Raw genomic sequence first — 55925 nt, 5'->3', positions numbered from 1 at the left:
AGGATTATTTACATTACCCCAGCGTGGAGGTAAGAAGAAAAACAATAGCGAGAACGAAGAGGTAGAGGTAGAAAAATCTACAACTCATTGGAAAATTCTCGATACAAGTGTAATTATTGATGGACGTATTGCGGATATTTGCCAAACGAAGTTTTTAGAAGGAACAATTGTGATTCCACAATTCGTATTAGAAGAGCTTCAGCATATTGCCGATTCTTCTGATGCTTTAAAGCGTAATCGTGGTCGCAGAGGATTAGACATTTTAAATCGTATTCAAAAAGAGCTACCAATTCCGGTGGAAATTTATGAAGGCGATTTTGAGGATATCCAAGAGGTGGATAGCAAGCTTGTAAAGTTAGCTAAAATCACTGGTGGAACTGTTGTAACAAATGATTTCAACTTAAACAAAGTTTCTGAATTACAAGGAGTAACAGTATTAAACATTAACGATTTAGCGAATGCAATTAAACCAGTCGTACTCCCTGGCGAAGAATTAAGTGTTTATGTTGTGAAAGATGGTAAAGAACAAAATCAAGGTGTGGCATATTTAGATGATGGCACGATGATTGTAGTAGAAGACGGTAGAGAATATGTCGGTTCGCAACTTAATGTACTAGTTACAAGTGTGTTGCAAACATCGGCTGGTCGTATGATTTTCGCAAAACGTAAATTATTAGAAAAAGCATTATAAGTAGAGGATTATTAATATGTATACGTTAATTATTCCAGCAGCGGGTCAAGGGAAACGGATGGGTGCTGGCAAAAACAAGTTGTTCTTACTTATAAATGGAGTACCTATCATTGTGCATACATTACGTGCTTTTGAAAAAGATAAAGCATGTAAACGTATTATCATGGCAATTAACGAAGAGGAACGCCCTTATTTTGAGGAGTTAATGCAGAAGTACCCGGTTGAAAAGCAGGTACAATTTATTCAAGGTGGGGCTGAAAGACAAGATAGTGTGTATAATGCGCTTCAGTATGTGAGCGGAGTGGAGTATGTTCTCGTACACGATGGTGCGCGCCCGTTCGTAACGAATAAGATGATGCAAGATGTATTAACTGCAGCAGAGAAATATGGTGCTTCCATTTGTGCGGTGCCAGTGAAGGATACCATTAAGAAAGTAGAACAGGGTGTTGTTGTTGAAACGGTAGAACGTTCTCAGCTTAAAGCGGTTCAAACACCGCAAGGATTTTCTGTTCCTCTTTTATTAGAAGCTCATAGAAGTGCAAAGCAAAGTTGTTTTCTTGGTACAGATGATGCAAGTCTCGTAGAACGTGTAGGGAAGAAAGTAGGCGTAGTAGAGGGGAGTTACTATAATATTAAAGTGACGACTCCAGAGGATTTACTAATTGCTGAAAGTTTCCTTCATGTTCAGAAGAAATAGAAGTGATGGTATTATAGTAAAGAAAAGCTCGGCAGTTGCCGGGCTTTTCTTTATAGAGATAGCAATATAATATAGAATTCATAAAGTAGTTTAGATTGAGGAGGATGTAAAGAATGTTTCGAATTGGACAAGGTTTTGATGTACATGAATTTGCGGAAGGTAGACCGTTAATTATCGGTGGAATTACAATTCCTCATGAAAAAGGATTAATCGGTCACTCGGATGCAGATGTATTGTTACATACGATTGCTGACGCATGTCTAGGAGCAATTGCAGCAGGAGATATTGGAAAACATTTTCCTGATACAGATCCTGCCTTTAAAGATGCGGATTCAGCCGTATTGTTACAAAAGGTTTGGGAATTTGTGCGTGAACAAGGTTATGAGCTAGGGAACCTAGATTGTACAATTATTGCCCAAAAGCCAAAAATGGCACCGCATATTGAAAGCATGCGTAAACGCATTAGTGAACTATTAGAAACGTCTATTGATAATATTAATGTAAAGGCAACAACAACAGAAAAATTAGGATTTACAGGTAGAGAAGAAGGGATTGCTTCTCAAGCGGTTGTTTTATTACAGAAAAAATAGTGGTTTTTAATTCGTAAGATGGATAATCACGTTTTTTTGGTGTACAATTATAGAATGTGTTGACATTAAGATTGGAAGGTGTACCAACTATGGAAAAGCAAGTGAGAGTGCGCTATGCGCCAAGTCCAACAGGACACTTACATATCGGAAATGCGCGTACGGCATTATTTAATTATTTATTTGCTCGTCATCAAGATGGTAAGTTTATTATTCGTATTGAAGATACTGATGTGAAACGTAATGTTGCTGGTGGAGAAGAAAGCCAATTAAAATACTTGAAATGGCTCGGTATGGACTGGGATGAAGGTGTTGATGTTGGTGGTGAATTTGGACCATATCGTCAAACAGAGCGTTTAGATATTTATAAAAAATTATATAAAGATTTATTAGAGCGTGATTTAGCTTACAAATGTTATATGACAGAAGAAGAGCTAGAAGCAGAGCGTGAAGGTCAAATCGCTCGTGGTGAAACACCGCGTTATGCAGGAAACCACCGTGATTTAACTGAGGAGCAAATTAAAGGATTTGAGGCTGAAGGCCGTATTCCAAGTATTCGCTTCCGTGTGCCGGCTGATAGCGACTACACGTTTAAAGATCTCGTAAAAGATGAAGTTGCATTCCATTCAAATGATTTTGGTGATTTCGTTATCGTGAAAAAAGATGGAATTCCAACTTATAACTTTGCGGTAGCGGTAGATGATCACTTAATGGAGATTACACACGTGCTTCGTGGTGATGATCATATTTCAAACACGCCAAAACAAATGATGATTTATGAAGCTTTCGGTTGGGATATCCCGAAGTTCGGTCATATGACTTTAATTGTAAACGAAAGCCGTAAAAAGCTAAGTAAGCGTGACGAATCTATTATTCAATTTATTGAGCAATATAAAGAGCTTGGATATCTTCCAGAAGCAATCTTTAACTTTATTGCATTACTAGGTTGGTCACCAGTAGGTGAAGAAGAAGTCTTCTCTCAAAATGAGTTTATCAAAATGTTTGATGCAGCTCGTTTATCAAAATCACCTGCATTATTTGATTCCCAAAAACTAAAATGGATGAACAACCAATATATGAAAAAACAAGATTTAGATACGGTTGTTGAACTAAGCTTACCGCATTTAGTGAAAGCGGGTCGCGTAGGTGAAAACTTAAGCGAACAAGAACAAGCGTGGGTTCGTGATGTAATTGCTTTATATCATGACCAAATGAGCTTTGGAGCTGAAATTGTAGAGCTTTCTGAAATGTTCTTTAAAGATCATGTTGATCATGAAGAAGAGGGACAAGAAGTATTGAAAGGTGAACAAGTACCTGAAGTACTTCGTGCATTTGCCGATCAATTAGAAGCTTTAGAAGCAATGGAGCCAGCGGCAGTTAAGGCGGCTATTAAAGCAGTTCAAAAAGAAACAGGACATAAAGGTAAAAACCTATTTATGCCAATCCGTGTTGCTACTACTGGACAAACACATGGTCCAGAGCTTCCTAACGCTATTGCTCTTCTTGGAAAAGAAAAAGTTTTAAATCGTATTCAAAAAGTAATTGGTTAACATTTTCTAGGTTTAGCAATATAATAAGTATATCTAAAATCTAATAAGGAAAAGCGACGAGAAGGAGAAGTAGAAAATCAGGCTTTTTACAGAGAGAACCACCCTTAGGCTGGAAGTGGTTTATAAGCGGATTTTTGAAATGCCCCTTCGAGTCTTCTGTTGAACAGCGAAGTATTTCGCGGAACGTCTTAGGGCGCAAAGTAAACAGAAGCGGTGTAAACCGTTATCATGGATGAGTTTGAGGCTTCTTTAGCCTAAACAGAGTGGAACCGCGCTTAAAAGGCGTCTCTGTCTATATGACAGAGGCGTCTTTTTTTTATACCATGTAAATGGTGTGAGTATAAGTTTTATCCCCTTGTATAAAGATTTAAGGGGAAGTGGGGAGTTAGTTCACTCGAAAAAAGCAGCCCATAAAGGGGAGGGAACATCGATGTTTAAGAGGCTTCGGGAAGATATTGAAGTCGTTTTTGAACAGGATCCAGCGGCAAGAAGTTATTTCGAAGTCATTTTAACTTACTCTGGATTACATGCAGTTTGGGCCCATCGAATTGCACATGCTTTTTATAAAAGGAATTTTTTCTTTATGGCACGTTGGATTTCGCAAGTTAGTCGTTTTTTTACTGGCATTGAGATTCATCCAGGAGCAACTATTGGTCGTCGTTTTTTCATTGATCATGGAATGGGGGTTGTAATTGGAGAAACGTGTGAAATTGGCGAAAACGTAACAATTTATCAAGGTGTCACATTAGGTGGTACAGGTAAAGAAAAAGGAAAGAGGCACCCTACAATTCAGGATAATGTATTAATTGCAACAGGTGCTAAAGTACTAGGTTCTATTACTATTGGAGAGAATTCTAAAATTGGAGCAGGATCTGTCGTGTTAAAGGAAGTTCCTGCGCATTCTACAGTTGTAGGTATACCTGGCCGAGTCGTTATTCAAAATGGAGTAAAGATTGGTCAAGAATTAAATCATTCTGATCTTCCGGATCCGATTTTTGATAAATTAAAGGTTATGGAAGTAGAACTTGATAAATTGAGAAAGCAACTCGAAGTAAAGGTAGGAAGGAAGGATAAAAATGACTATTCACATTTATAATACGTTAACGCGTCAAAAAGAAGAGTTTATGCCATTAGAAGAAAATAAGGTAAAGATGTATGTGTGCGGACCTACAGTGTATAACTACATTCACATCGGGAATGCAAGACCACCTATGGTGTTTGATACAGTACGCCGTTACTTAGAATATAAAGGATATGATGTGCAGTATGTATCTAACTTTACTGACGTGGATGATAAATTAATTAAGGCGGCAAACGAATTAGGTGAAGATGTGCCAACAATTGCAGATCGTTTTGTTGAAGCTTACTTTGAAGATGTAACGGCACTAGGTTGCAAACATGCAACGGTTCATCCACGTGTAACGGAAAATATGGATATCATTATTGAATTTATTCAAGAACTTGTGAATAAAGGGTATGCATATGAATCAGAAGGTGATGTGTACTTTAAAACGAAAGAATTCGAAGGTTACGGTAAATTATCACATCAACCGATTGCAGACTTACGTCACGGTGCACGTATTGAAGTAGGAGAAAAGAAACAAGACCCTCTTGATTTTGCTTTATGGAAAGCTGCGAAAGAAGGAGAAATCTTCTGGGAAAGCCCTTGGGGGAAAGGACGCCCAGGGTGGCATATTGAATGCTCAGCAATGGCGCGTAAATATTTAGGGGATACAATTGATATTCATGCTGGTGGTCAAGATTTAGCATTTCCTCATCATGAAAATGAAATTGCGCAGTCTGAGGCGTTGACAGGAAAAACATTTGCACGTTATTGGATGCATAACGGATATATTAATATTAATAACGAGAAGATGTCTAAGTCGCTTGGAAACTTCATTTTAGTTCACGATATCATTAAACAATATGATCCACAGTTAATCAGGTTCTTTATGCTATCGGTACATTACCGTCACCCAATTAACTTTAGCGAGGATTTATTGCAAAGTACTAATAATGGACTAGAAAGAATTAAAACAGCTTACGGTAACTTAAAGCATCGTATGGAAAGTAGTACGGATTTAACGGACCATAATGAAAAATGGTTAGCTGAAATGGAAAAGTTCCAGGTTGCATTCGAAGAAGCGATGGATGATGATTTCAATACGGCTAATGCGATTACTGAATTATATAACGTAGCAAATCACGCAAATCAATATTTGTTAGAAGAACATACTTCTAAAGTTGTAATTGAAGCGTATGTAAAACAACTTGAAACATTATTTAGTATTTTAGGATTAGAATTAGCGCAAGAAGAGTTGCTTGATGAAGAAATTGAAGCACTAATCCAAAAGCGTATTGAAGCTCGTCAAAATCGTGACTTCGCACTATCTGATCAAATTCGCGATGATTTAAAAGGACGTAATATTATTTTAGAAGATACCGCTCAAGGTACAAGATGGAAAAGAGGATAAGAATGATTGATGCAAAGCAATTGAACAGCTTAGCTTTAGCATATATGGGTGATGCGGTATATGAGCAATATATCCGCTATCACCTCCTTCAAAAGGGGACAGTTCGCCCTAATCAATTACATCGCTTAGGGACGGGCTTTGTTTCGGCAAAAGCACAGGCGAAAGTTGTTTATCATTTATTAGAAACGGCATTTTTGACAGAAGAGGAAGAGGCGGTATTAAGAAGAGGGCGTAATGCGAATTCGGGTACTGTTCCAAAAAATACAGATGTACAAACATATCGACACAGTACAGCCTTTGAAGCGCTAATCGGTTATCATCACTTGTTGAATAATCGTGAAAGATTGGACGAGATTGTATATAAGGCGATTGACGTTTTGGAAGAAAAGGAAGGGAGCACATCATCATGAGTAGTGAATATATTATCGGACGTAACCCTGTAATTGAAGCTTTAAGAGCGGGGCGAGATATTAATAAAATTTTGGTAGCGGAAGGTGCTGCCAAAGGACAAGTGCAAATTGTACTAGCATTAGCAAAAGAGAATAAGGTTATCTTGCAACACGCACCAAAGAAGAAATTAGATCAATTGGTTGAGGGTAATCATCAAGGTGTAATTGCTCAAGTAGCTGCATATCAATATGCTGAGTTAGAGGATTTGTTTAAATTAGCAGAAAAACGCAATGAAGATCCGTTCTTCTTAATTTTAGATGAAATTGAAGACCCGCATAACTTAGGCTCTATTATGCGTACTGCGGATGCAACAGGGGCTCATGGGGTTATTATTCCAAAAAGAAGAGCGGTGGGACTTACAGCGTCAGTTGCGAAAGCGTCGACTGGGGCAATTGAATATATTCCTGTTGCACGTGTAACGAATTTATCGCGTACAATTGATGAATTAAAAGAACGTGGACTTTGGATTGCTGGTACAGATGCCAAAGGGAAAACAGATTACCGTAATTTAGATGGTAATATGCCAATCGGACTAGTAATTGGTAGTGAAGGAAAAGGTATGAGTCGTATTATTGGTGAAAAGTGTGATTTCCTAATTACTTTACCGATGGTCGGTAAAGTTACATCCTTAAATGCTTCAGTAGCCGCAAGTTTGTTAATGTATGAGGTATATCGTAAACGTCACGAAATTGGTAAATAAAAAATGAACGATATTTTAATCGTTGACGGTTACAACATTATCGGGGCTTGGGGAGACTTGAAGAAACTGCGGGATGTAGATTTACAGTCATCAAGAGACGCACTTATTGATAAGATGGCGGATTATCAAGGCTATACAGGCACAAAGGTAATGATTGTCTTTGATGCCTATACAGTCTATGGTATTGAAAAAAAGATGAAACAATCACGGGTGGAAGTAATATTCACGAGAAAAAATCAAACTGCAGATGAAAAGATAGAACAACTTGCGATTGAGCTTAGAAATATAAATACACAAATATACGTTGCAACTTCGGATTATACGGAGCAATGGATTATATTTGCGCAAGGTGCACTTCGAAAATCTGCGCGTGAATTAGAGTTAGAAGTGCAAGCGATGGAACAACAAGTAAGAAGGTGTACAAAAGACACGAAAGAAAAGCAACCCGCCATGCGAAAGATATTTAGTGAAGATATTACAGAAAAATTAGAAAAATTAAGAAGAGGAGAGCGTTGAAGCATTGACGCTCTTTATCTTTTTACTGTATAATATTGCTAAATATATAGCGGTCGGAGGGATCAGGGTGGAAGCAGGCTTCGTAAGTGTAGGCGACGTTACATTTCGTGATTTAGAGGATGAGGCAATCGTTGAGTTAGTTCGAAAAGGTAATACTGACGCTCTAGAATATTTAATTCACAAATATAAGAACTTTGTTCGCGCGAAATCAAGATCTTATTTCTTAGTGGGTGCCGATCGAGAAGATATTGTTCAAGAAGGCATGATTGGATTGTTTAAAGCTATTCGTGATTATAAAGGGGACAAGCTGTCTTCGTTCAAAGCATTTGCTGAACTGTGTATCACTCGACAAATTATTACCGCTATTAAAACAGCAACAAGGCAAAAACATATTCCGTTAAATTCGTATGTGTCTTTAGACAAGCCAATTTACGATGAGGAATCTGATCGAACATTATTAGATGTTATTTCGGAATCGAAAGTAACTGATCCAGAAGAGATGATTATAAGTCAGGAAGAATATACAGACATAGAATCTAAAATATCTGAATTATTAAGCGATTTAGAAAGAAAAGTTCTCTCTTTATACTTAGATGGTCGTTCTTATCAAGAAATTTCAGAACAGTTAAACAGGCACGTGAAATCTATTGATAACGCATTGCAGCGTGTAAAAAGGAAATTAGAAAGATATATGGAGATGAGAGAGAGCACAACTTTAAATTCATAGCAAGTGCCGCAGGTGTAAAATAATTCACCTGTTTTCTTTTTGTTAAGAGAGTGAAAGTCATGACATTGACATTGTCTTTTGTTGTATGATACATTTTTAGGGACAATGTTACAAGGTTGGTGTAACTAATGAGGAAAAAAGTTGTACTCTCATGTGAAGAGTGTAAAAATCGAAACTACTCTACGATGAAAGATACGAGCTCAGTAGAGCGACTTGAGATAAAGAAGTTTTGTAAAACATGCAATAAGCATACAGTTCACAAAGAAACAAAATAAATAATTGAAATAATAAACTGGAGGTCCCGTAGATGCGTTTAACGAACTTTTTCGGCGATGTAGGTCGCGAAATGAAAAAAGTAAGTTGGCCTAAAAAAGATGAATTACTCCGATCAACAACGACTGTTATCGCGACAGTTGTGTTCTTTGCGATTTTCTTCGCAGTGGTTGATATGGGCATTTCTTCTTTAATTCGGTTAATTCTTGGTTAATTCTTGAATAAGAAGCACTTATCCATGATATAATGTTATTTATAAGAACTGTGTAAAAGCCCGGTGAACGGGTTTTTTCATTTGCGCAAAAAAATGTACGTCAGGGAGGGAAGGACGCTCGTCCTAAATGAATGGAAAAAAGTTGGTATGTTGTCCATACTTATTCTGGATATGAAAATAAAGTAAAAGCAAACCTAGAGAAACGTGTAGAATCAATGGGTATGCAAGATAAAATTTTCCGTGTTGTTGTCCCGGAAGAAGTAGAAGTAGAAATGAAAAATGGTAAAGAAAAAATAACGAAAAGAAAAGTGTTCCCAGGTTACGTATTAGTAGAACTAATCATGACTGACGATTCTTGGTATGTTGTTCGTAATACGCCAGGTGTAACAGGTTTTGTCGGTTCTTCTGGTTCAGGATCTAAACCATCGCCTCTATTAGAAGAGGAAGTTGTTACCATCATGAAGCATATGGGAATGGACAATGAAGTGGTTGATTTCGAATTTGAACTTCATGAAACAGTGCGTGTAAATGAGGGACCATTCGCGGATTATACAGGTGCGATTGAAGAAATTGATGTGGAAAAGAAAAAAGTTAGCGTGCTTGTAGACATGTTCGGTCGCGAGACTCCGGTTGAACTTGATTTCCATCAAATCGAAAAATTATAAAATGAAACTTGAAATGAATTGTAAAAAGTGATAATATCTTTTAAGTCAGTACGTCTTCGGTAACGGAGACGTTTTTTGAAAAAGATTTTATCATTATGATAAAATATGAAGTGGGAGGGCAAATCACTGCCCAATTGACCACATCACGGACTTAAGGAGGTGTGTCTCGTGGCTAAAAAGGTAATTAAAATGGTAAAACTTCAGATTCCTGCAGGTAAAGCTAATCCAGCTCCGCCGGTTGGTCCAGCATTAGGACAAGCAGGTGTTAACATCATGGGCTTCTGTAAAGAGTTTAACGCTCGTACAGCTGATCAAGCTGGTCTTATCATCCCTGTTGAAATTACGGTATTTGAGGACCGTTCATTCACTTTCATTACTAAAACTCCTCCTGCTGCTGTTCTTCTTAAGAAAGTAGCTGGTATTGAGTCTGGTTCTGGTGAACCAAACCGTAATAAAGTGGCAACTGTTAAGCGTGATAAAGTACGCGAAATCGCTGAAACTAAAATGCCTGACCTAAACGCTGCTAGCGTAGAAGCTGCAATGCGTATGGTTGAAGGTACTGCGCGCAGTATGGGCATCGTTATCGAAGACTAATTCGATTTGTTTTTTGTAAAAAAGGTTGCGGGTCTGGAATTCCAATTCGCAACCTTTATTATCGTAAATGATCATCATTTTTAAATAAATGGATGGGCGCACATCCTCGGGGGTTCCCGGAATGAAGGCGTAAACGTGGGAGGTTATTCCGCTAAAACCACATTCAAGGAGGAAACAAACATGGCTAAAAGAGGTAAAAAGTACGTTGAAGCTGCGAAGCTTGTTGATCGTGCATCTGCTTACTCTGCAACAGAAGCAGTAGAATTAGTAAAGAAAACAAACACAGCTAAATTTGATGCAACTGTAGAAGCTGCATTCCGTTTAGGTGTTGACCCTAAGAAAGCTGACCAACAAATTCGTGGTGCAGTTGTTCTTCCACACGGTACTGGTAAAGTACAACGTGTATTAGTATTCGCTAAAGGCGAAAAAGCAAAAGAAGCTGAAGCTGCTGGCGCTGAATTCGTAGGCGATGCTGATTACATCGGTAAAATCCAAAAAGGTTGGTTCGATTTCGATGTAGTAGTAGCAACTCCTGACATGATGGGTGAAGTTGGTAAACTTGGTCGTGTATTAGGACCTAAAGGTTTAATGCCAAACCCTAAAACTGGAACAGTTACTTTCGATGTAACTAAAGCTGTTAACGAAATCAAAGCTGGTAAAGTTGAATACCGCGTTGATAAAGCTGGTAACATCCACGTTCCAATCGGTAAAGTATCTTTCGAAGATGCTAAATTAGTAGAAAACTTCAAAACAATTGCTGACACGCTACAAAAAGCTAAGCCAGCTGCTGCAAAAGGTACTTACATGAAGAACGCAACTGTTGCTTCTACAATGGGACCTGGCGTACGCGTAGATGTTTCTACACTTGCGTAAAAATTGGAAGTTGACTTCATAAAGAAGTTTTAATATAATCATTTATGTTGTGAATTTTAATAGTGTACCGTAGACAGTAGGAGTCGATTCGACTTAATTTCCTACCTAGGTGTTAATATACGAAGCGGAATCTTTTTTCTGTGACTATATGCCTCCATGTCTACAAGTTGGGCATGGAGGTTTTTAGTGCACTTTCGGTACATCTTCTATATAATCTACAGGAGGTGTAATAACATGAGCAAAGTAATCGAAACTAAACAACAAGTTGTAACTGAAATCGCTGAAAAACTTCGCGCGAGTAAATCTACAATTGTTGTTGACTACCGTGGTTTAACAGTTTCTGAAGCAACAGAATTACGTAAAAACTTACGTGAAGCTGGCGTTGAGTTCAAAGTTTACAAAAACTCTTTAACTCGTCGTGCTGCAGAGTCTGCTGAAATGGCTGAGTTAAACGAATTCTTAACAGGACCAAACGCAATCGCGTTCAGTAACGAGGATGTAGTTGCTCCTGCGAAAGTATTAAACGACTTCGCTAAAAATCATGAAGCTTTAGAAATTAAAGCGGGCGTAATCGAAGGTAAACTTGTAACACTTGATGAGGTTAAAGCTATCGCTACTCTTCCATCACGTGAAGGCTTACTTTCTATGCTTCTTAGCGTTCTTCAAGCTCCAATCCGTAACCTTGCACTTGCTACTAAAGCAGTTGCAGATCAAAAGGAAGAGCAAGGCGCTTAATTTTTTAAAAGATAATTACTTGTTATCTATAAAACAATACAAACCTATTTAAGGGAGGATATTTACAATGACTAAAGAACAAATCATTGAAGCAGTTAAATCTATGACTGTATTAGAACTTAACGACTTAGTAAAAGCTATCGAGGAAGAATTCGGCGTAACTGCTGCTGCTCCTGTAGCTGTAGCTGGTGGCGCTGGTGAAGCTGCTGCTGAGCAAACTGAATTTGACGTAGTACTTGCAAGTGCTGGCGCTCAAAAAATCAAAGTTATCAAAGCTGTACGTGAAATCACTGGTCTTGGCTTAAAAGAAGCTAAAGAATTAGTTGACAACACTCCAAAAGCAATCAAAGAAGGCGTTACTAAAGAGGAAGCTGAAGAAATGAAAGCTAAACTTGAAGAAGTTGGCGCTGCTGTAGAAGTTAAGTAATTAACTTTTGGTGCTTTAAAAAAAGCTCGCTCTCATGCGAGCTTTTTTTTTAACTGTAAAGAAAAGAGGTGGCCATATGGCAGACCATTATTTTTCTAACGACCCTTCTAGTAAAAGTGATCGTAAACGATGGGAAGTTACACTTCGTGAATCTCGATTTACTTTTTTATCTGACCATGGGGTGTTCTCGAAAAACGAAGTGGACTTTGGTTCTCGTCTTTTAATTGAAGCGTTTCAAATGCCAGATGTTAAAGGTAATGTGTTAGACGTAGGATGTGGGTACGGTCCAATCGGTTTGTCGTTAGCGAAAGAGTTTCAAAATCGTGAAATTCACATGGTGGATGTGAATGAAAGGGCCTTGGGACTTGCAAAAGAAAATGCCGCTAATAACAGAATTGAAAATATACGTATTTTGCAAAGTAGTGTCTATGAAAATGTAGATGGCAAGTATGCTGTTATTCTATCTAATCCTCCAATTCGTGCTGGTAAAGATATCGTGCATGAGATTTTAGAAAAGGCTGTGGAGTATTTAGTTTCAGGTGGAGAATTGTGGATTGTTATTCAAAAGAAACAAGGTGCGCCATCTGCGATGAAAAAACTAGAAGAAGTATTTTCTGAAGTTGAAGTTGTAGAAAAGAAAAAAGGATATTATATCATAAAATCAAAAAAGCGTTGACGGTTATTTTTGGCTATGTTAACATTATACAATGCCAATATATGATTTTCTGCGTTGAGAAAGATGTATATTTTTGCTTCTCTTGGAAAAGATAGTAAAATCAGCAGATTATGAAACAGAATGATGGTTTTCTTATAGAAGCCATTTTTCTTTTTTGAGCAGGTAGAAAGACTCAACGTATCTATCTTTAAGAGAAAAAAACTACGCTAATAGCAGTAGTTGTATTTATTTGTGATTTTGCACAAATTTTTTTGTGCATTTATAATACTCATGATTTGAGGGGTGAAGCAGTTGACAGGTCAACTAGTTCAATACGGACGCCACCGCCAACGAAGAAGTTATGCCCGTATTAGTGAAGTATTAGAGTTACCAAATCTTATCGAAATTCAAACCTCTTCTTATCAGTGGTTTCTTGATGAGGGTTTGCGAGAAATGTTCCAAGACATTTCTCCGATCGAAGACTTTACGGGAAATCTATCGCTTGAATTTATCGACTACAGCTTGGGTGAACCTAAATACTCTGTAGAAGAATGCAAAGAGCGTGATGTGACGTATGCAGCACCACTTCGTGTAAAAGTGCGTCTAATCAACAAGGAAACTGGTGAAGTAAAAGAACAAGATGTGTTCATGGGAGATTTCCCACTCATGACAGAGACTGGAACATTCGTAATTAACGGTGCAGAACGTGTTATCGTTTCCCAGTTAGTTCGCTCTCCAAGCGTATACTATAGTGGCAAAGTGGATAAAAACGGAAAACGTGGTTTTACTGCTACTGTAATTCCAAACCGCGGAGCTTGGTTAGAGTATGAAACAGATGCTAAGGATGTTGTATATGTGCGTATTGACCGTACGCGTAAACTTCCTGTAACTGTTTTGTTACGCGCATTAGGGTTTGGCTCTGATCAAGAAATCACCGAGCTTTTAGGTGATAACGAATACTTAAGCAATACGTTAGAAAAAGACAACACAGATAGCACAGAGAAAGCATTGCTTGAAATTTATGAGCGTCTACGCCCTGGTGAACCACCAACAGTAGAAAATGCAAAGAGCTTACTTGTGTCTCGTTTCTTTGATCCGAAGCGCTACGATTTAGCAAATGTAGGTCGCTATAAGATCAACAAAAAGCTACACATTAAAAACAGATTGTTTAACCAACGTTTAGCTGAAACACTGGTGGATCCAGAAACTGGTGAAATTTTAGCGGCAGAAGGAACAGTCTTAGATCGTCGTACACTGGATCGCATTCTACCTTACTTAGAGAAAAACATTGGATTCAAAACAGCGAAACCAATGGGTGGAGTGGTAGCAGGCGATGTTGAGCTGCAATCTATTAAGATTTATGCTCCAGAATCAGAAGGCGAACGATCTATAAACGTAATTGGGAATGCAAATATTACTCGTGATATAAAACACATCACACCAGGTGATATTCTTGCTTCTATTAGCTACTTCTTTAACTTGCTATATAAAGTAGGGGATACAGATGATATTGACCACTTAGGAAATCGTCGTCTGCGTTCTGTAGGAGAGTTACTACAAAACCAGTTCCGTATCGGTCTTTCTCGTATGGAACGTGTTGTTCGTGAGAGAATGTCGATTCAAGATACAAATGCAATTACACCACAAGCGTTAATTAACATTCGCCCGGTTATTGCATCTATTAAAGAGTTCTTCGGAAGTTCTCAGTTATCTCAGTTCATGGATCAAACAAACCCATTAGCAGAGTTAACTCACAAACGAAGACTATCTGCATTAGGACCCGGTGGTTTAACGCGTGAGCGCGCAGGCTTTGAAGTACGTGACGTTCACTACTCTCACTATGGTCGTATGTGTCCAATTGAAACGCCAGAGGGACCAAACATCGGTTTGATTAACTCATTATCTTCGTTTGCGAAAGTAAATGAGTTTGGTTTCATTGAAACGCCATACCGTCGTGTTGACCCAGAAACTGGTCTTGTAACAGGGCAGGTTGATTATTTAACAGCAGATGAAGAAGATAACTATGTTGTAGCCCAAGCGAATATGAAATTATCTGAAGTAGGGGAATTCCTTGATGAAGATATCGTAGCTCGTTTCCGTGGTGAAAACATTGTCACAAATAAAGAACGCATCGACTACATGGATGTATCTCCAAAACAAGTAGTGTCGGCAGCGACAGCTTGTATTCCGTTCTTAGAAAACGATGACTCTAACCGCGCACTTATGGGAGCGAACATGCAACGTCAGGCGGTTCCGTTAATAAATCCGGAATCTCCGATTGTAGGTACAGGTATGGAGTACGTATCAGCAAAAGACTCAGGTGCTGCAGTAATCTGTAAACAGCCTGGTGTTGTTGAGCGCGTAGAAGCACGTGAAGTTTGGGTACGTCGCTATATAGACGTTGACGGTCAAACAGTAAAAGGCGACTTAGATCGCTACAAAATGCAAAAATTCATTCGTTCTAACCAAGGAACTTGCTACAACCAACGTCCAATCGTAAGTGTTGGAGACCAAGTTGTAAAAGGTGAAATCCTTGCGGATGGTCCTTCTATGGAACTAGGTGAACTGGCGCTTGGACGTAACGTGCTTGTTGGCTTTATGACATGGGACGGTTATAACTATGAGGATGCGATCATCATGAGTGAGCGCCTTGTAAAAGATGATGTGTACACTTCTATCCATATTGAAGAATATGAATCAGAAGCTCGTGATACGAAGCTTGGACCAGAAGAAATTACACGTGATATCCCGAATGTTGGAGAAGATGCACTTCGTAATCTTGACGAGCGCGGTATTATTCGCGTCGGTGCTGAAGTAAAAGATGGAGATCTACTTGTTGGTAAAGTAACGCCAAAAGGTGTAACTGAATTAACGGCAGAAGAACGTCTATTACATGCAATCTTCGGTGAAAAAGCACGTGAAGTACGTGATACATCACTACGTGTACCACACGGTGGTGGCGGTATTATCTTAGACGTAAAAGTGTTTAACCGTGAAGATGGCGATGAATTGCCACCAGGCGTGAATCAACTTGTACGTGCATATATCGTTCAAAAGCGTAAAATTTCTGAAGGTGACAAAATGGCCGGTCGTCATGGTAACAAAGGTGTTATTTCTCGTATTTTACCGGAAGAAGATATGCCTTACTTACCAGATGGTACGCCAATCGATATCATGTTAAACCCATTAGGGGTACCATCTCGTATGAATATCGGTCAGGTATTAGAGCTTCATCTTGGTATGGCAGCAAGATACCTTGGTATTCACATTGCAACACCGGTATTCGATGGTGCTCGTGAGGAAGATGTATGGGGCACAATTGAAGAAGCTGGTATGGCAAATGACGCGAAAACAATCCTGTATGACGGACGTACTGGTGAGCCATTCGATAACCGTGTATCTGTTGGTGTCATGTATATGATCAAACTTGCGCACATGGTTGACGATAAACTTCATGCTCGTTCTACTGGACCATACTCACTTGTAACGCAGCAACCTCTTGGAGGTAAAGCTCAGTTCGGTGGACAGCGTTTCGGTGAGATGGAGGTTTGGGCACTTGAAGCTTATGGTGCTGCTTATACTCTTCAAGAAATCTTAACAGTGAAGTCTGATGATGTTATTGGACGTGTTAAGACGTATGAAGCAATTGTTAAAGGTGAAAATGTTCCAGAACCAGGCGTTCCTGAATCATTCAAAGTATTGATTAAAGAACTGCAAAGTTTAGGTATGGACGTTAAAATGATGTCTATCAACGATACAGAAATTGAAATGCGTGATACGGAAGATGACGATGATCATCAATCAGCAGATAAATTGAATGTTGAAGTTGAGACAACTAAGGAATAATTGGGATAACCTGTAGACTAAAAGGGAGGTAGGCCCCTTGATAGATGTAAATAACTTTGAATATATGAAGATTGGACTTGCTTCACCTGACAAGATTCGTTCTTGGTCATACGGTGAAGTTAAGAAACCAGAAACAATTAACTATCGTACGTTAAAGCCTGAAAAAGATGGCTTGTTCTGTGAGCGTATTTTCGGACCACAAAAGGACTGGGAATGTCATTGCGGAAAATATAAACGTGTACGTTATAAAGGTGTAGTTTGTGATCGATGTGGCGTTGAAGTAACGCGTGCAAAAGTTCGTCGTGAACGTATGGGTCATATCGAATTAGCTGCTCCTGTATCTCATATTTGGTATTTCAAAGGTATCCCGAGCCGCATGGGACTTGTCTTAGACATGTCCCCTCGCGCGCTTGAAGAAGTAATTTATTTCGCTTCTTATGTTGTAACAGAAAGTGGAGATACACCACTTGATAAGAAGCAATTACTTTCTGAAAAAGAATACCGTGCATATCGTGATCGATATGGCAGTACATTCCATGCTGCTATGGGTGCAGAAGCGATTAAAAAATTACTGCAAGACATCGATTTAGATAAAGAAGTAGACTTCTTAAAAGAAGAATTAAAAACAGCACAAGGACAACGCCGTACTCGTGCTATTAAACGTCTAGAAGTATTAGAAGCATTCCGTAACTCTGGAAATCACCCATCTTGGATGATCTTAGAGGTTCTTCCAGTTATCCCACCAGAACTACGCCCGATGGTACAGTTAGATGGTGGACGTTTTGCTACTTCTGACTTAAACGACTTATATCGTCGTGTAATTAACCGTAACAACCGTTTAAAACGTCTATTGGACTTAGGTGCACCAAGCATCATCGTTCAAAACGAAAAACGTATGTTACAAGAAGCTGTAGACGCATTAATCGATAATGGTCGCCGTGGCCGTCCAGTTACTGGACCAGGTAACCGTCCATTAAAATCACTATCTCACATGCTTAAAGGTAAACAAGGACGTTTCCGTCAAAACTTATTAGGTAAACGTGTTGACTACTCTGGCCGTTCTGTAATCGTTGTAGGACCGAACTTAAAGATGTACCAATGTGGATTACCGAAAGAAATGGCACTGGAATTGTTTAAACCTTTCGTTATGAAAGAGTTAGTTGGAAAAGGATTAGCACACAACATTAAGAGTGCTAAACGTAAAATCGAGCGTGTACACCCTGAAGTTTGGGACGTTTTAGAATCTGTGATCAAAGAGCATCCAGTACTTCTAAACCGCGCACCAACACTTCACCGTCTTGGTATCCAGGCGTTTGAACCTACACTAGTAGAAGGTCGTGCAATCCGTCTTCACCCACTTGTATGTACTGCATACAACGCGGACTTTGACGGTGACCAAATGGCGGTTCACGTTCCGTTATCATCAGAGGCACAAGCAGAAGCTCGTATTCTTATGTTAGCGGCACAAAACATCTTGAATCCAAAAGACGGAAAACCAGTTGTTACTCCATCTCAGGATATGGTATTAGGTAACTATTACTTAACACTTGAGCGCGAGGGTGCAATCGGTGAAGGTATGGTCTTCAAAGATGCAAACGAAGCAATACTTGCATACCAAAATGGATATGTACATCTGCACACACGTGTTGCAGTTGCTGCGAGTTCGGTAAATAATGTAACATTTACTGAAGAGCAAAAGAGTAAGCTTCTATTAACAACAGTTGGTAAATTAATATTTAACGAAATCTTACCAGAGTCGTTCCCTTATATTAATGAACCAACAAACTCAAACCTTGAAAAAGAAACACCAGCGGAATATTTCGTTGAAAAAGGTGCGAACATTAAAGAAATTATTGCTAGTCGCGAAGAAGTGGCGCCATTTAGCAAGAAAATCCTTGGTAACATTATTGCGGAAGTATTCAAGCGTTTCCAAATTACGGAAACATCTCGCATGCTTGACCGTATGAAAAACTTAGGATTTAAATACTCTACAAAAGCTGGTATTACAGTTGGGGTATCAGACATTCTTGTATTAGGCGAAAAAAATGAAATTCTCCATGAAGCACAAGCAAAAGTAGATAATGTAATTAAACAATTCCGTCGCGGTTTAATCACGGAAGAAGAACGTTACGATCGCGTTATCTCTATTTGGAGTAATGCAAAAGATGTTATCCAAGGAAAACTGATGAAATCCTTGAATAAACGCAACCCAATCTTCATGATGAGTGATTCCGGTGCCCGTGGTAACGCATCGAACTTTACTCAGCTTGCTGGTATGCGTGGTCTGATGGCCAATCCATCTGGTCGTATCATTGAGCTTCCGATCAAATCAAGTTTCCGTGAAGGTTTAACAGTACTTGAGTACTTCATCTCTACGCATGGTGCGCGTAAAGGTCTTGCCGATACAGCACTTAAAACTGCCGATTCTGGTTACTTAACACGTCGTCTTGTAGACGTTGCACAAGATGTAATTGTTCGTCAAGATGATTGTGGAACAGATCGTGGTTTACTAATTGGTGCGATTAAAGAGGGTAATGAAGTTATTGAGTCACTATATGATCGTCTTGTTGGACGTTTTGCGAGAAAAACTGTAAAACATCCTGAAACAGGTGAAGTATTAATTGCTGAAAATCAATTAATTACTGAAGACATTGCTCATATCGTTGAAAAGTCGGGTGTTGAAACTGTAAACATTCGTTCAGCGTTTACGTGTAATACTCGCCATGGTGTATGTAAGAAGTGTTACGGTCGTAACTTAGCAACTGGTACAGACGTAGAAGTAGGAGAAGCGGTAGGTATTATCGCAGCTCAATCTATCGGTGAGCCAGGTACACAGTTAACGATGCGTACGTTCCATACAGGTGGGGTTGCCGGAGATGATATCACACAAGGTTTACCTCGTATCCAAGAGATCTTCGAAGCTCGTAATCCGAAGGGTCAGGCAGTTATCAGTGAAATTGACGGTGTTATCGCAGCGATCAACGATGTTAAAGATCGCCAAGAAGTAGTTGTACAGGGTGAAGTTGAAGCTCGTACGTATGCTATTCCTTACGGTGCTCGTCTGAAAGTAACTCTAGGACAGCCAATTAGCCACGGTAAAGAGTTAACAGAAGGTTCTATTGATCCGAAGGAATTACTAAAAGTAACGGACATTACAGCAGTTCAAGAATACTTATTACGTGAAGTTCAAAAAGTATACCGTATGCAAGGGGTAGAAATTGGTGACAAACACGTAGAAGTAATGGTACGTCAAATGCTACGTAAAGTTCGTGTAAGTGATGCGGGTGAAACAGATGTATTGCCAGGAACGTTACTAGATATCCATCAGTTTACTGATGCGAATGCGAAGGTGTTACTGAAAGGTAAACAACCAGCAACGGCTAGACCGGTTCTACTTGGTATTACAAAAGCTTCACTTGAGACAGATTCGTTCTTATCTGCGGCGTCATTCCAAGAAACAACTCGTGTTCTAACAGATGCAGCAATTAAGGGTAAACGCGATGAACTTCTAGGATTGAAAGAGAATGTTATTATCGGTAAGCTTGTTCCTGCTGGAACAGGTATGAATCGTTATCGCAAAGTGGATCTTGTAAAAACAACACAAGATAACATGAATGTAGAAAACGATGAAGTTTATGTGGAACAGTAAAATTTTCCGTCGTAAATTTTGTATAAAAACAGCTAATCCTAGTTGACATTGTATGAGACAAAATGTTACTATAATCAAGGTTGCTCCTGAACGATGCTTTGGAGGATATTTATATGTCTTATCAAAAAGTGTCAAATGCTGAAAATGTAGTCGTTGGTCATAAACGAACATTGGAAGCAATCAAAAATGGTATAGTTAAAGAAGTTGTTATTGCGGAAGATGCTGATGTGCGGTTAACCCATGTGATCATTCGTACTGCCTTGCAACATAACATACCCATAACCAAAGTTGAATCAGTTCGTAAGCTTGGAAAAGTTTCGGGGATTCAAGTGGGAGCTTCAGCAATAGGAATAATAAGTTAAAACTGTTTTTGTGAGGAGAGAGCATTTGCTCTTCCTTGCAAAAACTTTGTTTTCAACTAATAATGAACCACCTGGATATGTGGTCATACAAACATGCGAAGGGAGGATAATCAAATGCCTACTATTAACCAATTAGTGAGAAATGGTCGTACTGATAAAGTATGGAAGTCTAAATCACCTGCGTTAAACAAAGGTTTTAATTCTTTAAAGAAAAAATCAACTGATATCTCTGCACCTCAAAAACGTGGTGTGTGTACTCGTGTTGGTACAATGACTCCGAAGAAACCGAACTCAGCGTTACGTAAATACGCTCGTGTACGTTTAACAAATGGTATTGAAGTTACAGCTTACATCCCAGGTATCGGTCATAACCTACAAGAGCATAGCGTAGTATTAATTCGCGGTGGTCGAGTAAAGGATTTACCAGGGGTACGTTACCACATCGTTCGTGGTGCGCTTGATACAGCTGGTGTTGACAAACGTATGCAAGGACGTTCTAAATATGGTACTAAGCGACCAAAACCTGCTAAAAAATAATAAATTTATAATGAAAGGAGGAACTCAATATGCCTCGTAAAGGACCTGTTGCGAAACGTGACGTGTTACCAGATCCAATGTACAATTCTAAGCTTGTAACACGCCTAATCAACAAAATGATGGTTGACGGTAAAAAAGGTAAATCTCAAACAATTCTTTATAACGCTTTCGAAATCGTTCGTGAACGTTCAGATAAAGAACCAATGGAAGTATTCGAGCAAGCTCTTAAGAACATCATGCCTGTTCTTGAAGTACGCGCTCGTCGTGTTGGTGGTGCTAACTACCAAGTTCCAGTTGAGGTTCGTCCAGAACGCCGTACAACTTTAGGTCTTCGCTGGTTAGTAAACTATGCTCGTCTTCGTGGTGAAAAAACTATGGAAGAGCGTCTAGCTTACGAAATCTTAGATGCATCTAACAACGCTGGTGCAGCTGTTAAGAAACGTGAAGATACTCATAAAATGGCAGAAGCTAACAAAGCATTTGCTCATTACCGTTGGTAGGATTCAACGTAAAATAAATGTAAGCATAAACCGCTTTATTTGTCGCTTATGGAAGTGTGGAGAGGGAGAATGCCTCTCCCTTTCGTTGGGCGCTCGTTTTACATAATGAGGGTACTGGACACTGGCATATGTAACAATATAAAGTGGCTTTTTTGCTACTTAAAATAAAATAATCCAATCCATATATGGAAGGAGCAAGACACCAAATGACTAGAGAGTTCTCTTTAGAAAACACTCGTAATATTGGTATCATGGCTCACATCGATGCTGGTAAAACAACAGCAACTGAGCGTATTCTGTATTACACAGGACGTATTCATAAAATCGGTGAAACTCATGAAGGTGCATCTCAGATGGACTGGATGGAGCAAGAGCAAGAACGTGGTATCACAATTACTTCTGCTGCAACTACAGCACAATGGAAAGGTCACCGTGTAAATATCATTGACACTCCAGGACACGTAGATTTCACAGTAGAAGTAGAACGTTCTTTACGCGTACTTGATGGCGCAGTAGCAGTACTTGATGCACAATCTGGTGTAGAACCACAAACAGAAACTGTTTGGCGTCAGGCTACTACTTATGGTGTACCTCGTATCGTATTCGTTAACAAAATGGATAAGATTGGTGCAGATTTCTTATACTCTGTAGGAACAATCCACGATCGTTTACAAGCAAACGCACATCCAATTCAGTTACCAATCGGTGCTGAAGACGAGTTCAATGGTATTATTGACCTTGTTGAAGAGTGTGCTTACATGTACAGTAACGATTTAGGAACAGACATCGAGCGTGTTGAAATTCCTGAAGAGCACAAAGAATTAGCTGAAGAATACCGTGGAAAACTTATTGAAGCGGTAGCTGAGCTTGATGAAGAAATGATGATGAAGTACCTAGAAGGTGAAGAAATCACTGTAGAAGAGCTTAAAGCTGGTATCCGTAAGGCTACAACTTCTGTTGAATTCTTCCCAGTAATCTGTGGTTCTGCATTCAAAAATAAAGGTGTTCAAATTCTGTTAGACGCAGTTATTGACTACCTACCATCTCCATTAGATGTACCTGCTATTAAAGGTACTCTTCCGGATACGGAGGAAGCTATCGAGCGTAAGTCTAGCGATGAAGAACCATTCGCAGCTCTAGCATTCAAAATCATGACTGACCCTTATGTTGGTAAGTTAACGTTCTTCCGTGTATATTCTGGTGTGTTAAACTCTGGATCATACGTGAAAAACTCAACTAAAGGTAAGCGTGAGCGTGTAGGTCGTATCCTACAAATGCACGCTAACAGCCGTGAAGAGATTTCAACAGTTTACGCTGGTGATATCGCTGCTGCTGTAGGTTTAAAAGATACTACTACTGGTGATACTCTTTGTGACGAGAAGAGCCTTGTTATCCTTGAGTCTATGGAATTCCCAGAGCCAGTTATCTCTGTAGCTATCGAACCAAAATCTAAAGCTGACCAAGATAAAATGGGTACAGCATTATCTAAGCTTTCTGAAGAAGATCCAACATTCCGTGCTCACACTGACCAAGAAACTGGCCAAACAATCATCGCTGGTATGGGTGAACTTCACCTTGATATCATTGTTGACCGTATGCGCCGTGAATTCAAAGTGGAAGCAAACGTTGGTGCTCCTCAGGTAGCATACCGTGAGACTTTCCGCGCTGCTGCGAAAGTTGAAGGTAAGTTCGCTCGTCAATCTGGTGGTCGTGGACAATTCGGTCACGTTTGGATTGAGTTTGAACCTAATGAAGAAGGTAAAGGATTCGAATTCCAAAACAAGGTAGTCGGTGGTGTAGTTCCACGTGAATACATCCCAGCTGTTGGAGCGGGTCTTGAAGACGCACTTAAAAATGGTGTACTAGCTGGTTATCCACTAGTTGATATTAAAGCTGCGTTAGTTGACGGATCTTACCATGATGTCGATTCATCTGAGATGGCGTTCAAAATCGCTGCATCTATGGCGCTTAAAGCTGCGGTTTCTAAATGTAGCCCAGTAATTCTTGAGCCAATGATGAAAGTTGAAGTTGTAATTCCTGAAGAGTACATGGGTGACATTATGGGCGACGTAACATCTCGTCGTGGACGTGTAGAAGGTATGGAAGCTCGCGGTAACGCACAAGTTGTTCGCGCTATGGTTCCACTTTCTGAAATGTTCGGTTATGCAACGGCATTACGTTCTAACACTCAAGGACGCGGAACATTCTCAATGACATTTGATCATTATGAAGAAGTACCGAAGTCTGTTTCTGAAGAAATTATTAAAAAAAATAAAGGTGAATAATTGATTTTTATCGATTGTTCAAGTATAACTACTTATGTAAGCTTAGAAAGTGAGACGCAAGTTTCACTTTCTAGTCTAAATATAAAATAACCCATATAAACTAAGGAGGAATTTAGAATGGCTAAAGCTAAATTCGAACGTTCTAAACCCCATGTTAACATCGGTACAATCGGCCACGTTGACCATGGTAAAACTACATTAACTGCTGCGATCACTACAGTTCTTGCAAAAGCTGGTGGTGCTGAAGCACGCGGATACGATCAAATCGACGCTGCTCCAGAAGAAAGAGAGCGCGGAATCACAATCTCAACTGCACACGTTGAGTACGAAACTGAAACTCGTCACTATGCACACGTTGACTGCCCAGGTCATGCTGACTATGTTAAAAACATGATCACTGGTGCTGCTCAAATGGACGGCGGTATCTTAGTAGTATCTGCTGCTGATGGTCCAATGCCTCAAACACGTGAGCACATCCTTCTTTCTCGTCAAGTAGGTGTTCCTTACATCGTTGTATTCTTAAACAAATGCGACATGGTAGATGACGAAGAATTATTAGAATTAGTAGAAATGGAAGTTCGCGACCTATTATCTGAATACGGATTCCCAGGCGACGATATTCCTGTAATTAAAGGTTCTGCTCTTAAAGCTCTTCAAGGAGAAGCTGAGTGGGAAGAAAAAATCATCGAATTAATGACTGAAGTTGATGCTTACATCCCAACTCCAGAACGTGAAACTGACAAACCATTCTTAATGCCTATCGAGGATGTATTCTCTATCACAGGTCGTGGTACAGTTGCAACTGGTCGTGTTGAGCGTGGAATCGTTAAAGTTGGTGACGTAGTAGAAATCATCGGTCTTGCTGAAGAGAATGCTACTACAACTGTAACTGGTGTAGAAATGTTCCGTAAGCTTCTTGACCAAGCTCAAGCTGGAGACAACATCGGTGCTCTACTTCGTGGGGTTGCTCGTGAAGACATCCAACGTGGACAAGTTCTTGCTAAAACTGGCTCTGTAAAAGCACACGCTAAATTCAAAGCTGAGGTTTTCGTATTATCTAAAGAAGAAGGTGGACGTCATACTCCATTCTTCGCTAACTACCGTCCACAGTTCTACTTCCGTACAACTGACGTAACTGGTATCATCCAATTACCAGAAGGTACTGAAATGGTAATGCCTGGTGACAACATCGAAATGACTATCGAACTTATCGCTCCAATCGCTATCGAAGAGGGAACTAAATTCTCTATTCGTGAAGGTGGACGTACAGTAGGTTACGGTGTAGTTGCTACAATCGTTGCTGAGTAGTCTTTAATTAGATTATTAAAAACTCAAGGGATTCTCCCTTGAGTTTTTTTATTGCTTATTACTATAGAAGAAAGAGATGTATCTTCTATTTTTGGATGAGTTTCTTCTATAGTATATAAAACGAAAACAACACCCAAAAACTGTAAGGTGAATAAGAGTAGATGAAAACTTGATATTCTTTAAAGTGCCATGTATAATAGCAAAAGTAGAGAAAAGCAGATGCGAACAAAAAGATGCTTGCATCTAGACGAATAACATTGTATAATAGACAATGTTGGTCTTTGACTGCGATGAAGTGGAAGGTTGCTGACACACCCGGCCGCTTTGCCATGGCATGGTGTGGGGAAATTTCCATGGAGAAGGTCTATTTTAGAAATAGGCGAACGAAGGAGGGAAAATAATGGCAAAAGAAAAAATTCGTATCCGTTTAAAAGCTTATGATCACCGTATTCTTGATCAATCAGCTGAGAAAATTGTAGAAACAGCTAAGCGTTCTGGGGCAACAGTTTCTGGTCCGATCCCATTACCAACTGAGAAGACTATTTACACAATTCTTCGTGCTGTTCATAAGTACAAAGATTCTCGTGAACAATTCGAAATGCGCACGCACAAACGTCTAATCGACATCGTGAGTCCTACTCCGCAAACAGTAGATTCATTAATGCGTTTAGATTTACCATCTGGTGTAGATATCGAAATCAAACTATAATTCATATAACTTAAAAATGTAGGAGGTGTAACTCATGACCAAAGGAATCTTAGGAAGAAAGATCGGTATGACTCAAGTATTTGCTGAGAACGGTGAGTTAATCCCAGTAACGGTAATCGCTGCTAATCCAAACGTTGTTCTTCAAAAGAAAACAACTGAAACTGATGGCTACAACGCAATTCAGTTAGGATTTGAAGATAAACGTGAAAAGTTAACTAACAAACCTGAACAAGGCCACACTGCTAAAGCATCTACAACTCCTAAGCGCTTCATTCGCGAAATCCGCGATGCAGACGTGGACGGATTAGAGGTTGGTCAAGAGGTAAAAGTTGAAGTTTTCGCTGCAGGTGAAATCGTTGACGTAACAGGAATTTCTAAAGGTAAAGGTTTCCAAGGTGTTATTAAACGCCACGGACAATCTCGCGGACCTATGTCTCATGGTTCTCGCTATCACCGTCGTCCAGGTTCAATGGGGCCAGTTGCTCCGAACCGTGTATTCAAAGGCAAAAAACTTGCTGGACGTATGGGTGGAGACCAAGTTACTATCCAAAACTTAGAAATCGTTCAAGTTGACACTGAGCGCAACTTATTACTAGTAAAAGGTAACGTTCCAGGTGCTAAGAAATCTCTTGTAGTTGTTCAAGGCGCTGTGAAGGTTAGCAAATAATTCACAATAGGAAGGAGGAATTCCAATGCCAAAAGTTACTGTATATAACCAAACTGGTTCACAGGTTGGTGAAATCGAATTAGCTGAAGCTATTTTCGGTATCGAACCAAATGAAGCTGTACTATTTGAAGCTGTAATGATGCAACGTGCATCTTTACGTCAAGGTACACACAAAGTAAAAACTCGCTCTGAAGTTCGCGGTGGTGGTCGTAAACCATGGCGTCAAAAAGGAACTGGACGTGCTCGTCAAGGTTCTATCCGCTCTCCTCAATGGCGTGGTGGTGGTACGGTATTCGGACCTACACCAAGAAGCTATGCGTACAAACTTCCTAAGAAAGTTCGTCGTTTAGCAATCAAATCTGCATTAGCTACTAAAGTAGTTGAGAACAACATTGTAGTTCTTGAGGACCTAGTGTTAAATGCACCAAAAACAAAAGACATGGTAGCAGTACTTAAAGGGTTAACTGTTGAGAAGAAAGCTCTTATCGTAACTGCTGATGCAAACGAATCTGTAGAGTTATCTGCTCGCAATATCCCTGGAGTAACAGTAATCACTGCTGATGGCGTAAACGTGCTAGATGTGCTTCATCATGATAAGCTAATCATGACAAAAGCGGCAGTGGAAAAAGTAGAGGAGGTGCTTGCATAATGAGAGATCCTCGTGATATCATTAAGCGCCCAGTTATCACTGAACGTTCTATGGAAATGATGGCTGAAAAAAAATACACGTTCGACGTGGACGTTAAATCTAATAAAACAGAGGTTAAAGACGCTATAGAAGCGATCTTTGGTGTTAATGTAGACAAAGTAAATATCATGAACTACAAGCCGAAAGCAAAACGTGTTGGTCGTCACGCTGGTTTTACTAGCCGTCGTCGTAAAGCAATCGTTAAGCTAACTGCTGACAGCAAAGAAATCGAAATCTTCCAAGGCGTTTAATTCTTACTAAAGAAGGAGGGAAATTGAGATGGGAATTAAAAAGTATAATCCAACTACTAACGGTCGTCGTAACATGACTACGAATGATTTCGCTGAAATCACGACTGACAGACCGGAAAAGTCTTTACTTGCTCCTTTAAGCAAAAAGGCTGGTCGTAATAACCAAGGTAAAATTACTGTACGTCATCAAGGTGGCGGACATAAGCGTCAATACCGTATCATCGACTTTAAGCGTAACAAAGATGGAATTCCAGGACGCGTTGCTACGATCGAATACGATCCAAACCGCTCTGCGAATATCGCATTAATTAACTACGTTGACGGTGAAAAACGTTACATTCTTGCTCCTAAAACTTTAGAAGTAGGTATGGAAGTTATGTCTGGTCCTGAATCTGACATTAAAATCGGTAACGCATTACCATTAATCAACATTCCAGTAGGTACTGTTGTTCATAATATCGAGCTTAAGCCTGGCCGTGGAGGACAATTAGTCCGTTCTGCTGGTACGTCTGCTCAAGTACTTGGTAAAGAAGGAAAATACGTACTTGTACGTTTAACTTCTGGTGAAGTACGTTTAGTATTATCTGCTTGTCGCGCTTCAATCGGTCAAGTTGGTAACGAACAACACGAACTTATCAAAATCGGTAAAGCAGGTCGCTCTCGCTGGTTAGGTAAGCGCCCAACAGTTCGTGGTTCTGTAATGAACCCGGTTGATCACCCACACGGTGGTGGTGAAGGACGCTCTCCAATCGGACGTAAGTCTCCAATGTCTCCATGGGGTAAACCAACTCTTGGATTCAAGACTCGTAAGAAAAACAAAGCGTCTGATAAATTTATCGTTCGTCGTCGTAAAAAATAATGGGATTGTAGTACGGTTCATTTCAAGAACCGTACGCCAATCACGAAGGGAGGCACCAAAATGGCTCGTAGCTTAAAAAAAGGACCATTTGTCGATGATCACTTAATGAACAAAATGGAAAAATTAGTTGCATCTGAGCAAAAACAAGTTGTTAAAACTTGGTCTCGCCGTTCAACAATCTTCCCTCAGTTCATCGGACATACAATTGCTGTATATGATGGTCGTAAACACGTACCTGTGTACATCACTGAGGATATGGTTGGCCATAAGTTAGGTGAATTCGCACCAACTCGTACGTATAAAGGTCACCTTGCTGACGATAAGAAAACTAGAAGATAATGAGAGGAGGCACTTCAATGCAAGCTAAAGCAGTAGTGAGAACAGTTCGTATTGCTCCTCGTAAGGTTCGTTTAGTAGTAGACTTAATCCGAGGTAAGCAAGTGGGTGAAGCGATTGCTATCCTTAACCACACACCAAAAACTGCTTCTCCAGTTGTAGAAAAAGTTTTAAAATCTGCAATCGCAAATGCAGAGCACAATTATGAGATGGATATTAACAACCTAGTTGTTGAAAAAGTCTTCGTTGACGAAGGTCCAACGTTGAAACGTTTCCGTCCACGTGCAATGGGTCGTGCAAGCCAAATTAACAAACGCACAAGCCACATCACAGTTGTGGTATCAGAAAAGAAGGAGGGATAATCGATGGGTCAGAAGGTTAATCCAATTGGTCTTCGTGTCGGTATTATCCGCGACTGGGAATCTCGTTGGTTCGCTGAGAAAGATTATGCTACGTTATTACATGAAGACATCAAAATCCGTGAGTACATTACTGTACGCTTAAAAGATTCTGCTGTTGCTAAAGTAGAAATCGAACGTGCAGCAAATCGTGTAAATGTTACAATTCACACTGCAAAACCTGGTATGGTAATTGGTAAAGGTGGTACTGAAGTTGAAGCACTTCGTAAAGCTCTTAACCAATTAACAGGCAAGCGTGTACACATTAACATTTTAGAAGTTAAGAGAGCTGATCTTAACGCTAAATTAGTAGGCGAAAACATCGCTCGTCAATTAGAAAACCGTGTATCATTCCGTCGTGCACAAAAGCAAGTTATTCAACGTGCTATGCGTGCAGGAGCAAAAGGTATTAAAACACAGGTTTCTGGTCGTCTTGGCGGAGCTGATATCGCTCGTGCAGAATCTTACAGTGAAGGAACTGTTCCACTTCATACACTTCGCGCTGATATTGACTATGCAGCAGTTGAAGCTGATACAACATACGGTAAATTAGGCGTAAAAGTATGGATCTACCGTGGAGAAGTCCTTCCTACAAAAAAGAAAGCTTCTGAGGAAGGAGGAAAATAATATGTTAATGCCTAAACGCGTAAAATATCGTAGAGAGCATCGTGGTAAAATGCGTGGTCGTGCAAAAGGTGGAACTGAAATCGCTTTTGGTGAATTTGGTTTACAAGCACTAGCTGCTTCATGGATTACAAACCGTCAAATCGAAGCTGCTCGTCGTGCAATGACTCGTCACATGAAACGTGGCGGTAAAGTATGGATTAAAATTTTCCCTTCTAAACCTTACACTGCAAAACCTCTAGAAGTACGTATGGGTTCCGGTAAAGGGGCACCAGAAGGCTGGGTAGCAGTAGTAAAACCTGGGAAAATTATGTTTGAAATTGCGGGTGTATCTGAAGAGGTAGCACGCGAAGCATTACGTCTTGCAGCTCACAAGTTACCTGTGAAATGTAAATTCGTAAAACGTGAAGAAAATGGTGGTGAATCTAATGAAAACTAATGATATTCGTGAATTAACCACTGCCGAAATCGAAACAAAAGTTAAAGCTTTAAAGGAAGAGTTGTTTAATCTTCGCTTCCAACTTGCTACAGGACAATTAGAGAACCCAACTCGCATCCGTGAAGTACGTAAAGCGATTGCTCGTATGAAAACTGTAGTTTGTGAAAGAGAGATCGGAATTAATCGATAAATTGAGGGGAGGTTTGCATAGTGAGCGAACGTAACCAACGCAAAGTTTATACTGGTCGTGTTGTTTCTGACAAAATGGACAAAACGATTACAGTTTTAGTTGAAACTTACAAAACTCATTCCTTATACGGAAAACGTGTTAAGTATTCTAAAAAGTATAAAGCCCATGATGAGCAAAACCAAGCGAAACTTGGCGATATCGTTAAAATCATGGAAACTCGCCCGCTTTCTGCTACTAAGCGTTTCCGTTTAGTTGAAATCGTTGAAGAAGCGGTTGTTATCTAAATAGACGAATCGGAATTTTTAGTCCGAAGGGAGGTTTCATAACATGATCCAACAAGAATCTCGTTTGAAAGTTGCTGACAACTCTGGTGCACGTGAACTTTTAACAATTAAAGTATTAGGCGGCTCTGGTCGTAAATATGCTTATATTGGTGATATTATCGTTGCTACGGTAAAACAAGCAACACCAGGTGGCGTTGTTAAAAAAGGTGACGTTGTTAAGGCAGTAGTGGTACGTACGAAGAGCGGAGCTCGTCGTCCGGACGGTTCTTACATTAAATTTGATGAAAACGCAGCGGTTATCATCAAAGACGATAAGAGCCCACGTGGTACTCGTATCTTCGGACCAGTAGCTCGTGAATTACGTGATAGCAACTTCATGAAGATCGTTTCTTTAGCTCCAGAAGTTCTATAATTTAAGGTATTGCCTTGCTAAGGAGGTGCAGAATTAAGATGCATGTAAAAAAAGGTGATAAAGTTCAGGTAATCACTGGTAAAGACAAAGGAAAACAAGGTGTTATCCTTGTGGCTTTCCCAAAGCAAAACCGTGTTATCGTTGAGGGTGTTAACATCGTTAAAAAACACTCTAAGCCATCTCAATTAAATCCACAAGGTGGAATTATTACGAAAGAAGCACCTATTCACGTTTCTAATGTTATGGTATTAGATCCGAAAACAGGCGAACCTACTCGCGTAGGCTTCAAAGTAGAAGATGGTAAAAAAGTGCGTATTGCAAAAAAATCTGGTGAATTATTAGATAAATAATTTTCTTAAGAAAGGAGGTCACTTCATTGAATCGCCTTAAAGAGAAGTTCCAAAAGGAAATTACTCCTGCTCTAATGAGCAAGTTTAACTATAAATCTGTGATGGAAGTACCGAAAATCGAAAAGATCGTAATCAACACTGGTGTTGGTGACGCGGTATCTAACTCAAAAGCTTTAGACAATGCAGTAGAAGAATTAACTCAAATCGCAGGTCAAAAACCTGTTGTAACTCGCGCTAAAAAATCAATCGCTGGTTTCCGTCTTCGTGAAGGTATGCCAATCGGTGCGAAAGTAACTTTACGCGGTCAGCAAATGTATGAGTTCTTCGACAAATTAGTATCAGTTTCTTTACCACGTGTACGTGATTTCCGTGGTGTTTCTAAGAAATCATTTGATGGTCGTGGGAACTACACATTAGGTGTTAAAGAGCAACTAATTTTCCCTGAGATTGATTATGATAAAGTAAGTAAAGTCCGAGGTATGGACATCGTAATCGTTACTACAGCGAAAACTGATGAAGAAGCTCGTGAACTTTTAACACAATTCGGTATGCCATTCCAAAAATAATGGAAGCCAACGCTAAGTAGAGGAGGCGAAAACGTGGCTAAAAAATCTATGATCGCGAAACAAAAGCGTACTCCTAAGTTTAAAGTACAAGAGTATACACGTTGCGAACGCTGCGGTCGTCCGCATTCTGTATACCGCAAATTTAAGCTTTGCCGTATTTGTTTCCGTGAACTTGCATATAAAGGTCAAATTCCTGGTGTTAAAAAAGCTAGTTGGTAAAACCCACAAATGGGAAGGAGGTAAAACACATGGTGATGACAGATCCAATTGCAGACATGCTTACTCGCATCCGTAATGCGAATATGGTACGTCATGAGAAATTAGAGGTTCCTGCTTCTAAAATCAAAAAAGAGATCGCTGATCTTTTAAAGCGTGAAGGTTTCATTCGTGATGTAGAATACATCGGGGATAACAAACAAGGTATCCTTCGTATTTTCCTGAAATATGGTGCAAACAATGAACGTGTAATCACTGGATTAAAGCGTATCAGTAAACCTGGCTTACGCGTTTACGCAAAAGCTGATGAAGTACCTCGTGTACTTAACGGATTAGGTATCGCTCTTGTTTCTACATCTAAGGGAGTAATGACAGACAAAGATGCTCGTCAATTACAAACTGGTGGAGAAGTAGTAGCATACGTTTGGTAATATATATTTAAAACGAACGGAGGTGTGACCACATGTCTCGTATTGGTAAAAAGATTCTTGAAATCCCTGCAGGTGTTACTATTACAGTTGCAGAAGACAATACTGTAACAGTAAAAGGCCCTAAAGGTGAATTAACTCGTACTTTCAAAACTGATATGTCTATCAAAATTGAAGAAAATACACTAACAGTTGAGCGTCCATCTGAACAGAAGGAACACCGTGCATTACACGGTACAACTCGTGCTTTAATCGGAAACATGGTTGAAGGTGTAACTACAGGTTTTGCACGCGGACTTGAATTAGTCGGTGTTGGTTACCGTGCTCAAAAACAAGGTGATAAACTTGTTTTAAGCGTAGGTTATTCTCATCCAGTAGAAATGACTCCAGAAGCAGGACTTGAAGTTGAAGTACCTGTACCAACTAAAATCGTAATTAAAGGTATCGACAAGCAACGTGTTGGCGAATTTGCTGCTAACATCCGTGCTGTACGTGCTCCTGAGCCATATAAAGGTAAAGGTATTCGTTACGAAGGCGAAGTTGTTCGTCGTAAAGAAGGTAAAACTGCTAAGTAAACCCGTTAGGTGAAAGAAAGGAGTGACAAGAATGATCACTAAAGCTGCTAAAAATGCGACTCGTAAGAAAAGACATGCACGTGTACGTGCTAAACTTACTGGTACTGCAGAACGTCCACGTTTAAACGTGTACCGTTCTAACCAACATATTTACGCTCAAGTTATTGATGATGTAAATGGTGTAACATTAGTAAGTGCATCTACTCTTGATAAAGACCTTGCTCTTAACGGTACTAGCAATACTGAAGCTGCTACGAAAGTTGGAGAATCAGTTGCTAAGCGTGCTGTAGAGAAAGGCGTTAAAGAAGTAGTATTTGATCGCGGTGGTTACTTATACCATGGCCGTGTTAAAGCTCTAGCTGAAGCTGCTCGTGAGGCTGGATTACAATTTTAATGGTCAAAGGAGGGAAAATTGATGCAACGCATTGACCCAAGTAAATTAGAACTTGAAGAACGTGTAGTTACGATAAATCGTGTCGCGAAAGTTGTTAAGGGTGGTCGTCGTTTCCGCTTTGCTGCACTAGTTGTAGTTGGCGATAAAAACGGTCATGTTGGATTCGGTACTGGTAAAGCACAAGAGGTACCAGACGCAATCCGTAAAGCTATCGAAGACGCTAAGAAAAACCTAATCGCAGTACCATTAGTTGGTACAACAATTCCACATACAATCAACGGTCATTTTGGAGCTGGTGAAGTATTCTTAAAACCTGCTGCTGAGGGTACTGGTGTTATTGCTGGTGGACCTGTTCGTGCGGTACTAGAATTAGCTGGTGTACAAGATATTCTTTCGAAATCTCTTGGTACTAACACACCAATCAACATGATTCGCGCTACTGTGAACGGATTAAGCGAACTTAAGCGCGCTGAAGATGTTGCAAAATTACGCGGTAAATCTGTAGAAGAGCTACTAGGTTAAGGAGGGAAAACAAATGGCGAAAAAGTTAGAAATTACCCTCACTCGTAGTGTAATTGGTCGTCCACAAGATCAACGTGCGACGGTAGAAGCTTTAGGTCTTAAAAAGTTGAATTCAACTGTAGTTAAGGAAGAAACTCCTGCTATTCTTGGTATGATCAACAAAGTTTCTCACCTTATAACTGTAAAAGAAGCTTAAGGATAACTCATTAATATAAGGAGGTGCCTGGGAATGAAACTTCATGAATTAAAACCTGCAGAAGGTTCTCGTAAAGTACGTAACCGTGTCGGTCGTGGTATCGGTTCTGGTAACGGTAAAACTGCTGGTAGAGGTCATAAAGGACAAAACGCACGTTCTGGCGGCGGTGTTCGTCTTGGCTTCGAAGGTGGTCAAACTCCACTATTCCGTCGTTTACCAAAACGCGGCTTCACAAACATTAACCGTAAAGAGTTTACTATTGTAAACTTATCAACGTTAAATCGTTTTGAAGATGGTACAGAAGTAACACCTGAATTATTGCTGGAAACTGGCGTTATCAGCAAGTTAAACGACGGTGTTAAAATTCTTGCAAGCGGAGCAGTAGAGAAAAAATTAACTGTTAAAGCGCACAAGTTCTCTTCAAGTGCTAAAGAAGCAATTGAAGCAGCTGGCGGATCAGTTGAGGTGATCTAATGTTTCGTACAATCTCCAACTTTATGCGCGTTGCTGAGATAAGACGTAAAATATTATTCACTTTAGCGATGTTAGTCGTATTCAGGATTGGCACGTTTATCCCAGTGCCATTTACAAATGGAGACGTACTGAAAGCACAAGATCAATTAAATGCCTTAGGTATCCTAAATACATTTGGCGGTGGCGCCTTGAAGAACTTCTCCATCTTCGCGATGGGAATCATGCCGTATATTACAGCATCCATCATCGTGCAATTATTGCAGATGGATGTTGTTCCTAAATTTTCGGAATGGTCGAAGCAAGGCGAAATGGGCCGTCGTAAACTAACGCAATTCACGCGTTACTTTACAATTGTTCTTGCGTTTATTCAGGGGTTTGGTATGTCAATCGGTTTTAACGGTATGGTAGGTGGGCAATTAATTTTGAATCCAGGTTGGAGCACTTATTTATACATTGCTACGGTACTGACTGCTGGTACTGCATTTTTAATGTGGTTAGGTGAACAGATTACATCTAAAGGTGTAGGTAATGGTATTTCCATTCTTATCTTTGGTGGTATTGCCGCAGCGATCCCAAGTGTTATATCTCAAGTGTATCAACAACAGTTTCAAAATATCGGAGATCAATTGTTCATGAGTATCGTTAAAGTTGCATTGATTTTACTAGCTGTGCTAGCAGTTATTGTTGGTGTTATTTTCATTCAACAGGCTGTTAGAAAGATCCCAATTCAATACGCGAAGCGTGTAACAGGAGGGAATGGGAATCATGCTGGAGCACAAAACACTCATTTACCACTTAAGGTAAATAGTGCGGGTGTTATTCCAGTCATTTTTGCTGTTTCATTCTTAATTACGCCTCCAACTATTGCACAGTTCTTCCCGAAACATGATGTATCGCAGTGGATTATTGCAAACTTTAACTATTCTCACCCAGTGGGAATGATCATATATGTTGCGCTCATTGTAGCCTTCACATACTTCTATGCATTTGTTCAGGTTAATCCAGAGCAAATGTCAGAGAATCTAAACAAGCAAGGTGGATATGTTCCAGGTATTCGTCCGGGTAAGAATACAGAACAATATCTAACAAAAATCTTGTATCGTTTGACCTTTGTGGGATCAATTTTCCTAGCAGCGATTGCAATCTTACCAGTTATCTTTACGAAATTGGGAAATCTTCCTCCATCTGCACAGATTGGTGGAACGAGTATGTTAATCGTTGTCGGCGTTGCTTTAGAAACAATGAAGCAGCTAGAAAGCCAATTGGTAAAACGCCATTACAAAGGGTTTATCAAGCAGTGAGTAAGTGGGAAGAACTGTCTTCCCTACATGCTCATGTACTGAGGGGGAACAAGGATGAACTTGATTTTAATGGGGCTTCCTGGTGCTGGTAAAGGTACACAAGCCGAACAGATTGTTGCCAAGTATAACATCCCTCACATCTCAACAGGAGATATGTTCCGTGCAGCTATGAAGGCTGAAACTGAACTTGGTTTACAAGCAAAATCTTTTATTGATAAAGGTGCGCTTGTTCCAGATGAAGTTACAATTGGAATTGTTCGTGAACGTTTAAGCCAAGAAGACTGTATTAAAGGCTTCTTATTAGATGGTTTCCCACGAACTGTTGCACAAGCATCAGCTCTTGAAGAGATTATGAAAGATCTTGGCAAAAAAATCGACTATGTTTTAAACATTAATGTGGATTCAGGATTGTTATTAACACGCCTTACAGGCCGTCGCATTTGTAAAGAATGCGGTGCAACTTACCACTTAGAATTCAATCCGCCAGCAAAAGCTGATGTGTGCGATAAATGTGGTGGCGAATTATATCAACGCTCTGATGACAATGAAGAAACTGTAGCAAATCGTTTAGATGTAAATATTAAGCAAACAAAACCTTTGCTTGATTTCTACGAGGAGCTTGGCTACTTACAAAGCATTAATGGTGAGCAAGATATCAATAAAGTATTTGCTGATATCGATGTTCTCATCGGAGGCTTAGCGTAATGATCATCTGCAAAACTCCTCGCGAGATAGAAATCATGCGAGAAGCTGGCAGGATCGTTGCTTTAACTCATCAAGAGTTGAAACAACATATTACTCCAGGAATTACAACGAAAGAGCTCGATCAAATAGCGGAAAAGACGATTCGAAAATATGGTGCTACGCCATCTTTTAAAGGATACAACGGATTTCCGGGGAGCATTTGTGCTTCTGTAAATGAAGAGCTTGTACACGGGATTCCAGGGAAGCGTAAGCTCGAAGAGGGCGATATCATCAGTATCGATATTGGTGCGAAATACAATGGGTACCATGGAGATTCTGCATGGACGTATCCAGTTGGAAACATTTCTGAATCTGTTCAAAAGCTACTTGATGTCACAGAAAAATCGTTGTATCTTGGTCTAGAACAAGTAAAACCAGACGAAAGATTATCAAATATCTCGCATGCGGTTCAAACACATGCTGAAGAGAATGGGTTCTCGATCGTTAGGGAGTATGTTGGTCACGGAATCGGGCAAGACTTACATGAGGACCCTCAAATCCCGCACTATGGTCCACCAAATAGAGGCCCTAGATTAAAGCCGGGAATGGTCATCTGTGTTGAGCCGATGGTGAATCAAGGAAGACGATATGTAAAAACACTATCTGATGACTGGACAGTGGTAACGGTAGATGGTAAATGGTGTGCCCATTTTGAGCACACGATTGCTCTTACAGAAGCAGGATACGAAATCCTTACCACTTTATAAGTAGCTGGCTCTCCGGGATTTCAGAGCAGTGTAAAATGTTACTGATTTGAAGAAGGGAGAACTATTGAATGGCTAAAGATGATGTAATTGAAGTCGAAGGTACCGTTCTTGAAACGTTGCCAAATGCTATGTTCAAAGTAGAATTAGAGAATGGGCATGTCGTATTGGCTCACGTTTCTGGTAAAATCCGTATGAACTTCATTCGTATTTTACCAGGAGACAAAGTTACGGTAGAATTATCTCCGTACGATTTAAATCGTGGTCGTATTACGTACCGTTTTAAATAATATAGCACTCCGTAATCTTTAAGGAGGTTCGAGACATGAAAGTAAGACCGTCAGTTAAACCAATCTGCGAAAAATGTAAAGTTATTCGTAGACGTGGAAAAGTAATGGTTATTTGTGAAAACCCTAAACATAAACAAAAACAAGGTTAATCAGAAGGAGGTGCATTCAGAATGGCACGTATCGCAGGTGTAGATATTCCTCGTGACAAGCGCGTTGTTATTTCTTTAACTTACGTATTCGGCATTGGTCGCACAACTGCTGAAAAAATTATTACAGAAGCTGGTATTTCTTCGGAAACACGAGTTCGTGATTTATCGGAAGATGAATTAGGACGTATCCGTGATATCATCGATCGTATTAAAGTTGAGGGAGACCTTCGTCGTGAAGTATCTCTTAACATTAAACGTCTAATGGAGATCGGTTCTTACCGTGGTCTTCGTCACCGTCGTGGTTTACCAGTTCGTGGTCAAAACTCTAAAAACAATGCTCGTACACGTAAAGGTCCACGTCGTACAGTAGCAAATAAAAAGAAATAATAAGTAAAGGAGGTTGAACTAACAATGGCACGTAAAACAAACACTCGTAAAAAACGTGTGAAAAAGAATATTGAAGCTGGTATAGCTCATATTCGTTCTACTTTCAACAACACAATCGTAACACTTACAGATACTCATGGTAACGCACTTTCTTGGTCTAGTGCTGGTGCACTTGGTTTCCGTGGATCTCGTAAATCTACTCCATTCGCTGCGCAAATGGCTGCTGAAGCTGCTTCTAAAGTTGCAATGGAGCATGGTTTAAAAACTTTAGAGGTTACTGTTAAAGGTCCTGGTGCTGGTCGTGAAGCTGCAATTCGTGCTCTTCAAGCGGCAGGTCTAGAAGTAACAGCAATTAGAGATGTTACTCCAGTTCCTCATAATGGATGTCGTCCACCAAAACGTCGTCGTGTGTAATTTTTCTGTATAGAATTTTCCCTTTTGTCTATAATGGATATGATGCATTATCGAGAAATTTCGTACAGAAACATCGCTTGTTGTGCACAATCGGGAACTGCCTAAGGGGGACTTTCGGTTAAACAGAGGTTCTTCCTTTGTTTAACCGGGGTTTCGACGTTTTGAAGGAGGGTTTAGTTAATGATTGAAATCGAAAAACCGAAAATCGAAACGGTTGAACTTAACGAAGATGCTAAGTATGGCAAATTCGTGATTGAACCGCTTGAGCGTGGATATGGTACTACTTTGGGTAACTCCTTACGTCGTATTCTTTTATCCTCACTCCCTGGTGCCGCTGTAACTGCTATCCAAATCGATGGCGTTTTACACGAATTTTCAACAGTTGAGGGCGTAGTAGAAGACGTTACGACGATGATCTTAAACTTGAAAAAGTTAGCTCTTAAAATCTACTCTGAAGAAGAGAAGACGTTGGAAATCGATGTACAGGGCGAAGGTATTGTCACAGCTGCTGATATTACTCACGATAGTGATGTTGAAATCTTAAATCCAGATTTACACATTGCGACGTTAGCAAAAAATGCGCATTTCCGCATGCGTTTAACTGCAAAGCGTGGCCGTGGGTATACGCCAGCTGATGCAAATAAAAGCGAAGATCAACCAATAGGAGTAATTCCTATTGATTCTATTTATACTCCAGTATCACGTGTGACTTACCAAGTGGAAAAGACACGTGTCGGACAAGTGGCTAATTATGATAAGCTTACGCTTGATGTATGGACGGATGGAAGCATCGGGCCAAAAGAAGCTATCTCTTTAGGTGCCAAAATCTTAACTGAGCATTTAAATATCTTTGTTGGTTTAACTGACGAAGCACAAAATGCTGAGATTATGGTCGAGAAGGAAGAAGATCAAAAAGAAAAAGTTCTTGAGATGACTATCGAAGAACTAGATCTTTCTGTTCGTTCTTATAATTGCCTAAAACGTGCAGGAATTAATACTGTACAAGAGCTTGCGAACAAAACAGAAGAAGATATGATGAAAGTTCGTAACTTAGGACGTAAATCCTTAGAAGAAGTTAAACATAAACTTGAGGAATTAGGTTTAGGTTTACGTAAAGACGACTGAGGATTTAAACCCATCAACAAAGGAGGGAACTACGAATGGCATACAGAAAATTAGGCCGTACAAGTGCGCAACGTAAAGCTATGTTACGTGATTTAGCTACTGATTTAATTATCAACGAGCGCATCCAAACGACAGAAACTCGTGCAAAAGAACTTCGTTCTGTAGTGGAAAAAATGATCACTTTAGGTAAACGCGGAGATCTTCATGCTCGTCGTCAAGCAGCAGCTTTTATCCGTAATGAGGTTGCTAACGCTGAGACTGGTCAAGATGCACTTCAAAAATTATTCGCTGATGTAGCTCCACGCTATGCTGAGCGCCAAGGCGGATACACTCGTATTGCAAAAATTGGTCCACGTCGCGGAGACGCAGCACCAATGGTAATTATCGAGTTAGTATAATGATGATTAAAAGGGCAGGACAGTTCTTTTCAAGTAACTGGTCATGGCCCTTTTTTTTTAAGTATAAAAATAGGCTAACTTGACGAAAGAAAGGGTGCCTTGTATTGAAAAAAGAGAAACTTCGGACAGAAAATATATCATTTCAATATCCTGGGGCAGCCTCTTATGCATTAAAAGATGTTTCGTTTTCCTTATATGAAGGAGAATGGGTATCTGTTATTGGACAAAATGGTTCAGGGAAGTCTACACTTGCAAAATTATTGAATGGCTTATTTTTACCGGAATCAGGGAAAATTACTTTAAATGATACAATGATTTTATCAGAGGAAACAGTATGGGATGTTCGAAAGCAAATTGGCATGGTATTTCAAAATCCAGATAATCAATTTGTTGGAACGACAGTACAAGATGACGTTGTATTCGGCCTAGAGAATATCGGAATGCCAAGGGAGCAGATGATAGAAAGACTAGAACAAGCTCTGCAACTTGTCCGTATGGAAGATTTTTTAAATGAAGAACCCCATTCGTTATCTGGTGGACAAAAGCAGCGAGTCGCAATAGCAGGTGTTCTAGCACTTCAACCATCTATTTTAATACTAGATGAAGCAACTTCAATGTTAGACCCTCAGGGGAGACGTGAAGTAGTAGAAACGGTCAGACAACTTGTTAATCAAAAGGGTATTACGGTGTTATCGATTACGCACGATTTAGAAGAAGCGGCACAGTCAGACCGTATTATTATTTTGAACAAGGGAGAAATATTAGAGGAAGGTACTCCAGAGCAAATTTTCAAATCCTCTCATATGCTCCAAGAGATTGGATTAGATGTACCTTTTTCAGTGAAAATAGCAGAATTATTAAAAAGAAATGAAATTCACTTGCAAAATACGCATCTTACAATGGAAAGCTTGGTGAACGAACTTTGGAGATTACATTCCAAAAAGTAGAACATCGTTATCAATATAAAACTCCATTTGAAAGACGCGCACTTTATGATGTAGACGTGTCGTTTCCAAGTGGGGGCTATTATGCCATTATCGGTCATACTGGTTCAGGTAAGTCGACGATGATTCAACATTTAAATGGTTTATTGCAGCCGACAAATGGTACGGTTCAAATTGGTGAACATTTAATTTCAGCAGGGAAAAAAGAGAAAAAGCTTAAGCCGCTACGAAAAAAAGTAGGGGTTGTCTTTCAGTTTCCAGAACATCAACTATTTGAAGAAACGGTTGAAAAGGACATTTGTTTTGGCCCGACTAATTTTGGTGTATCTGAAGAAGAGGCAAAACAAAAGGCGAAAGATGCAATCCAGCTTGTTGGATTGGACATAGAGTTATTAGCACGTTCTCCGTTTGAATTAAGCGGTGGGCAAATGAGGCGTGTTGCAATAGCAGGCGTACTTGCGATGGAACCCGAAGTGCTTGTATTAGATGAACCTACAGCAGGGCTTGATCCAAAAGGACAGCACGAGCTCATGGAGATGTTTTACAATTTGCATAAGGAACAGGGGCTTACAGTCATTCTTGTTACCCATAATATGGAGGATGCCGCTAAGTATGCAGATCAAATAGTGGTCATGCATAAAGGAACGGTCTTTTTGCAAGGAAGAGCAGAGGAAGTATTTTCATATGCTGATGAATTAGAACAAATCGGTGTGGATCTTCCAATGTCTTTAAAGTATAAACGTGCAATTGAAGAGAAGTTTGGTATTTCAATTTCGAAGGCTACCTTATCTTTAGAGGATCTTACTCATGAAGTTGTACAGGTGTTACGAAAAGGTGGTCATGAATCATGCAGCAGTTGATTATTGGGAGATATATTCCAGGGCAGTCACTCATTCATCAACTTGATCCTCGTACGAAGCTGTTGATTGTCTTTTTATATGTATTTGTTGTTTTCTTAGCAAATAATGCGATTTCATATGGATTTTTATTTTTATATGCACTCATTGCTTTATTTTTTGCAAAAGTGCCGATTCGTTATGTACTTTCGGGCTTAAAACCAATTCTGTGGATTTTTCTTTTTACATTTTTCCTGCATATTTTTACAAATAAAGAAGGGGAAGTACTATTCCAGCTTGGTTGGTTTTCGATACATGAAAAAGGATTAGAGCAAGGGATATACATTTCTATACGATTCTTCGTTATTATTTTAATGACGACATTATTAACGTTAACGACGACACCTATTGAAATTACAGATGGGTTGGAGACGTTATTAAAGCCGTTCAAGCGTATAAAAGTTCCTGTTCATGAAATCGCATTAATGATGTCAATTTCACTACGTTTTATCCCGACATTAATGGATGAAACGAGTAAAATTATGAAAGCACAAGCGTCACGTGGCATTGATTTCGCCGGGGGACCGATAAAAGATAGGATGAAAGCTATTATCTCACTACTCGTTCCATTATTTATCAGTGCTTTTAAGCGTGCAGAGGACTTAGCGATTGCGATGGAATCTCGTGGATATAAAAGTGGCGAAGGACGTACTAAATTTAGGCAACTACGCTGGAAAATAAGTGATACAGTAACAATTGTAAGCTTACTTTGTTTAGCTTGTATTTTGGCATGGGTGCGGTCGTAATGGAGAATAGAGAAATGGAAAGAATAAAATGTACAGTTGCATATGATGGCATTCATTTTTGTGGTTACCAAATTCAACCACAGCATCGGACTGTTCAACAAGAAATAGAGAAAGCATTGCAGAAGTTGCATAAAGGAGAACTTGTTCGTGTGCAGGCATCAGGCAGAACGGATTCTACCGTTCACGCCAAAGGACAAGTGATACACTTTGATACACCTTTGTCTCTTGAAGAGTGGCAATGGAGTAATGCTTTAAATACAATGTTGCCGGATGATATTATTATCAGGCAGGTAGAGAAGAAAACAGAAGAATTTCATGCACGTTACGGTGTCGAGAAAAAAGAATATCGCTATCGTGTATTATTATCAAAGACTGCGGATGTATTCCGTAGAAATTATGTATATCAATATCCATATCCGCTCGAAATAAACTCTATAAGAAAAGCGATTCCTTATTTTATTGGAACGCATGACTTTACTTCTTTTTGTTCGGCAAAAACTGACAAAAAAGATAAAGTGCGAACAATTTATGAAATCGAATTAATTGAGCAAGACGATGAATTAATTTTTCGCTTTGTAGGTAATGGATTTTTATATAATATGGTCAGAATTATTGTTGGTACGTTACTTAGCGTAGGTCAAGGAAAGCTTGATCCGGATAGTATTCCAGAGATTTTAGCGAAACAAAATCGCCAGTTTGCTGGAAAGATGGCTCCAGGTCATGGACTTTACTTATGGCAGGTAAACTATAACAACTAATCCTGGTGTAACATTTGCTTGACATTAGAAACTCAAAAGTATATCATAACATATGGTATTGTTTCTAAAACCACGATTAGCCCCGGAAGGAAATCGTGTTTAAGATAAACAATAGATTTTTTCTATGGAAAAGATAACGAGGAGGGAAACACATGCGTACGACTTTTATGGCAAAAGCTAACGAAGTTGAGCGTAAATGGTATGTGGTTGATGCTGAAGGTCAAACTTTAGGTCGCCTATCTACTGAAGTAGCATCCATTTTACGTGGTAAACACAAACCAACATTTACACCACACGTTGACACGGGTGATCATGTAATTATTATTAACGCTGAGAAAATTCATTTAACAGGTAATAAATTAAACGATAAAATTTACTACCGTCACACTAACCACCCAGGTGGACTTAAGCAAAGAACAGCTCTAGAAATGCGTACAAACTACCCTGTACAAATGTTAGAGCTTGCAATTAAAGGCATGCTTCCAAAAGGACGTTTAGGACGTCAAGTGTCTAAGAAATTAAACGTGTATGCTGGAGCAGAGCATCCACACCAAGCACAACAACCAGAAGTTTACGAACTTCGCGGATAATTAATTAAAGGAGGGCTTACTTTGGCACAGGTTCAATACTATGGCACTGGACGTCGTAAGAGTTCAGTAGCGCGCGTACGCCTAGTTCCAGGCGAAGGACGCGTTATTATTAACGGTCGTGATTTTGAAAACTATATCCCATTTGCTGCATTACGTGAAGTAGTGAAACAACCTCTAGTTGCAACAGAAACTTTAGGTAACTACAATGTACTTGTAAACGTAAATGGTGGTGGATACACTGGTCAAGCTGGTGCTATTCGTCACGGTATTTCTCGCGCTTTATTAAAAGCTGATCCAGAATACCGTCTAACATTAAAACGTGCGGGTCTATTAACTCGTGACGCACGTATGAAAGAGCGTAAAAAATACGGTCTTAAAGGCGCACGTCGTGCACCTCAGTTCTCAAAACGTTAATTTTTGCGAACTACAAACCCCAACCATTTTGGTTGGGGTTTTTTTATGTTTAATTCTTCTTTTGTAATTTTTTTAGCTTGGAATATTTTAGTGCTACCGTCCTACGTATGCTTCTTCTTTAGAAGTTTAGACTAATACGTATTAGGGAGGTTTATAAGTACTATGAATGTCATTGTCAGCTTACAAGAAAAACAAAAAGAAAAGCAGTTAAAATACGAGCGGAAGATGCTGCGAGAATTATCATTAAAAACATTGCGTTTAAATATTCGTGATGCCTTTCAGATGCAAGAACTTCATCGTCAGTATGAAGATTATTGTATTGAACTAGGGATAGAATCTTATTTATTAGGAGCGAGATACAGTAAATTTGGTTATCATGGTGAATCATTCTTTGATGTGAAATATAGGGCTTTAGAAGAAGAACAACAATTAACTGAAACGTTATTTCAATTTTTAACGAGTATGACTATACGTGAAATTAAATTGCAAGACGAGGAATTGCTTTTTGAATCTTGCCAGCAGTTTATCGGCTTGTGGTGGCAGGAAGGGTATGAAAAAGGCGAAAGAAGATATCGATTAAAGCTACACTAAGACAAGCATAAACTTTCCTCTTGTCCCATATAAGTAATTAGAGGGACTAGCTGGAGGAGGAAAGGTATGAAGAGAATTCGAATTATCTCTTTTGCGCTCGCTGCGGTTGTTTTGTTTTTTTTAGTTAAACAAGAATTTCAAATTACAAAATCGTGGCGAGCTTGGAATTTACCCTTATCAGGGAAAGTGATTGTACTAGATGCTGGGCATGGTGGGCCAGACGGAGGGGCTGTTGGTGGAAAGGATATTGTAGAAAAAGATATTACACTTGAGATTACAAAAAAGGTACAAGATTATTTACAAGAACAAGGTGCTTTAGTTATTTTAACGCGTGAAGGAGATTATGATTTAGCTAATAAAGATACAAAGTCATATAGTAGACGTAAAGCAGAGGATTTAAAAAAGCGTGTTGAGATCATTAATAAGCCTGATGTAGACTTTTTTGCGAGTATTCATTTAAATGCCCTAACTAGTAGTGGATCTAAGGGCGCACAAACGTTCTACTATCGTTCTTCGATTGAAAATGAACGGGCTGCGAAATTTATACAAGCTGAATTGAGAACAAGCTTAGAAAATACGAATCGTTCTGCTAAAACAATTCCTCACGTGTATTTATTGAAGTATGCCAAAACACCAGGTGCTTTAATTGAGGCTGGCTTTTTATCGAATGTGAATGAAAGATATATGTTAAATTCGGAGAAATACCAACAAAAAGTAGCTGCTGCAATATATCGTGGTATATTACGTTATTTTACGGAAAAAGGAAATCCTCCAGAATAAGGAGGATTTTTCGAGTTTCTCTCGTTAACGAAGTTTTCCGAAAATATGTTATACTGGAAATGTAAACGCATTTATTTCAAAAATAAAGAGAGATAAATTTAATTAACATTACGTTATTTTTCATACAGGGGGCTGGGCTAATTATGGTAACAAAAGAGCAGGTAGTGGAAGCATTGGAAGGGATTGTAGATCCGTTTATACATAAAACGTTAAAAGAAACAAATGCAATTAAAGAGGTGACAGTCAAGCCTGAGAAGGAACATGTAAGTGTTAAAATTGCAATTGTAAAGACGGGTACAGCGGAACAAATGCAGTTGCAGTCTGGAATTGTAAAGTTAGTAAAAGAACTTGGAGCAACAACAGTTGGACTTCGTTTTGCAGAATTTACAGAAGAGGAATTAGCTCAGTTTGCACCACCGCAAGAGGAAGAGAAAAGTGAATCCTTATTATCACCGAACTCAAATACAACATTTTTAGCAGTAGCAAGTGGAAAAGGTGGAGTAGGGAAATCAACTGTTTCTGTTAACCTTGCAATTGCTTTAGCTCGTTTAGGCAAAAAGGTTGGTATCATTGACGCGGATATTTACGGTTTTAGTGTACCGGATATGATGGGTATAGAAAAACGTCCAATCGTAAGAGGTGATAAGATAATACCAGTGGAGCGTCTAGGCGTGAAAGTAATCTCAATGGGATTCTTTGTAGAAGATAACGCACCTGTTATTTGGAGAGGACCGATGCTTGGGAAAATGTTAAATCACTTTTTCACAGAAGTAGAGTGGGGTGATTTAGATTACTTAGTATTGGACCTACCACCAGGTACGGGTGATGTTGCTTTAGATGTACATTCGATGTTGCCGGCTTGTAAAGAGATTATTGTAACAACGCCGCATCCAACAGCGGCATTTGTAGCAGCGCGCGCTGGAGCCATGGCTTTACGTACAGAACATAGTATTCTTGGTGTTGTTGAAAATATGGCGTATTTTGAAAGTAAAGCAACTGGTGAAAAAGAGTATGTGTTTGGAAGAGGTGGAGGAGATAAATTGGCTACGGAACTCCAAACGGATATACTTGGCCGAATTCCACTTCAACAACCTGATTGGAATAAAGAGGACTTTGCGCCGTCAGTATATGAAGATACACATACAACGGGTCTCATTTATCGTATGATAGCTGAGACAGTTATTGATAAAACAGCTGTTACACAAAAATAAAGTAGTAATGAGTGGGCGATACATACATTGTCCACTCATTATTATAATTATAATTTTTACGGTTGCTCTTTGTTCCCGCCTTGAGAACCACCTTCACCGCCTTTTTTATCAGATCCGCCTTTTTCGGCTTTTTGTACACCTTTACTAATAATGTCGATCATTTTAGCTTGGAAGAGTGGACTTTCGGCAGTTTCGGTTAGTACTTGCTGTAAATATTGACGATATTCTTTACTCTTCATTGTTTGTAACATAATTTTTTCTACTTCAGGATTCTTCATAATCTCTATAACACCTGATTGGTATTCAGGATCTTTAAGTAAAGTTTTCATCAAGTTTGTTTGTTCTTTTCCCATACTTTTAGCAAATTTCGATGAGAACTCAGGGTCTTTAAAGAGCTTTTCCCAGAATTGTTGCCCTTTGTCGGATACCATCGCATCTTCAATCGTTTTCTTTACTACCGTTTCATCTAGTATGAGTGCTTGTTTCATTTTTTCATCCGTTAATACATCTTGGATTGCTTTTTTCCCTTGATCGGTTTTTAAAATATCAACAATCATTTTCTTTGTTTGATCGTAATCTAGTTCAGATTTCGTTTCTTTTCCTTGTGCACATGCTACTAGTGCAAAAAGTAAAAGGGAAGAAATCGAAACGAGCAGCATCCGTTTCATAAGTTGGAGCTCCTTTCAGCAAAGTTCTCTTTTTTTAATATAAATCTCTTTAAGGAATTTATACATTAACATGGCTAGCTTTTTGAAATTGTCATTGATACAATTTAATTAGAAATATAAGAATAATGGGGGATGTGTTGTGAATAGCCGCAAGTGGGTACGACTATTTTTTACGACGTTGTTTCTTGGTGGGATTAGCACAGTCTTTATTGGTTTTGTTTTAGAGTGGGACAAGTACGCTAAATTTTTTCAAAATTTCGACGGGAAGGAGATTCTAGCAGTTTCTTTCTGGTTGATGGGCGTAGGATTTATTTTTAGTGTTATAAGTCAAATGGGGTTCTTTGCATATTTAACGATTCATCGTTTTGGATTAGGGATGTTTCGGTCATCCTCTTTATGGAATGCAGTGCAACTGTTCTTTATTGCGTTCGTATTGTTTGATTTCGTTTATTTAAGGTCAGTACTTATTGCAAATGGGGAAGTTTCGTTAGGGAATAACATACTTGTTGCTGGGATGTTATTTGTGTTTGGGGCAATTGTCGCTTACATAAAGAGTAAAGAAACGAATAAAAAAGCATTTGTTCCCGCTTTGTTCTTTATGGTTGTTGTAACAATTCTTGAATGGGTACCAGCGCTCCGGATTAATGATACAGATTGGTTATATTTAATGGTGATACCACTTCTATTATGTAATGCATATCAGTTACTTGTATTGCATCGTTTAATTGGACAAAAGAGTAAGTCAGCTTAATGAGGAGAGTGGATTTTTAATTATCCAGATTCTTATCGTTTGTAAATACTAGGATAAAAAAGCTCTGCTATCTTAACGAAAGATAGCAGAGCTTTTTATGTGTGAAGAACCGTGTGGAAAGGAACTACTTAATGTCTTCGCTTTTTGTACTTGTGTTGGAAATAAGTTGTGATACAGATGTTTGTTCATATCCGTCGCTCTTTAATTTTTGTAAGAGTAATGGTAAAGCCTTATTTGTTTGAAGGGCAGAATCAGAAGCATGTAATAAGACAATATCTCCACCCTTTAAATTGCTAGAGACTGTGGAAACGATTTTATTTACGCCGGGATTTTTCCAGTCATTTGAATTGTTACTCCAATGAACGATGGTGTATCCGAGTGATTCCGCTATTTTAAGAGTCGTTTTGTTAAAGTCGCCACTAGGTGGACGTAATAGCTTGACTTGTTTTACACCAAGTTTTGTAAAAACATCTTGTGCCCGTAAAAGATCTCGTCGTATTTCATTTGCTTCTAGTGAAGTGTAGGACGTGTAATTATAACCCATACTACCAATCTCATGTCCATCTTTCATGATGCGTTCGACAATATCAGGGTGTCTTTCAGCCCATGCAGCAGAGAGAAAGAAGGTTGCGTTCTTAATTTCTCTTTCTTTGAGTGTATTAAGGATTGGAATAGCTTTTTGGTCTCCCCAACTAATGTCAAACGTGAATGCAACTTGTTTTTTTGCAGTGTCCCCTTTGTAAATCACCTTAGGGCCAGTAGCAGTTGAAAAAGCAGATTCATGTGAATATGTTTTTAAAAAGAGTAGCCATGCTGTAAATAAGGAAAGTACGACTATTAAGCTAATGTGTTTAAATGTTCTTTTACTTGTAATAAAAAAGAAAAACATAATATTACGCCCCTTTGTCCAATCCTTTTCAGTTACATATATGCTTTAAATTTAAAAAAGAGAACAAGGGATTAACATCGTAAGTGGTGGATATAATGAGTGATAGAATTTTGTTTTTGGTGATACATTATTGATAATTGAAAATGAGTGGGCGTTTATCGGTACACGTAAGGAGTTATTGGGGTGATAATTTGCTTGGGATTATGTTGACGAAGGAAGAGAAAAAAGAAATGGAATACATACTGAAGAGAGAGTTAGAGGAACTTTTATTTGATTTTGAAGATGAGTGTATACATAGCGTTGTAAAAAAGGCGATGGAAGAAAGGTATAAAATCATTTTTTGTTTATTTCGGAGAGTTGCTAATAGGGAAGAATGTATTCGTTATATAAGAAAAAGAATTTTTTATTAAAAAGTGTTGACGTTAAGAGTAAGGATATGATAAATTAATAAACGTCGCTGATGCAGAAACGCAGAAAACGACAAAAAAGAAATTAAAAAACTTAGTTGACATCGAAAAATGAAGATGTTAACATAAGGAAGTCGCAAATGAGCGGCTGAGTAGTTCTTTGAAAACTGAACGAAACAAACAACGTGAACGTCAATTTTTATTTTTAGATGCTAGACAAACTAACTTTATTGGAGAGTTTGATCCTGGCTCAGGATGAACGCTGGCGGCGTGCCTAATACATGCAAGTCGAGCGAATGGATTAAGAGCTTGCTCTTATGAAGTTAGCGGCGGACGGGTGAGTAACACGTGGGTAACCTACCCATAAGACTGGGATAACTCCGGGAAACCGGGGCTAATACCGGATAATATTTTGAACTGCATAGTTCGGAATTGAAAGGCGGCTTCGGCTGTCACTTATGGATGGACCCGCGTCGCATTAGCTAGTTGGTGAGGTAACGGCTCACCAAGGCGACGATGCGTAGCCGACCTGAGAGGGTGATCGGCCACACTGGGACTGAGACACGGCCCAGACTCCTACGGGAGGCAGCAGTAGGGAATCTTCCGCAATGGACGAAAGTCTGACGGAGCAACGCCGCGTGAGTGATGAAGGCTTTCGGGTCGTAAAACTCTGTTGTTAGGGAAGAACAAGTGCTAGTTGAATAAGCTGGCACCTTGACGGTACCTAACCAGAAAGCCACGGCTAACTACGTGCCAGCAGCCGCGGTAATACGTAGGTGGCAAGCGTTATCCGGAATTATTGGGCGTAAAGCGCGCGCAGGTGGTTTCTTAAGTCTGATGTGAAAGCCCACGGCTCAACCGTGGAGGGTCATTGGAAACTGGGAGACTTGAGTGCAGAAGAGGAAAGTGGAATTCCATGTGTAGCGGTGAAATGCGTAGAGATATGGAGGAACACCAGTGGCGAAGGCGACTTTCTGGTCTGTAACTGACACTGAGGCGCGAAAGCGTGGGGAGCAAACAGGATTAGATACCCTGGTAGTCCACGCCGTAAACGATGAGTGCTAAGTGTTAGAGGGTTTCCGCCCTTTAGTGCTGAAGTTAACGCATTAAGCACTCCGCCTGGGGAGTACGGCCGCAAGGCTGAAACTCAAAGGAATTGACGGGGGCCCGCACAAGCGGTGGAGCATGTGGTTTAATTCGAAGCAACGCGAAGAACCTTACCAGGTCTTGACATCCTCTGAAAACTCTAGAGATAGAGCTTCTCCTTCGGGAGCAGAGTGACAGGTGGTGCATGGTTGTCGTCAGCTCGTGTCGTGAGATGTTGGGTTAAGTCCCGCAACGAGCGCAACCCTTGATCTTAGTTGCCATCATTAAGTTGGGCACTCTAAGGTGACTGCCGGTGACAAACCGGAGGAAGGTGGGGATGACGTCAAATCATCATGCCCCTTATGACCTGGGCTACACACGTGCTACAATGGACGGTACAAAGAGCTGCAAGACCGCGAGGTGGAGCTAATCTCATAAAACCGTTCTCAGTTCGGATTGTAGGCTGCAACTCGCCTACATGAAGCTGGAATCGCTAGTAATCGCGGATCAGCATGCCGCGGTGAATACGTTCCCGGGCCTTGTACACACCGCCCGTCACACCACGAGAGTTTGTAACACCCGAAGTCGGTGGGGTAACCTTTATGGAGCCAGCCGCCTAAGGTGGGACAGATGATTGGGGTGAAGTCGTAACAAGGTAGCCGTATCGGAAGGTGCGGCTGGATCACCTCCTTTCTATGGAGAATTGATGAACGCAGTTCATCAATAAACGTTGACTTGTTTTGTTTCGTTCAGTTTTGAGAGAACTATCTCTCAAGTTTAAATGTATGTTCTTTGAAAACTAGATAACAGTGTAGCTCATATTTTTTTAATTTTAGTTTGGTTAAGTTAGAAAGGGCGCACGGTGGATGCCTTGACACTAGGAGTCGATGAAGGACGGGACTAACGCCGATATGCTTCGGGGAGCTGTAAGTAAGCTTTGATCCGAAGATTTCCGAATGGGGAAACCCACTATACGTAATGGTATGGTATCCTTACCTGAATACATAGGGTATGGAAGACAGACCCAGGGAACTGAAACATCTAAGTACCTGGAGGAAGAGAAAGCAAATGCGATTTCCTGAGTAGCGGCGAGCGAAACGGAATCTAGCCCAAACCAAGAGGCTTGCCTCTTGGGGTTGTAGGACATTCTATACGGAGTTACAAAGGAACGAGGTAGACGAAGCGACCTGGAAAGGTCCGTCACAGAGGGTAATAACCCCGTAGTCGAAACTTCGTTCTCTCTTGAATGTATCCTGAGTACGGCGGAACACGTGAAATTCCGTCGGAATCTGGGAGGACCATCTCCCAAGGCTAAATACTCCCTAGTGATCGATAGTGAACCAGTACCGTGAGGGAAAGGTGAAAAGCACCCCGGAAGGGGAGTGAAAGAGATCCTGAAACCGTGTGCCTACAAATAGTCAGAGCCCGTTAATGGGTGATGGCGTGCCTTTTGTAGAATGAACCGGCGAGTTACGATCCCGTGCAAGGTTAAGCTGAAGAGGCGGAGCCGCAGCGAAAGCGAGTCTGAATAGGGCGTTTAGTACGTGGTCGTAGACCCGAAACCAGGTGATCTACCCATGTCCAGGGTGAAGTTCAGGTAACACTGAATGGAGGCCCGAACCCACGCACGTTGAAAAGTGCGGGGATGAGGTGTGGGTAGCGGAGAAATTCCAATCGAACCTGGAGATAGCTGGTTCTCCCCGAAATAGCTTTAGGGCTAGCCTTAAGTGTAAGAGTCTTGGAGGTAGAGCACTGATTGAACTAGGGGTCCTCATCGGATTACCGAATTCAGTCAAACTCCGAATGCCAATGACTTATCCTTAGGAGTCAGACTGCGAGTGATAAGATCCGTAGTCAAGAGGGAAACAGCCCAGATCGCCAGCTAAGGTCCCAAAGTGTGTATTAAGTGGAAAAGGATGTGGAGTTGCTTAGACAACTAGGATGTTGGCTCAGAAGCAGCCACCATTTAAAGAGTGCGTAATAGCTCACTAGTCGAGTGACTCTGCGCCGAAAATGTACCGGGGCTAAATACACCACCGAAGCTGCGAATTGATACCAATGGTATCAGTGGTAGGGGAGCGTTCTAAGTGCAGTGAAGTCAGACCGGAAGGACTGGTGGAGCGCTTAGAAGTGAGAATGCCGGTATGAGTAGCGAAAGACGGGTGAGAATCCCGTCCACCGAATGCCTAAGGTTTCCTGAGGAAGGCTCGTCCGCTCAGGGTTAGTCAGGACCTAAGCCGAGGCCGACAGGCGTAGGCGATGGACAACAGGTTGATATTCCTGTACCACCTCTTTATCGTTTGAGCAATGGAGGGACGCAGAAGGATAGAAGAAGCGTGCGATTGGTTGTGCACGTCCAAGCAGTTAGGCTGATAAGTAGGCAAATCCGCTTATCGTGAAGGCTGAGCTGTGATGGGGAAGCTCCTTATGGAGCGAAGTCTTTGATTCCCCGCTGCCAAGAAAAGCTTCTAGCGAGATAAAAGGTGCCTGTACCGCAAACCGACACAGGTAGGCGAGGAGAGAATCCTAAGGTGTGCGAGAGAACTCTGGTTAAGGAACTCGGCAAAATGACCCCGTAACTTCGGGAGAAGGGGTGCTTTCTTAACGGAAAGCCGCAGTGAATAGGCCCAAGCGACTGTTTAGCAAAAACACAGGTCTCTGCGAAGCCGTAAGGCGAAGTATAGGGGCTGACACCTGCCCGGTGCTGGAAGGTTAAGGAGAGGGGTTAGCGTAAGCGAAGCTCTGAACTGAAGCCCCAGTAAACGGCGGCCGTAACTATAACGGTCCTAAGGTAGCGAAATTCCTTGTCGGGTAAGTTCCGACCCGCACGAAAGGTGTAACGATTTGGGCACTGTCTCAACCAGAGACTCGGTGAAATTATAGTACCTGTGAAGATGCAGGTTACCCGCGACAGGACGGAAAGACCCCGTGGAGCTTTACTGTAGCCTGATATTGAATTTTGGTACAGTTTGTACAGGATAGGCGGGAGCCATTGAAACCGGAGCGCTAGCTTCGGTGGAGGCGCTGGTGGGATACCGCCCTGACTGTATTGAAATTCTAACCTACGGGTCTTATCGACCCGGGAGACAGTGTCAGGTGGGCAGTTTGACTGGGGCGGTCGCCTCCTAAAGTGTAACGGAGGCGCCCAAAGGTTCCCTCAGAATGGTTGGAAATCATTCGTAGAGTGCAAAGGCATAAGGGAGCTTGACTGCGAGACCTACAAGTCGAGCAGGGACGAAAGTCGGGCTTAGTGATCCGGTGGTTCCGCATGGAAGGGCCATCGCTCAACGGATAAAAGCTACCCCGGGGATAACAGGCTTATCTCCCCCAAGAGTCCACATCGACGGGGAGGTTTGGCACCTCGATGTCGGCTCATCGCATCCTGGGGCTGTAGTCGGTCCCAAGGGTTGGGCTGTTCGCCCATTAAAGCGGTACGCGAGCTGGGTTCAGAACGTCGTGAGACAGTTCGGTCCCTATCCGTCGTGGGCGCAGGAAATTTGAGAGGAGCTGTCCTTAGTACGAGAGGACCGGGATGGACGCACCGCTGGTGTACCAGTTGTTCTGCCAAGGGCATAGCTGGGTAGCTATGTGCGGAAGGGATAAGTGCTGAAAGCATCTAAGCATGAAGCCCCCCTCAAGATGAGATTTCCCATAGCGTAAGCTAGTAAGATCCCTGAAAGATGATCAGGTTGATAGGTTCGAGGTGGAAGCATGGTGACATGTGGAGCTGACGAATACTAATAGATCGAGGACTTAACCATATAATATGAAGCAAATGTTATCTAGTTTTGAAGGAATATATATTTAAAATTCCTTTTGACATTCTCAAAAGAATGTGCATAATGATAAAAGTCTGGTAATGATGGCAGAGAGGTCACACCCGTTCCCATACCGAACACGGAAGTTAAGCTCTCTAGCGCCGATGGTAGTTGGGACCTTGTCCCTGTGAGAGTAGGACGTTGCCAGGCTTATATTATTCCGCAGTAGCTCAGCGGTAGAGCTATCGGCTGTTAACCGATCGGTCGTAGGTTCGATTCCTACCTGCGGAGCCATTATGCTTCCATAGCTCAGCTGGTAGAGTACTTCCATGGTAAGGAAGAGGTCACCGGTTCAAGCCCGGTTGGAAGCTTGGGAAAAGTTTTTATTTTTTTTTGGCCCGTTGGTCAAGTGGTTAAGACACCGCCCTTTCACGGCGGTAACACGGGTTCGAATCCCGTACGGGTCACCACTTTTGGAGGATTAGCTCAGCTGGGAGAGCACCTGCCTTACAAGCAGGGGGTCGGCGGTTCGATCCCGTCATCCTCCACCATATATTTTTAAATGTCGGAGGGGTAGCGAAGTGGCTAAACGCGGCGGACTGTAAATCCGCTCCTTCGGGTTCGGCAGTTCGAATCTGCCCCCCTCCACCATTTTCTTTAAAATAACCTGAAAGGGTTTATTTTTTTGAAAAGATAACCATACTAGTAAATATTAATGGGCTATAGCCAAGCGGTAAGGCAACGGACTTTGACTCCGTCATGCGCTGGTTCGAATCCAGCTAGCCCAGCCATTTACGAGCCATTAGCTCAGTTGGTAGAGCATCTGACTTTTAATCAGAGGGTCGAAGGTTCGAATCCTTCATGGCTCACCATTTTCGCGGAAGTAGTTCAGTGGTAGAATACAACCTTGCCAAGGTTGGGGTCGCGGGTTCGAATCCCGTCTTCCGCTTAATTACTAAGGGGCCTTAGCTCAGCTGGGAGAGCGCCTGCCTTGCACGCAGGAGGTCAGCGGTTCGATCCCGCTAGGCTCC

At 40.4% G+C, this 55925-nt stretch carries 68 protein-coding genes, 9 tRNA genes, 3 rRNA genes and 2 other annotated features (1 of these 82 running past the window's edge); of the genes, 78 read left to right on the top strand and 2 right to left on the bottom strand.

Annotation, left to right across the window (positions count from 1 at the left end; all coding sequences use genetic code 11):
• The 64 genes from JFT89_RS02900 to JFT89_RS02585 all read left to right on the top strand — a co-directional run.
• Positions 1–691, top strand: partial view of a PIN/TRAM domain-containing protein gene (locus tag JFT89_RS02900; RefSeq protein ID WP_002063406.1) — the 3' portion only. Its footprint begins 413 nt before the window's first position; only the last 691 of its 1104 coding nucleotides appear in the window; the start codon falls outside the window, past its left edge; it ends in the stop codon at positions 689–691.
• 16 nt (positions 692–707) lie between these two features.
• Positions 708–1388, top strand: coding sequence for a 2-C-methyl-D-erythritol 4-phosphate cytidylyltransferase (gene ispD, locus JFT89_RS02895; protein ID WP_002009811.1), 681 nt, complete (start codon positions 708–710; stop codon positions 1386–1388).
• A gap of 113 nt (positions 1389–1501) precedes the next feature.
• The gene (gene ispF / locus JFT89_RS02890; RefSeq protein ID WP_000488386.1) at positions 1502–1978 is read left to right on the top strand and encodes a 2-C-methyl-D-erythritol 2,4-cyclodiphosphate synthase; all 477 of its coding nucleotides are present in this window, start codon (positions 1502–1504) and stop codon (positions 1976–1978) included.
• An 89-nt stretch (positions 1979–2067) separates the two neighbouring features.
• A complete protein-coding gene (gltX, locus tag JFT89_RS02885; RefSeq protein ID WP_033706313.1) occupies positions 2068–3525 on the top strand; it encodes a glutamate--tRNA ligase in 1458 nt (485 codons plus the stop codon).
• A gap of 47 nt (positions 3526–3572) precedes the next feature.
• Positions 3573–3818: a binding site (T-box leader), on the top strand.
• A gap of 137 nt (positions 3819–3955) precedes the next feature.
• On the top strand, positions 3956–4621 hold the full coding sequence (gene cysE, locus JFT89_RS02880; RefSeq protein ID WP_002091498.1) for a serine O-acetyltransferase: 666 nt from the start codon (positions 3956–3958) through the stop codon (positions 4619–4621).
• Positions 4602–5999 carry a cysteine--tRNA ligase gene (gene cysS / locus JFT89_RS02875; protein ID WP_002091500.1) on the top strand — a complete coding sequence of 466 codons (1398 nt, stop codon included), beginning with the start codon at positions 4602–4604 and terminating at the stop codon, positions 5997–5999. Before cysE ends, cysS begins: the two co-directional genes overlap by 20 nt.
• A gap of 2 nt (positions 6000–6001) precedes the next feature.
• The gene (locus JFT89_RS02870; RefSeq protein ID WP_002009804.1) at positions 6002–6409 is read left to right on the top strand and encodes a Mini-ribonuclease 3; all 408 of its coding nucleotides are present in this window, start codon (positions 6002–6004) and stop codon (positions 6407–6409) included.
• Positions 6406–7149, top strand: coding sequence for a 23S rRNA (guanosine(2251)-2'-O)-methyltransferase RlmB (rlmB, locus tag JFT89_RS02865; RefSeq protein ID WP_002091503.1), 744 nt, complete (start codon positions 6406–6408; stop codon positions 7147–7149). Before JFT89_RS02870 ends, rlmB begins: the two co-directional genes overlap by 4 nt.
• Before the next feature lie 3 nt (positions 7150–7152).
• The gene (locus JFT89_RS02860) at positions 7153–7665 is read left to right on the top strand and encodes an NYN domain-containing protein (RefSeq protein WP_002009801.1); all 513 of its coding nucleotides are present in this window, start codon (positions 7153–7155) and stop codon (positions 7663–7665) included.
• A gap of 67 nt (positions 7666–7732) precedes the next feature.
• The gene (locus JFT89_RS02855) at positions 7733–8392 is read left to right on the top strand and encodes an RNA polymerase factor sigma-70 (protein ID WP_002009799.1); all 660 of its coding nucleotides are present in this window, start codon (positions 7733–7735) and stop codon (positions 8390–8392) included.
• 128 nt (positions 8393–8520) lie between these two features.
• Entirely contained in the window at positions 8521–8667 is a 147-nt protein-coding gene (rpmG, locus tag JFT89_RS02850; protein WP_012260172.1) for a 50S ribosomal protein L33, read from the top strand.
• Between the two features lie 32 nt (positions 8668–8699).
• Positions 8700–8879 carry a preprotein translocase subunit SecE gene (gene secE, locus JFT89_RS02845; protein ID WP_002009797.1) on the top strand — a complete coding sequence of 60 codons (180 nt, stop codon included), beginning with the start codon at positions 8700–8702 and terminating at the stop codon, positions 8877–8879.
• Positions 8880–9010: 131 nt separating this feature from the next.
• Positions 9011–9544, top strand: a complete 534-nt coding sequence (nusG, locus tag JFT89_RS02840; RefSeq protein ID WP_002009795.1) for a transcription termination/antitermination protein NusG — start codon at positions 9011–9013, stop codon at positions 9542–9544.
• 168 nt (positions 9545–9712) lie between these two features.
• The gene (gene rplK, locus JFT89_RS02835) at positions 9713–10138 is read left to right on the top strand and encodes a 50S ribosomal protein L11 (protein ID WP_001085872.1); all 426 of its coding nucleotides are present in this window, start codon (positions 9713–9715) and stop codon (positions 10136–10138) included.
• 180 nt (positions 10139–10318) lie between these two features.
• Positions 10319–11011 carry a 50S ribosomal protein L1 gene (gene rplA / locus JFT89_RS02830; protein WP_002009792.1) on the top strand — a complete coding sequence of 231 codons (693 nt, stop codon included), beginning with the start codon at positions 10319–10321 and terminating at the stop codon, positions 11009–11011.
• 49 nt (positions 11012–11060) lie between these two features.
• Positions 11061–11206 (top strand) — a sequence feature (ribosomal protein L10 leader region).
• A gap of 39 nt (positions 11207–11245) precedes the next feature.
• Positions 11246–11746 carry a 50S ribosomal protein L10 gene (rplJ, locus tag JFT89_RS02825; protein ID WP_002009790.1) on the top strand — a complete coding sequence of 167 codons (501 nt, stop codon included), beginning with the start codon at positions 11246–11248 and terminating at the stop codon, positions 11744–11746.
• A gap of 67 nt (positions 11747–11813) precedes the next feature.
• Positions 11814–12173 carry a 50S ribosomal protein L7/L12 gene (rplL, locus tag JFT89_RS02820; RefSeq protein WP_002009788.1) on the top strand — a complete coding sequence of 120 codons (360 nt, stop codon included), beginning with the start codon at positions 11814–11816 and terminating at the stop codon, positions 12171–12173.
• Between the two features lie 76 nt (positions 12174–12249).
• Complete coding sequence (locus JFT89_RS02815) at positions 12250–12849, top strand: class I SAM-dependent methyltransferase (protein WP_002124684.1); 600 nt, start codon at positions 12250–12252, stop codon at positions 12847–12849.
• A 291-nt stretch (positions 12850–13140) separates the two neighbouring features.
• Positions 13141–16674, top strand: a complete 3534-nt coding sequence (gene rpoB / locus JFT89_RS02810) for a DNA-directed RNA polymerase subunit beta (protein WP_016095188.1) — start codon at positions 13141–13143, stop codon at positions 16672–16674.
• A gap of 37 nt (positions 16675–16711) precedes the next feature.
• Positions 16712–20323 (top strand): DNA-directed RNA polymerase subunit beta', encoded by a 3612-nt coding sequence (gene rpoC, locus JFT89_RS02805; RefSeq protein ID WP_002063415.1) that lies wholly within the window; start codon positions 16712–16714, stop codon positions 20321–20323.
• Positions 20324–20436: 113 nt separating this feature from the next.
• Positions 20437–20685 (top strand): 50S ribosomal protein L7ae-like protein, encoded by a 249-nt coding sequence (locus JFT89_RS02800; protein ID WP_000121833.1) that lies wholly within the window; start codon positions 20437–20439, stop codon positions 20683–20685.
• 114 nt (positions 20686–20799) lie between these two features.
• Complete coding sequence (gene rpsL, locus JFT89_RS02795; protein ID WP_001142341.1) at positions 20800–21222, top strand: 30S ribosomal protein S12; 423 nt, start codon at positions 20800–20802, stop codon at positions 21220–21222.
• 29 nt (positions 21223–21251) lie between these two features.
• Positions 21252–21722, top strand: coding sequence for a 30S ribosomal protein S7 (gene rpsG, locus JFT89_RS02790; protein ID WP_002063416.1), 471 nt, complete (start codon positions 21252–21254; stop codon positions 21720–21722).
• Between the two features lie 206 nt (positions 21723–21928).
• Positions 21929–24007, top strand: coding sequence for an elongation factor G (fusA, locus tag JFT89_RS02785; protein ID WP_002139943.1), 2079 nt, complete (start codon positions 21929–21931; stop codon positions 24005–24007).
• 117 nt (positions 24008–24124) lie between these two features.
• Positions 24125–25315 (top strand): elongation factor Tu, encoded by a 1191-nt coding sequence (tuf, locus tag JFT89_RS02780; RefSeq protein ID WP_002009778.1) that lies wholly within the window; start codon positions 24125–24127, stop codon positions 25313–25315.
• A 400-nt stretch (positions 25316–25715) separates the two neighbouring features.
• On the top strand, positions 25716–26024 hold the full coding sequence (gene rpsJ / locus JFT89_RS02775; protein ID WP_001040595.1) for a 30S ribosomal protein S10: 309 nt from the start codon (positions 25716–25718) through the stop codon (positions 26022–26024).
• A gap of 34 nt (positions 26025–26058) precedes the next feature.
• Positions 26059–26691, top strand: a complete 633-nt coding sequence (gene rplC, locus JFT89_RS02770; protein ID WP_000160209.1) for a 50S ribosomal protein L3 — start codon at positions 26059–26061, stop codon at positions 26689–26691.
• 25 nt (positions 26692–26716) lie between these two features.
• A complete protein-coding gene (gene rplD, locus JFT89_RS02765; RefSeq protein WP_001127261.1) occupies positions 26717–27340 on the top strand; it encodes a 50S ribosomal protein L4 in 624 nt (207 codons plus the stop codon).
• On the top strand, positions 27340–27630 hold the full coding sequence (gene rplW, locus JFT89_RS02760; protein WP_001205557.1) for a 50S ribosomal protein L23: 291 nt from the start codon (positions 27340–27342) through the stop codon (positions 27628–27630). Before rplD ends, rplW begins: the two co-directional genes overlap by 1 nt.
• A 28-nt stretch (positions 27631–27658) precedes the next feature.
• Positions 27659–28489 carry a 50S ribosomal protein L2 gene (rplB, locus tag JFT89_RS02755; RefSeq protein WP_002063418.1) on the top strand — a complete coding sequence of 277 codons (831 nt, stop codon included), beginning with the start codon at positions 27659–27661 and terminating at the stop codon, positions 28487–28489.
• 60 nt (positions 28490–28549) lie between these two features.
• Complete coding sequence (gene rpsS / locus JFT89_RS02750; protein WP_000124452.1) at positions 28550–28828, top strand: 30S ribosomal protein S19; 279 nt, start codon at positions 28550–28552, stop codon at positions 28826–28828.
• Between the two features lie 17 nt (positions 28829–28845).
• Positions 28846–29187, top strand: coding sequence for a 50S ribosomal protein L22 (rplV, locus tag JFT89_RS02745; protein ID WP_002009773.1), 342 nt, complete (start codon positions 28846–28848; stop codon positions 29185–29187).
• Between the two features lie 3 nt (positions 29188–29190).
• A complete protein-coding gene (gene rpsC, locus JFT89_RS02740; protein ID WP_002009771.1) occupies positions 29191–29850 on the top strand; it encodes a 30S ribosomal protein S3 in 660 nt (219 codons plus the stop codon).
• Position 29851: 1 nt separating this feature from the next.
• A complete protein-coding gene (gene rplP, locus JFT89_RS02735; protein WP_002063419.1) occupies positions 29852–30286 on the top strand; it encodes a 50S ribosomal protein L16 in 435 nt (144 codons plus the stop codon).
• Positions 30276–30476 carry a 50S ribosomal protein L29 gene (rpmC, locus tag JFT89_RS02730; protein WP_002091523.1) on the top strand — a complete coding sequence of 67 codons (201 nt, stop codon included), beginning with the start codon at positions 30276–30278 and terminating at the stop codon, positions 30474–30476. Before rplP ends, rpmC begins: the two co-directional genes overlap by 11 nt.
• 20 nt (positions 30477–30496) lie before the next feature.
• The gene (rpsQ, locus tag JFT89_RS02725; protein WP_002091526.1) at positions 30497–30760 is read left to right on the top strand and encodes a 30S ribosomal protein S17; all 264 of its coding nucleotides are present in this window, start codon (positions 30497–30499) and stop codon (positions 30758–30760) included.
• A 43-nt stretch (positions 30761–30803) separates the two neighbouring features.
• Entirely contained in the window at positions 30804–31172 is a 369-nt protein-coding gene (rplN, locus tag JFT89_RS02720) for a 50S ribosomal protein L14 (protein ID WP_002063420.1), read from the top strand.
• Positions 31173–31210: 38 nt separating this feature from the next.
• The gene (gene rplX, locus JFT89_RS02715; RefSeq protein WP_000558201.1) at positions 31211–31522 is read left to right on the top strand and encodes a 50S ribosomal protein L24; all 312 of its coding nucleotides are present in this window, start codon (positions 31211–31213) and stop codon (positions 31520–31522) included.
• A 26-nt stretch (positions 31523–31548) separates the two neighbouring features.
• Positions 31549–32088 (top strand): 50S ribosomal protein L5, encoded by a 540-nt coding sequence (rplE, locus tag JFT89_RS02710; RefSeq protein ID WP_002091528.1) that lies wholly within the window; start codon positions 31549–31551, stop codon positions 32086–32088.
• A 33-nt stretch (positions 32089–32121) separates the two neighbouring features.
• On the top strand, positions 32122–32307 hold the full coding sequence (gene rpsN / locus JFT89_RS02705; RefSeq protein WP_001085700.1) for a 30S ribosomal protein S14: 186 nt from the start codon (positions 32122–32124) through the stop codon (positions 32305–32307).
• Between the two features lie 29 nt (positions 32308–32336).
• Positions 32337–32735, top strand: a complete 399-nt coding sequence (gene rpsH, locus JFT89_RS02700; RefSeq protein WP_002091529.1) for a 30S ribosomal protein S8 — start codon at positions 32337–32339, stop codon at positions 32733–32735.
• A 32-nt stretch (positions 32736–32767) separates the two neighbouring features.
• On the top strand, positions 32768–33307 hold the full coding sequence (gene rplF / locus JFT89_RS02695) for a 50S ribosomal protein L6 (protein ID WP_002063425.1): 540 nt from the start codon (positions 32768–32770) through the stop codon (positions 33305–33307).
• A gap of 31 nt (positions 33308–33338) precedes the next feature.
• Positions 33339–33701: a 50S ribosomal protein L18 gene (gene rplR / locus JFT89_RS02690; RefSeq protein ID WP_002009761.1), complete on the top strand. Its 363-nt coding sequence runs from the start codon at positions 33339–33341 to the stop codon at positions 33699–33701.
• A gap of 21 nt (positions 33702–33722) precedes the next feature.
• On the top strand, positions 33723–34223 hold the full coding sequence (gene rpsE, locus JFT89_RS02685) for a 30S ribosomal protein S5 (protein WP_002063426.1): 501 nt from the start codon (positions 33723–33725) through the stop codon (positions 34221–34223).
• A 13-nt stretch (positions 34224–34236) separates the two neighbouring features.
• Complete coding sequence (gene rpmD, locus JFT89_RS02680; RefSeq protein ID WP_001085231.1) at positions 34237–34419, top strand: 50S ribosomal protein L30; 183 nt, start codon at positions 34237–34239, stop codon at positions 34417–34419.
• Between the two features lie 33 nt (positions 34420–34452).
• Entirely contained in the window at positions 34453–34893 is a 441-nt protein-coding gene (gene rplO, locus JFT89_RS02675; protein WP_002009754.1) for a 50S ribosomal protein L15, read from the top strand.
• On the top strand, positions 34893–36194 hold the full coding sequence (gene secY, locus JFT89_RS02670) for a preprotein translocase subunit SecY (protein ID WP_002091534.1): 1302 nt from the start codon (positions 34893–34895) through the stop codon (positions 36192–36194). Before rplO ends, secY begins: the two co-directional genes overlap by 1 nt.
• A 54-nt stretch (positions 36195–36248) precedes the next feature.
• Complete coding sequence (locus JFT89_RS02665) at positions 36249–36899, top strand: adenylate kinase (protein WP_002063428.1); 651 nt, start codon at positions 36249–36251, stop codon at positions 36897–36899.
• Positions 36899–37645, top strand: a complete 747-nt coding sequence (gene map / locus JFT89_RS02660; RefSeq protein ID WP_016094046.1) for a type I methionyl aminopeptidase — start codon at positions 36899–36901, stop codon at positions 37643–37645. Before JFT89_RS02665 ends, map begins: the two co-directional genes overlap by 1 nt.
• Before the next feature lie 68 nt (positions 37646–37713).
• Positions 37714–37932, top strand: a complete 219-nt coding sequence (infA, locus tag JFT89_RS02655; protein WP_001029884.1) for a translation initiation factor IF-1 — start codon at positions 37714–37716, stop codon at positions 37930–37932.
• Positions 37933–37967: 35 nt separating this feature from the next.
• A complete protein-coding gene (gene rpmJ, locus JFT89_RS02650) occupies positions 37968–38081 on the top strand; it encodes a 50S ribosomal protein L36 (RefSeq protein WP_000868344.1) in 114 nt (37 codons plus the stop codon).
• Positions 38082–38102: 21 nt separating this feature from the next.
• Complete coding sequence (gene rpsM / locus JFT89_RS02645) at positions 38103–38468, top strand: 30S ribosomal protein S13 (protein WP_002063431.1); 366 nt, start codon at positions 38103–38105, stop codon at positions 38466–38468.
• Between the two features lie 24 nt (positions 38469–38492).
• Positions 38493–38882 (top strand): 30S ribosomal protein S11, encoded by a 390-nt coding sequence (gene rpsK, locus JFT89_RS02640; RefSeq protein WP_002009745.1) that lies wholly within the window; start codon positions 38493–38495, stop codon positions 38880–38882.
• 180 nt (positions 38883–39062) lie between these two features.
• Positions 39063–40007 (top strand): DNA-directed RNA polymerase subunit alpha, encoded by a 945-nt coding sequence (locus JFT89_RS02635; protein WP_002009743.1) that lies wholly within the window; start codon positions 39063–39065, stop codon positions 40005–40007.
• Between the two features lie 35 nt (positions 40008–40042).
• On the top strand, positions 40043–40405 hold the full coding sequence (gene rplQ, locus JFT89_RS02630) for a 50S ribosomal protein L17 (protein WP_000331490.1): 363 nt from the start codon (positions 40043–40045) through the stop codon (positions 40403–40405).
• A 104-nt stretch (positions 40406–40509) separates the two neighbouring features.
• Positions 40510–41352: an energy-coupling factor ABC transporter ATP-binding protein gene (locus JFT89_RS02625; RefSeq protein ID WP_002063432.1), complete on the top strand. Its 843-nt coding sequence runs from the start codon at positions 40510–40512 to the stop codon at positions 41350–41352.
• A complete protein-coding gene (locus JFT89_RS02620; protein WP_002124690.1) occupies positions 41328–42209 on the top strand; it encodes an energy-coupling factor ABC transporter ATP-binding protein in 882 nt (293 codons plus the stop codon). The genes JFT89_RS02625 and JFT89_RS02620 overlap by 25 nt, the downstream gene beginning before the upstream one ends.
• A complete protein-coding gene (locus tag JFT89_RS02615; RefSeq protein WP_002124692.1) occupies positions 42197–42991 on the top strand; it encodes an energy-coupling factor transporter transmembrane component T family protein in 795 nt (264 codons plus the stop codon). Before JFT89_RS02620 ends, JFT89_RS02615 begins: the two co-directional genes overlap by 13 nt.
• A 14-nt stretch (positions 42992–43005) precedes the next feature.
• Positions 43006–43749, top strand: coding sequence for a tRNA pseudouridine(38-40) synthase TruA (gene truA, locus JFT89_RS02610; protein ID WP_002124694.1), 744 nt, complete (start codon positions 43006–43008; stop codon positions 43747–43749).
• A 152-nt stretch (positions 43750–43901) separates the two neighbouring features.
• Positions 43902–44339 carry a 50S ribosomal protein L13 gene (gene rplM, locus JFT89_RS02605; protein ID WP_002029337.1) on the top strand — a complete coding sequence of 146 codons (438 nt, stop codon included), beginning with the start codon at positions 43902–43904 and terminating at the stop codon, positions 44337–44339.
• A 21-nt stretch (positions 44340–44360) separates the two neighbouring features.
• Positions 44361–44753, top strand: a complete 393-nt coding sequence (gene rpsI / locus JFT89_RS02600; RefSeq protein WP_002009728.1) for a 30S ribosomal protein S9 — start codon at positions 44361–44363, stop codon at positions 44751–44753.
• Between the two features lie 162 nt (positions 44754–44915).
• Positions 44916–45344: a DUF2521 family protein gene (locus JFT89_RS02595; RefSeq protein WP_002029335.1), complete on the top strand. Its 429-nt coding sequence runs from the start codon at positions 44916–44918 to the stop codon at positions 45342–45344.
• A gap of 66 nt (positions 45345–45410) precedes the next feature.
• Positions 45411–46124: an N-acetylmuramoyl-L-alanine amidase CwlD gene (cwlD, locus tag JFT89_RS02590; protein ID WP_002009721.1), complete on the top strand. Its 714-nt coding sequence runs from the start codon at positions 45411–45413 to the stop codon at positions 46122–46124.
• Positions 46125–46267: 143 nt separating this feature from the next.
• Complete coding sequence (locus JFT89_RS02585) at positions 46268–47335, top strand: Mrp/NBP35 family ATP-binding protein (RefSeq protein ID WP_201039427.1); 1068 nt, start codon at positions 46268–46270, stop codon at positions 47333–47335.
• Positions 47336–47391: 56 nt separating this feature from the next.
• Here JFT89_RS02585 and gerD read toward each other — a convergent pair whose 3' ends face one another.
• Positions 47392–48003, bottom strand: a complete 612-nt coding sequence (gerD, locus tag JFT89_RS02580; RefSeq protein ID WP_201039426.1) for a spore germination lipoprotein GerD — start codon at positions 48001–48003, stop codon at positions 47392–47394.
• A gap of 139 nt (positions 48004–48142) precedes the next feature.
• Between gerD and kbaA the strand changes: the two genes are divergently transcribed.
• Positions 48143–48754 carry a KinB signaling pathway activation protein KbaA gene (kbaA, locus tag JFT89_RS02575; protein WP_016095192.1) on the top strand — a complete coding sequence of 204 codons (612 nt, stop codon included), beginning with the start codon at positions 48143–48145 and terminating at the stop codon, positions 48752–48754.
• Positions 48755–48878: 124 nt separating this feature from the next.
• Here the strand turns inward: kbaA and pdaB are convergent, their stop codons facing one another.
• A complete protein-coding gene (gene pdaB / locus JFT89_RS02570) occupies positions 48879–49643 on the bottom strand; it encodes a polysaccharide deacetylase family sporulation protein PdaB (RefSeq protein WP_002063440.1) in 765 nt (254 codons plus the stop codon).
• A gap of 191 nt (positions 49644–49834) precedes the next feature.
• Between pdaB and JFT89_RS02565 the strand changes: the two genes are divergently transcribed.
• From JFT89_RS02565 to JFT89_RS02505, 13 genes are all read left to right on the top strand, one after another.
• Positions 49835–50053: a hypothetical protein gene (locus tag JFT89_RS02565; RefSeq protein ID WP_033706317.1), complete on the top strand. Its 219-nt coding sequence runs from the start codon at positions 49835–49837 to the stop codon at positions 50051–50053.
• Between the two features lie 224 nt (positions 50054–50277).
• Positions 50278–51829, top strand: a 16S ribosomal RNA gene (locus JFT89_RS02560).
• Between the two features lie 146 nt (positions 51830–51975).
• Positions 51976–54897, top strand: a 23S ribosomal RNA gene (locus JFT89_RS02555).
• A 91-nt stretch (positions 54898–54988) separates the two neighbouring features.
• Positions 54989–55104: ribosomal RNA gene (rrf, locus tag JFT89_RS02550) — 5S ribosomal RNA — on the top strand.
• The 16S, 23S and 5S rRNA genes sit together here with 9 tRNA genes alongside, the layout of an rRNA operon.
• A 9-nt stretch (positions 55105–55113) precedes the next feature.
• Positions 55114–55188: transfer RNA gene (locus tag JFT89_RS02545), tRNA-Asn, on the top strand.
• A gap of 4 nt (positions 55189–55192) precedes the next feature.
• Positions 55193–55265: transfer RNA gene (locus tag JFT89_RS02540), tRNA-Thr, on the top strand.
• Positions 55266–55289: 24 nt separating this feature from the next.
• Positions 55290–55364, top strand: a tRNA-Glu gene (locus tag JFT89_RS02535).
• A 5-nt stretch (positions 55365–55369) separates the two neighbouring features.
• Positions 55370–55445, top strand: a tRNA-Val gene (locus JFT89_RS02530).
• Positions 55446–55461: 16 nt separating this feature from the next.
• Positions 55462–55545: transfer RNA gene (locus JFT89_RS02525), tRNA-Tyr, on the top strand.
• 65 nt (positions 55546–55610) lie between these two features.
• Positions 55611–55685: transfer RNA gene (locus JFT89_RS02520), tRNA-Gln, on the top strand.
• A gap of 5 nt (positions 55686–55690) precedes the next feature.
• Positions 55691–55766: transfer RNA gene (locus JFT89_RS02515), tRNA-Lys, on the top strand.
• A 5-nt stretch (positions 55767–55771) separates the two neighbouring features.
• A tRNA-Gly gene (locus JFT89_RS02510) sits at positions 55772–55843 on the top strand.
• Between the two features lie 10 nt (positions 55844–55853).
• Positions 55854–55925: transfer RNA gene (locus JFT89_RS02505), tRNA-Ala, on the top strand.

The sequence above is a fragment of the Bacillus sp. TH25 genome, from assembly GCF_016650935.1.
Classification (GTDB): domain Bacteria; phylum Bacillota; class Bacilli; order Bacillales; family Bacillaceae_G; genus Bacillus_A; species Bacillus_A mycoides.
Note: the sequence above shows the minus strand (reverse complement) of the source record. Positions and strands in the feature narration are given on the sequence as shown.

Excerpts from the sequence above, each read along its gene's own strand:
- ispD (WP_002009811.1), top strand. The coding sequence starts at position 708 with ATGTATACGTTAATTATTCCAGCAGCGGGTCAAGGGAAACGGATGGGT.
- ispF (WP_000488386.1), top strand. The coding sequence starts at position 1,502 with ATGTTTCGAATTGGACAAGGTTTTGATGTACATGAATTTGCGGAAGGT.
- gltX (WP_033706313.1), top strand. The coding sequence starts at position 2,068 with ATGGAAAAGCAAGTGAGAGTGCGCTATGCGCCAAGTCCAACAGGACAC.
- cysE (WP_002091498.1), top strand. The coding sequence starts at position 3,956 with ATGTTTAAGAGGCTTCGGGAAGATATTGAAGTCGTTTTTGAACAGGAT.
- cysS (WP_002091500.1), top strand. The coding sequence starts at position 4,602 with ATGACTATTCACATTTATAATACGTTAACGCGTCAAAAAGAAGAGTTT.
- JFT89_RS02870 (WP_002009804.1), top strand. The coding sequence starts at position 6,002 with ATGATTGATGCAAAGCAATTGAACAGCTTAGCTTTAGCATATATGGGT.
- rlmB (WP_002091503.1), top strand. The coding sequence starts at position 6,406 with ATGAGTAGTGAATATATTATCGGACGTAACCCTGTAATTGAAGCTTTA.
- JFT89_RS02860 (WP_002009801.1), top strand. The coding sequence starts at position 7,153 with ATGAACGATATTTTAATCGTTGACGGTTACAACATTATCGGGGCTTGG.
- rpmG (WP_012260172.1), top strand. The coding sequence starts at position 8,521 with ATGAGGAAAAAAGTTGTACTCTCATGTGAAGAGTGTAAAAATCGAAAC.
- secE (WP_002009797.1), top strand. The coding sequence starts at position 8,700 with ATGCGTTTAACGAACTTTTTCGGCGATGTAGGTCGCGAAATGAAAAAA.
- nusG (WP_002009795.1), top strand. The coding sequence starts at position 9,011 with ATGGAAAAAAGTTGGTATGTTGTCCATACTTATTCTGGATATGAAAAT.
- rplA (WP_002009792.1), top strand. The coding sequence starts at position 10,319 with ATGGCTAAAAGAGGTAAAAAGTACGTTGAAGCTGCGAAGCTTGTTGAT.
- rplJ (WP_002009790.1), top strand. The coding sequence starts at position 11,246 with ATGAGCAAAGTAATCGAAACTAAACAACAAGTTGTAACTGAAATCGCT.
- rplL (WP_002009788.1), top strand. The coding sequence starts at position 11,814 with ATGACTAAAGAACAAATCATTGAAGCAGTTAAATCTATGACTGTATTA.
- JFT89_RS02815 (WP_002124684.1), top strand. The coding sequence starts at position 12,250 with ATGGCAGACCATTATTTTTCTAACGACCCTTCTAGTAAAAGTGATCGT.
- JFT89_RS02800 (WP_000121833.1), top strand. The coding sequence starts at position 20,437 with ATGTCTTATCAAAAAGTGTCAAATGCTGAAAATGTAGTCGTTGGTCAT.
- rpsL (WP_001142341.1), top strand. The coding sequence starts at position 20,800 with ATGCCTACTATTAACCAATTAGTGAGAAATGGTCGTACTGATAAAGTA.
- rpsG (WP_002063416.1), top strand. The coding sequence starts at position 21,252 with ATGCCTCGTAAAGGACCTGTTGCGAAACGTGACGTGTTACCAGATCCA.
- fusA (WP_002139943.1), top strand. The coding sequence starts at position 21,929 with ATGACTAGAGAGTTCTCTTTAGAAAACACTCGTAATATTGGTATCATG.
- tuf (WP_002009778.1), top strand. The coding sequence starts at position 24,125 with ATGGCTAAAGCTAAATTCGAACGTTCTAAACCCCATGTTAACATCGGT.
- rpsJ (WP_001040595.1), top strand. The coding sequence starts at position 25,716 with ATGGCAAAAGAAAAAATTCGTATCCGTTTAAAAGCTTATGATCACCGT.
- rplC (WP_000160209.1), top strand. The coding sequence starts at position 26,059 with ATGACCAAAGGAATCTTAGGAAGAAAGATCGGTATGACTCAAGTATTT.
- rplD (WP_001127261.1), top strand. The coding sequence starts at position 26,717 with ATGCCAAAAGTTACTGTATATAACCAAACTGGTTCACAGGTTGGTGAA.
- rplW (WP_001205557.1), top strand. The coding sequence starts at position 27,340 with ATGAGAGATCCTCGTGATATCATTAAGCGCCCAGTTATCACTGAACGT.
- rplB (WP_002063418.1), top strand. The coding sequence starts at position 27,659 with ATGGGAATTAAAAAGTATAATCCAACTACTAACGGTCGTCGTAACATG.
- rpsS (WP_000124452.1), top strand. The coding sequence starts at position 28,550 with ATGGCTCGTAGCTTAAAAAAAGGACCATTTGTCGATGATCACTTAATG.
- rplV (WP_002009773.1), top strand. The coding sequence starts at position 28,846 with ATGCAAGCTAAAGCAGTAGTGAGAACAGTTCGTATTGCTCCTCGTAAG.
- rpsC (WP_002009771.1), top strand. The coding sequence starts at position 29,191 with ATGGGTCAGAAGGTTAATCCAATTGGTCTTCGTGTCGGTATTATCCGC.
- rplP (WP_002063419.1), top strand. The coding sequence starts at position 29,852 with ATGTTAATGCCTAAACGCGTAAAATATCGTAGAGAGCATCGTGGTAAA.
- rpmC (WP_002091523.1), top strand. The coding sequence starts at position 30,276 with ATGAAAACTAATGATATTCGTGAATTAACCACTGCCGAAATCGAAACA.
- rplN (WP_002063420.1), top strand. The coding sequence starts at position 30,804 with ATGATCCAACAAGAATCTCGTTTGAAAGTTGCTGACAACTCTGGTGCA.
- rplX (WP_000558201.1), top strand. The coding sequence starts at position 31,211 with ATGCATGTAAAAAAAGGTGATAAAGTTCAGGTAATCACTGGTAAAGAC.
- rpsH (WP_002091529.1), top strand. The coding sequence starts at position 32,337 with ATGGTGATGACAGATCCAATTGCAGACATGCTTACTCGCATCCGTAAT.
- rplF (WP_002063425.1), top strand. The coding sequence starts at position 32,768 with ATGTCTCGTATTGGTAAAAAGATTCTTGAAATCCCTGCAGGTGTTACT.
- rplR (WP_002009761.1), top strand. The coding sequence starts at position 33,339 with ATGATCACTAAAGCTGCTAAAAATGCGACTCGTAAGAAAAGACATGCA.
- rpsE (WP_002063426.1), top strand. The coding sequence starts at position 33,723 with ATGCAACGCATTGACCCAAGTAAATTAGAACTTGAAGAACGTGTAGTT.
- rpmD (WP_001085231.1), top strand. The coding sequence starts at position 34,237 with ATGGCGAAAAAGTTAGAAATTACCCTCACTCGTAGTGTAATTGGTCGT.
- rplO (WP_002009754.1), top strand. The coding sequence starts at position 34,453 with ATGAAACTTCATGAATTAAAACCTGCAGAAGGTTCTCGTAAAGTACGT.
- secY (WP_002091534.1), top strand. The coding sequence starts at position 34,893 with ATGTTTCGTACAATCTCCAACTTTATGCGCGTTGCTGAGATAAGACGT.
- JFT89_RS02665 (WP_002063428.1), top strand. The coding sequence starts at position 36,249 with ATGAACTTGATTTTAATGGGGCTTCCTGGTGCTGGTAAAGGTACACAA.
- map (WP_016094046.1), top strand. The coding sequence starts at position 36,899 with ATGATCATCTGCAAAACTCCTCGCGAGATAGAAATCATGCGAGAAGCT.
- infA (WP_001029884.1), top strand. The coding sequence starts at position 37,714 with ATGGCTAAAGATGATGTAATTGAAGTCGAAGGTACCGTTCTTGAAACG.
- rpmJ (WP_000868344.1), top strand. The coding sequence starts at position 37,968 with ATGAAAGTAAGACCGTCAGTTAAACCAATCTGCGAAAAATGTAAAGTT.
- rpsM (WP_002063431.1), top strand. The coding sequence starts at position 38,103 with ATGGCACGTATCGCAGGTGTAGATATTCCTCGTGACAAGCGCGTTGTT.
- rpsK (WP_002009745.1), top strand. The coding sequence starts at position 38,493 with ATGGCACGTAAAACAAACACTCGTAAAAAACGTGTGAAAAAGAATATT.
- JFT89_RS02635 (WP_002009743.1), top strand. The coding sequence starts at position 39,063 with ATGATTGAAATCGAAAAACCGAAAATCGAAACGGTTGAACTTAACGAA.
- rplQ (WP_000331490.1), top strand. The coding sequence starts at position 40,043 with ATGGCATACAGAAAATTAGGCCGTACAAGTGCGCAACGTAAAGCTATG.
- JFT89_RS02615 (WP_002124692.1), top strand. The coding sequence starts at position 42,197 with ATGCAGCAGTTGATTATTGGGAGATATATTCCAGGGCAGTCACTCATT.
- truA (WP_002124694.1), top strand. The coding sequence starts at position 43,006 with ATGGAAAGAATAAAATGTACAGTTGCATATGATGGCATTCATTTTTGT.
- rplM (WP_002029337.1), top strand. The coding sequence starts at position 43,902 with ATGCGTACGACTTTTATGGCAAAAGCTAACGAAGTTGAGCGTAAATGG.
- JFT89_RS02595 (WP_002029335.1), top strand. The coding sequence starts at position 44,916 with ATGAATGTCATTGTCAGCTTACAAGAAAAACAAAAAGAAAAGCAGTTA.
- cwlD (WP_002009721.1), top strand. The coding sequence starts at position 45,411 with ATGAAGAGAATTCGAATTATCTCTTTTGCGCTCGCTGCGGTTGTTTTG.
- JFT89_RS02585 (WP_201039427.1), top strand. The coding sequence starts at position 46,268 with ATGGTAACAAAAGAGCAGGTAGTGGAAGCATTGGAAGGGATTGTAGAT.
- gerD (WP_201039426.1), bottom strand. The coding sequence starts at position 48,003 with ATGAAACGGATGCTGCTCGTTTCGATTTCTTCCCTTTTACTTTTTGCA.
- pdaB (WP_002063440.1), bottom strand. The coding sequence starts at position 49,643 with ATGTTTTTCTTTTTTATTACAAGTAAAAGAACATTTAAACACATTAGC.